Origin of the sequence: Aetokthonos hydrillicola CCALA 1050 (assembly GCF_017591665.1) — a bacterium.
GTDB classification, from domain to species: domain Bacteria; phylum Cyanobacteriota; class Cyanobacteriia; order Cyanobacteriales; family Nostocaceae; genus Aetokthonos; species Aetokthonos hydrillicola.
The window spans coordinates 1-57,671 of record NZ_JAAKGC010000027.1 but is presented as its reverse complement, the minus strand read 5'-3'; the positions used below and the strand labels follow the sequence as shown (position 1 = coordinate 57,671).

Sequence of the window (57,671 nt, the reverse complement as noted above, 5' to 3'; positions counted from 1 at the left end):
AAAAACAGTGAAACCAATTTAGAATCAGCAATTGAAGCTGGCGAAGCGGCTCTACAAGTTTATACCCGCGAAGCATTTCCTGAAAAGTGGGCAATGATTTGCACAACCCTTGCAAATGCTTACAGTCGTCGAATTCAGGGGGATAAGACAGAAAATATTGAACAAGCGATCGCAACTTATAAAAAAGCCTTGGAAGTCAGTACCCGTGAAACTTTGCCTCATAGTTGGGCACTGATTCAGCTATGCTTGGCGATCGCGTACCAAGATCGTATTCAAGGGAACAAAACCAAAAATCTTCAACTGGCGATTGCCGCTTGTCATGCAGCGTTAGAAATCTATACACCCGAAACATTCCCTTCACTTTGGGCAATGACCCAGAACAACCTTGGAACGATCCACCTAGAGCTAGGCGAAATTGAAGCAGCAATTAAATCTTATCAGTTGGCTTTAGAAATTCACACACCTAAAACTAACCCTGTTGATTGTTTTAAGCACGGGCACAATCTTGGTAGAGCAGCTTTACAACTTGGACAATTACAGGAAGCCATTGCAGGATTGAGTACCGCTATTGAAGCTGTAGAACAAAGCCGGGCTTGGACAACATTAGACCTACGTAAACAAGAGCTATTGTCAGATGCAATTAATGTTTATTTTGGCATTGTAGAAGCTTACGTTCAAGATAATCAACCAGACAGAGCCATTGAGTATGTTGAACGAAGCAAAGCTCGGAATTTAGTTGAACTTTTAGCAACCCGCGATCTCTCCCCTAAAGGAGTCCCCGAAAGCGTGAGTGAAAGATTCAAACAATTACGCCAGGAAATGGTGACACAGCGGCGTCGCCTTGAAATTGTTGAGGAGCGCTTGGGGTTTCTTAACATTGGAGATGGCGAGCGAATAGATAATTTGGAAACTAGACCTTCGGAGCGTCAGTATCTTAATCAGTTGGAAGAACAACTCGATGATTTGATGAAAACTATCGATCAAATTGACCCTACCTTTCGAGAAACTCAACAGGTTAAAGCCATCCCATTTAACCAGATTGTCTCTGCAATAGATGCGGGAACCGCCATTGTTGAGTGGTATTTAACTTCTAACAGTTGTTACACTTTTATTATAACTTCTGATTGTCACCAACCTCAAGTTTTGTCATCTGCTGCTATCGACAATAAAATTATTCAAGACTTGAATAATTGGTTTTATGAGTATTTTGAAGACTATCAAAATGATAAAAACCACTGGCGATCACAATTGACCGAACGTCTTCAGCAGCTTAGCCAACTTCTCCATATCGAAGATATTCTCACTTGTGTGCCTACTACTTGCGATCGCATCATCTTGATTCCCCATCGCTTTCTACACCTACTTCCACTTCACGCCTTACCCCTAAACGATGGCACAAGTTTATTCGAGCGCTTTCTTGGTGGGGTGAGCTATGCTCCAAGTTGCCAGATGTTGCAACAGTTGCAAAAGCGACAACGCCCAAATTTTGAATCTATCTTTGCTATCCAGAACCCAACAGAAGACCTCGGCTACACAGATACTGAAGTCGAAATTATTAAAAGCTACTTTAGACAAACCAATATTCTTAAAAAAGCAAACGCTACCAAGTCAGCCATTGAGGGTACAGATCTCAATACTTTCCACTGCGCCCACTTTAGCTGTCACGGCTACTTTAATCTTACCAATCCTCGGAATTCTGCCCTTATGCTGGCAGATCCCTCCGCCAAATCCACATTCACGGAACCTGATTCAGAAAACTCTTCAAGTTTGCAAGATGACGAAGTGCTTGACCTAGAAAAGTACCTCACTTTAGATACAATCTTTACCCTCAACTTAGAACAATGTCGCCTCGTCACAATGTCTGCTTGTGAAACCGGATTGATTGACTTTAATAATACTAGTGATGAATACATTGGCTTACCTAGTGCCTTTTTGTATGCAGGCACACAGTATGTCGTCAGTTCGCTTTGGACTGTGAAAGACCTATCGACAGCATTTTTAATGGCAAAATTCTACGAAAATCTGCAAGGGCAAACATCAGTAGCTGTTGCTCTCAACCAAGCGCAATGCTGGTTGAAAGGCGTTACTAAAGCTCAATTAGTTGCATGGATGACAGAAAATCCATTCCCTCTAAATCCGACTATGCGAACACCGTTACAGAGACTTCTACACAAGCTGCAAGATGACGACCAACCCTTTCAAAATCCATTTCACTGGGCTGCATTTTGTGCGATTGGTAAGTAACGTTTCTTTGTTGTGTGCAATAAAGCCGATCGCTTGCTTTAAAGAATACGTGATCGCGCTTAGACGTAACGTCGTGACGCACCAAACCCTTTCAAAAATCAAATAGTAATCCTATAAAATACTGGTATCAATAATCATATATCTGACTCAGCACGTTTGACTTTTCGTGCCTGAAGCTTTGCCCAAGCTGCTTCCTGACCTGGTTTCGGTGGGATGACAGCAATCTGGGCGATCCGTTCACGATTGTCGTTAGTTCACTTTGGACGATTAGTGATTTGTCTACTGCCTTTTTAATGATTAAGTTTTATCAAAATTTGCAAACGGAAATTTCTGTAGCCCTTGCGCCCAACCAGGCGCAATTCTGGGTTAGAAATATCACTATGACTCAACTTTGGCAATGGATTCAAGAAACGCAGTTACCCCTAAGCCCAACCCAGAAGATGCTTTTTAGAAGAATCCCAGCTAACAGTAAGCTGTTTCAAGACCCCTTCCACTGGACACCATTGTGCGCAATTGATATGTAAAATCTAAAGTAACGTGAGCCATGCGCGAATGGCACAGATTTATCCAAAATATATCTGTAGCAATTGTAAAAATCTCCTCTAAAATGAAAGAAAATGCACCTTTAACCATATAATTTATTACTAGTAATTCATTAGGAGATAAATCAGGAACGGGTTGATGTAGGAGGTCGCGCACCTTGTCAAACACATTTAGCAATTGAGTGAACGAATTGTAAGACAGCTAAACTCTAATTTAGTCAGTGTTGCCAAAACTACAGGAGCAACTGTTATGAGTGGGGAAAAAAGGCGCTATGTTAGCGTTGACGACCAAGAGCTAAGACGATTAAGAGAGCAAGATAGCCGATTGAGATCGGTGCAACAAGATTTACCTGAGCGCTTAAATAAAGTTAGAGAAGAAACAAGACGCGAATTTCAGCAACGATTAGCTCCCTTAGAGCAACGTGCTAGGCAACAGGAACAAGATATGCAACAATTGCGGAGTGGGCTGAGCGATCTAGAAAGAAGTACCCAGAGACGATTGCAGCAACAACGGCAGGAATTTAACAACGCGCTGCGTGAATCGGAGTACCGCCAGCAACAAGCCTTAATCAGAGAAACTAGTCGCTTGGAATCTGCTATGAATCAGGGATTTGCTCAACAGCGCTGTGAGTATTTGCGGATTACATCTGAGCAACGGCAGGAATATTTGCGGTTAAATCAGCAACTCGCTCAAAAGTTCACTCAATTAATTGTAGAAGAACGGCAAGCACGAGAGAAAGGTCAGCGGGTTTTGCAACAGCAGATTGACCGGATTTTTGACAGCATTGAACAGGAAAAGCAATACAAAGCTAAGCTGGCACAAGATTTGCTAGCTGACGTGGAGGTGATTTGGCAGCAAATTGATCGGAATTACCAGCATGAGCGATTCGCACCTGGTAGACTAGCTGACCTGCGGCGGGGTTTGGAGCTAGCACGCAACAATATTCAGGTAGGTGTGAGTGAAGCTGCGATCGCTACTGCACAACAAACCTATCTAGCCCTTAGCGATCTACGACTGGAATTGGAGCAAAAAGAGCAAGAGTGGCTACTGCTTTACAATGCAGCTTTGGAAGATTTACGCAGTTTGATTGCAGAGGTTCAAGCTAACCGTGAATGTGAGGTGGAAGTTGGTCAAGGCGATGAGGCGGATAAGTTTCGGCTAGAGGTAGACTATTGGGTAAGTGGTCGTCTCAGCGAGTACGAGCAAGAACTCAATCATTTAGAAGCACAACTTAAGACGGGTGAATCCACATTAACCACTGAGCAAGTCAAACAAATTGGTGAACAGATTAATAACTTACATCCTCGATTGGGACAGATTGTTGAGCAGGCAAAACTAGAAATATTGGGTTCACAGTTAAGGGTAGAAATCGCAGATAAGGCGGTGGAAGTACTGGAGTCTATGGGATATAGCCTTGTTGACTCAGATACAAATGCCATTTATGAAGGGATGGATCAGCGCAATGCCTATGTAGTAAAAGTGAAGAACATTGCTGGGGATGAAGTGGTGACGATCATTAGTCCTGAAAAAGAGTTTGGCACAAACTCTGTCTCCATTAATACATTTAGCCAGAAGTTGCTGGATGAAAAAGCGACTCAACAAAATGCTAAGGCAATTTTTGATGTTTTAGAGGTGGAGGGAGTGAAGGGAACAAGACCTTTAGAATGTCTTACACGACCAAAACAGGAGTATCAAAATATGCAGCAAGTGAGGCAACGCCGGGGCAAACAAGGCACGTAGACGCATGAAAAACTTTGATTTGTTGCTCTTTCTGTGGATATCGCGAACAGAATATTCAGCTTAAGAGGAAATATGGCTAACTGTCCAGTCTGTAATACTGAGTATACCGAAGGTGATGTTGGAAATTGCTCTATTTGTGGATGGGATTTGAGTCCTTACCCAATAGTATTTGCAGGTCAGATACATGATGCTTTTTTGGAAAAGGAACGAAAAAAACTAGCTTGGGCAAAACAGAGTTGGCTTAAATCCCAGTCGAAAGAAGAACTAGATAGAGCTAATCAAGAAATATCATTATTACTATCTGAATTAGATCTGACTCAACAGGAAAAATATCTATTTGAGGAGGAAGTGGAACAATTGACTAAAGGACAAAAGCAGATACAAAATCAGCTACAACATTTACAGCAAAAGAAAAAGGAACTTGAAGTTGAATTAGCAGAGCAACCTAGTCTAAAAGAAGTCAACGATAAATTTCAGCAACAAATTCGATTATTAGAAGAAGAACGAAAAAAGGAAGTTTCACAAGTAACTTATTCTTTAGATAGAGCGAATCAAAGAATAAAAGAATTACAAATAAAAAATTTAAAATATGAAGAGAATATATTTAATTTAATGACATTATCGAATAATTTTATAGAATTTAAATTTGGAATTCAAATAATATTATTTATTTGCTTAATTGGTACACCAATGGCTAGCGTGCTAATGTTTTTCTCATTATCTAATGAATATTGCATAATAATATTATTACGTTATATAGCTCTAATAATAATATTATTATTTACCGGTGGAACAATAATTTTATCGATAACATTATATGTGGCACAAACATTAGGAAAATTTGGCTACAACAATCAGCTTTTAAGGAGATTTTATCATGAATAAAAATTAGATATTCTAATAAATTAGACAAATAATTTTGAAAAAATTGAAAATAAACCGACTTAGTATGGCTGTTGAAAGAGTAACATCAGGATTCAACTTACAGTCAGGCGATCGCTTCTTAGTTATCTATGGAGCTAATACCAGCGATACCTTTTGTACACCAGATTTACTATTACAAAATATCGAGCAAGTTTTACATCGCTATCTCAAACAGCATGGTTATCAACGTATTTTATTCTATTCGGGGGTGCATAAGCTGTACTTTTGGGATGCAGAATCACGCGATCGCTGCTTACTACAACCCCAATCATCTAGTTCGACTTCGCCAACTACACAGAGAGAAATGCAACTTACGAATGGTCCTTTTAAAAAAAAGAAAGGATTACTAGGTAGAAATGCAACTTCACCCCCAACAGTAACAACCCCTCCACCAGTACAAAACTCCACACAGCCAAGAGTCGTGTTGCAGGATAGCACAGTCATCACAACACTACAAACAGTGATGGAAGACCCTACACAAAAATCCGCTATTGTTTTCTCGAATGCTGAGGATTTAAGACAATTTGATAATCCTCGCGAGCTATTTGGGCGTATGCTGATTTGGTCGCGTATGCCACCTACTAATCGTAACCTTTGTATTCTGATTTTTCACCATGAAAATCGTAATGAACTACAACAGTTTTGTCAACAAATAGGCTTCACTTATCTAGCAAATCTACTGCTAAATCGCGATCAAACAGATAATTATGTATTTAATATCGCTCGTCTTGGTTCACCCAATGCAACAGAAATCTCTGCTTTGAGTCATTATTTTCGTCTCACTGCTCATAAAACTATTGATTGGACAACCAGTGAACAGTTACCAATCTGGTTAGCAGCAGAAAATCAAACTCTAAACTTTTGGTATGACCGTTTTCAAGCTGCAAGAGAAATCTCCCTTGCAGAAGCAAGAAAACAAAACTGGCTATCAGGAAATGTATCAACTCAACCTGCTGTGGAACGTCTAGAACAAATGATTGGGTTACGTTCAGTTAAAGAAACTATCAAGTTAAAAATGCGAAAATTAGAGGTGGAACGAGAGCGCCGACAACAAGGGCTAACTACAGAACCTCCTCGTTTACACATGGTATTCAAAGGTAATCCTGGTACGGGAAAAACTACAGTAGCAAGGCTAATTGGAGAAATTTATCGTGATTTGGGTTTGTTACAGCGTGGTCATATAGTAGAAGTGGGTAGAAAAGACTTAGTAGCAGCTTATGTAGGACAAACGGCGATTCAGACTGATGGAGTAATTGATCGCGCTCTTGATGGTGTTTTGTTTATTGACGAAGCTTATACACTGAGTCAAGGGGAAGATAACGGTTTTGGACAAGAAGCAATTGATACATTATTGAAACGCATGGAAGATGAACGCCATCGTCTGGCGGTTATTGTAGCAGGCTATCCTACCAATATGGAAAACTTCCTTAATTCCAATCCTGGATTAAAGCGTCGTTTTGCTACTGAGATTATTTTTGAGGACTATGCTCCCGATGAGTTAATGACTATCTTGCGTCAAAGGGTATCGCGAGTGGGATGTACGATCGCTCCAGAATTAGAAACTGCCATAATGAATCTATTCACGCAGTTGTATGAGAACCGCGATCAGAACTTTGGAAATGCTGGTCTGGTAGAAAATCTTTTTAACCAAATGGATGAGCGGCGCTCCCAACGGGTCGTGGAGCAAAATTTAGACAGACTCAACGAACCATTTCAATTTGCTGATTTACCACCACAGTATCAAGAACTGAGTAAACAGGGTAGCAAAGATGAAGATAATCTTCAGTTACTTCTGCAAGAACTCAATAGCATGATTGGTCTGCATTCAGTCAAAGCAGCCATTCAGGAAATTGTAAATAGCGAACTGGCGAATCAACGCTTACGCGCTGCAGGTTTATTATATACTACTAACGAAGTGGAAACAAGACATATGCTGTTTACTGGCAATCCTGGTACAGGGAAGACTACTGTAGCAAGATTGGTAGGTAAGATATTTAAAGCATTAGGGTTGTTGAAAAAAGGGCAATTTGTAGAAGTTGAGCGCAGCAAGTTAGTTGCTGGTTATGTTGGTCAAACTGCAATAAAGACTAAAGAAGCAATTGAATCAGCATTTGATGGTGTGTTATTTGTTGATGAAGCTTATGCACTCTCACGGGGAGAGTCAGCAAATGATTTTGGCAGAGAAGCGATTGATACCCTTGTCCCCATAATGGAAAATGAGCGCGATCGCCTTGTGGTCATCCTCGCTGGTTACTCTAGAGAAATGGCAGACTTCATGAATACCAACTCTGGTATTGCTTCTCGCATTGCTTACCAAATTGAGTTTCCTGATTATACAGGTGAGGAAATGCTCCAGATTTTCTTGAGTCTGTGTCAGAAAGCAAGGCGTATTTGCCCTGATAATGTCAAAGAACCTCTACAGCAAGTTTTTAATATTGCTTATCAACAGCGCGAGCGCAATTTTGGTAATGGTCGAGATGTACGTAACTTCTATGAAAGAATGGTGAAATCTCAAAAAAGCCGTATGTTACGTGATAACTTACAAGGAGAGGCAATGGTTACATTTACTATAGAAGATATTCCCAGTTGAAATTGAGGCGTTCACACTTAACTTTTAAGTAAAATGGATAATGGATATTCAATTTGATTTAAAAAAAGCTTTTGATGACGCTACTAATATTGCTGGTCTAATGCTCAACGCGTACAGCATTATGTTTCAGGTAGCCGGTATGGGCTTAAATCCAGCCGATATTTTCCCAACAGCATTTATTGTTGGTCTATTTTTGTCAGCAATGGGCTATGCTATTGCATTTATCAAGGGACAAGGTATCGATTTGAAAGCTTTGGAATGGGATTTCGTTCTTGTATTTCTTGGTGTTGTAGTAGTGGTATTTAGTGCAAGTGAGAAAGAAGGATTACAATTTAAGTTATTCTCAATAATTGTATTTTTGCTTACTGTCAGTACTGCACTTTATCGTTTGGGTGCTGGCAAGGATATTGAGAGTATTTTCTACAGTATTATCAATAGCATTTTCAAATTTATTGCTAATAGTGGAATTTTAGGTTTAATCCTAACTTTTTTTCTACTTTATGTGGCGATTAGGCTTATTTTATCTGGATTTTTTAGACGATAAATTAAAACACAGAAAACATCAAATATAACAATAAGGCAAATTTATTACACTTTTCTTATAAACATTTGATTCAAGCTGAAGATTTATTATACCAATGAGAGCAAAGAGTTAGAAAATTAGAAGTTCTTTAAAAAATATTTAGAGTTCAACTAGAGGCAGACTTTATGGCACAGTGTCCAGTATGTGGAACAGAATACACTGAAGAACAGGTAAACTTTTGTACTACTTGTGGGTGGGATTTAACACCATATCCTATGACACTAGCAGGACAAATACCTGATGCCTTTTTGGAAAAAGAAAAAGCTAAATTGGCTTGGGCAAAACAGTTATGGGTAAAATCTCAGTCTCAGTTGTCTCTCATTCAAGAACAAATAGAAGAAGCCGAGCGGGACTCACTACAATCGCTTGTTGATTACACCCAGGCAATTGATCTCAATCCTAAAGATGCAAAAGCTTACTATAATCGTGGTAATGTTTACAGGCAAATAGAAGACTATGAATCAGCAATTGCTGATTACACCCAGGCAATTGCTATCAATCCTAAATATATAACGGCTTACCATAATCGTGGTGTTGCTTACAGGCAAATAGAAGACTATGAATCAGCAATTGCTGATTACACCCAGGCAATTGCTATCAATCCTAAAAGTGCAACGGCTTACCATAATCGTGGTAATGCTTACTCTAAAATAGAAGACTATCAATCAGCAATTACTGATTACACCCAGGCGATTGCTATCAATCCTAAATATGCAACGGCTTACTGTGATCGGGGTTTTGCTTACTCTAAAATAGAAGACTATCAATCAGCAATTGCTGATTTTACCCAAGCGATTGCTATCAATCCTAAATATGCAACGGCTTACAACAATCGTGGTGTTGCTTACCATGAAATAAAAGAGTATCAATCAGCAATTGCTGATTACACCCAGGCGATTGCTATCAATTCTAAAAATGCAACTTTTTACCACAATTGTGGTAATGCTTACTATGAAATAAAAGAGTATCAATCAGCAATTGCTGATTACACCCAGGCGATTGCTATCAATTCTAAAAATGCAACTTTTTACCACAATTGTGGTAATGCTTACTATGAAATAAAAGAGTATCAATCAGCAATTGCTGATTACACCCAGGCGATTGCTATCAATTCTAAAAATGCAACTTTTTACAACGATCGTGGTGCTGCTTACCGGCAAATAGAAGAATATCAATCAGCAATTGTTGATTACACCCAGGCGATTGCTATCAATCCTAAAAATGCAACTTTTTACAACAAGCGTGGTAATGCTTACTATGAAATAAAAGAGTATCAATCAGCAATTGCTGATTACACTCAGGCGATCGCTATCAATCCTAAAAATGCAACTTTTTTCACCAATCGTGGTAATGCTTACCGGCAAATAGAAGAATATCAATCAGCAATTGTTGATTACACCCAGGCGATCGCTATCAATCCTAAAAATGCAACTTTTTTCACCAATCGTGGTAATGCTTACTATGAAATAAAAGAGTATCAATCAGCAATTGCTGATTACACTCAGGCGATTGCTATCAATCCTAAAGATGCATTTTTTTACCACAATCGTGGTTTTGCTTACCATGAAATAGAAGAATATCAATCAGCAATTGCTGATTACACTCAGGCGATTGCTATCAATCCCAAAGATGCATTTTTTTACCACAATCGTGGTTTTGCTTACCATGAAATAGAAGAATATCAATCAGTAATTGCTGATTACACCCAGGCGATTGCTATCAATCCTAAAAATGCAAATTTTTACAACGCTCGTGGTTTTGCTTACCATGAAATAGAAGAATATCAATCAGCAATTGCTGATTACACCCAGGCGATTGCTATCAATCCTAAAAATGCAAATTTTTACCACAATCGTGGTTTTGCTTACCATGAAATAGAAAAGTATCAATCAGCAATTGCTGATGCAGAACAAGCTGCAAAGTTGTATCAACAACAAGGAAATAAAGAAGATTATCGGGAGATACAAGAGTTCTTGAAAGAGCTACAGTCGAGTCAATAAAACTGTTAGTTTCAAGCGAGAATAGTTTCTGTAAAAATAAAATGAATCATTAATTTAAAAAAAGCACAAAAGCTAACAACTTTCAATCATGCCATCCTACAACATTGGACTCGATTTTGGGACTACCAATTCTATAATATCCTACCTCGAAAACGGTAAACTTGAAGCATTTCAATATGGTGGGGCTGGCGGGGAAAAATATATCCCCTCCTTCATCGCTTATGAAGACGACTTTATTGAAATTGGTAATGCTGCTCGTAACACAGCTGCTCATTGTCCAGACATCGAAAGCTATGGTAACTTCAAAATGCGCTTACCGATTCGAGAGTCAGAATTTGCACATTTCTTCAACAATGGGCGTACTCCTATAAGTGTTACTCAAGACTACCTTTATGAATTGCTACTATCTAAAGAAAGTGAGAGCAATAGCTTTAGCAATCAGCAGGGGGAAATTGCTCAGCTAGTCGTATCTGTGCCTGAAATTTGGCAACGAGATATTTATAACTTAGGTCGGGAGCGCCTACAAAATCTTATTAGAAAACTTAATCTACCACTCATACAGTTAGTTAGTGAACCAGTTGCTGCAGCTGCATATTATGCTTGGGAAGCCCAACGTCAAAGTCAACAAGAGCATTCAGAATCTTTTACTGGTAACTTACTTGTATGTGATATCGGAGGGGGAACTTTCGATGTTAGCCTTTGCCATATCTGTAGCAACAATAAAGTAGAAGTTCTTTATTTTGACGGACAGGGTGACAAGGGACTAGAATCTGCTGGCGTTGCTTTTGATCGCCGTTGTGTCCAAGCAGCTTATAAAAAAAAGCATGGTCACATCATAGATGAAAATGACCCTGAATTTACTCGCTTACTCAAGGAATTTGAAACAACTAAGATTAGTTGCCATTCTAAAACCACCAAAAAACTAATCGACTACCTGGAAAAACCGGAAATATGGTTTGATAAAGATATATATGTTTTTTCTGGTGGATACACTGTTTCATTTGGTGAAGTTCATGCAGCATTCGCTCCCATCGCTCAAGGAATTCAAAGAGTTATGCAAAAAATGCGGAACTGGTTACAGTATAATAACCAACAGTTCGATGTGCTATTTTTAGTTGGAGGATTTTCAAATTTTTATCTAGTACAGAAAGCGATCGCTAATGCTTTAGGAATGAATGATAATGATTCGAAATTTGAACGCGGCTTTAATACGGTCACTAGTACGTATGCTATTTCCTACGGTGCTTGTTTAATTGCCAACGGGTTAGTCGATCCCGTTGAAAAATATATTCACACTCTGGGAATCGTTGTCCACAATGAAGTTAAAATTCCTACAATTAGAGGTATGGAAACTGGATTTGAAGAAGAAGAAATTACCCTTATAAAAGGAGGATTTACTTTGAATGAGCTTAACACACCTCAATTTTATCATAAAACTTTACAAGCAGATCGAAAAAACTTTTCTGTTCCAATATGGGTAGACCCTCAATCTAAAGGCAAGCGTTGTAAGCAGCGTTTGTCTGAAGTAATTCAGCTACCAAATTTCTTTTCCTCAGCCAGATATCGAGTAGGGATGCGTGTCAACCGTTCTCAGGTATCCTACTTAGTGATTGAGGAAGTTTCTAGCAAAGAACGTGTGGAGTACGAGCTGGGAAATCTTCTAGCTAAGATATTTCCTAGTTTTGTCTTGTCTGAAGATTGAGGTTGTTATCAATCAGCAATAAATTTGGTAAGCAATTGCCAGTAAAGTTTAAAAATGTTACTTAATTCTAAATAATACAGCAATGCAATCCTACAAAATTGGACTCGACTTTGGCACTACTAATTCTATAATATCCTATCTCGAAGACGGTAAACTTGAAGCCTTTCAATATGGTGGAGCAAGTGGAAAAAAATATATTCCTTCTTTCATTTCTTATGACGATAACTTTATTGAAATCGGTGATGCTGCTCGTAATAATGCCGCTCATCAGCCAAACATTAAGAGTTATGGTAACTTTAAAATGCGTTTACCAATTCCAGAATCGGAATTGGTAAATTCCTTCCAGGATGGGCGCACTCCCATGAGTGTTACCAAAGACTATCTCAACGAATTGCTACTTTCTAAAGAAAATGAAAGTAGTAGCTTTAGCAACCAACAGGGAAAAATTGCTGGGCTAGTCGTGTCTGTTCCTGAAATCTGGCAACGAGATATTTGTAACTTAGGTCGCGAACGCTTACAACGTTTAATTACAGAAGATTTGGAACTAGGTGATAAGTTAATTCAGTTGGTAAGCGAACCTGTTGCAGCCGCAGCTTACTATGCTTGGGAGGTACAACGTCAAGCTCAACAAAATAAGTCAGAAAAGTTTACAGGTAACCTGCTCGTCTGTGACATGGGTGGTGGTACGTTTGATGTAAGTCTGTGTCGTATCTTTGGCAACAATAAGGTTGAGGTGCTGTATTTTGATGGACAGGGAGATAAAGGTTTAGAGTCTGCGGGTGTTGCTTTCGACTGTCGGTGCGTACAAATTGCTTACATGAAGAAAAATAAAAATAATCATCGCTTAGATAAGGATAAGCTAGACTTCAGTCGCTTAGTCAAAGAGTTTGAGAGTGTGAAAATTGATTCCCATGCCAGAAGTACAAACAAACTGAAGAATTATTTAAAAGATCCGGAAGCGATGTCCGAGCAGAACCTCTACACTTTTTCTGGGGGATACAATGTAACGTTTAAAGAAGTGAGTGAGGCATTTGCACCAGTTGCAGAGGGAATTCAACGAGTGATGCAACGGGTAAAAGACTGGCTACAAGATAATGACCAAAAGTTTGAGCGCCTGTTTTTTGTGGGTGGCTTTTGTCAGTTCTTGCTAGTACAGAAAGCGATCGCTGAAGCTCTGGGTATTGAGGATAATGATCCTCGTTTTGATCGCAGCTTTAATACTATCAACAGTACCTTTGCTATTTCCTATGGTGCTTGCTTGATTGCCAATGGACTCATCGATCCTACTGAGCGATACATTCATACTCTTGGCATTGTTGTTGATAGGATTAATGCTCAAGCTGAAAAGGAACAGCTATTTATTCCTATTATTAATGGCGGTGTTTGCTTAGATGATTTAGCGTCTCCACATTTTGCTGATATTCCACCACTAGTGACATTTCAAAGTGATGCACCTTTGACAATTACTATATGGATTGACCCTAGATCTAAAGGTCGTAAGTTCAAAGAGGTACTGCCTGATATGGTGAAATTACCTAGCTATTCGCCTAGTAATCGATGGCGCGTGGGAATGCGTGTTAACCGTTCTCAGGTGGCTTACCTGGTGATTGAAGAAGTGCATGGCAACCCAAAAGTAGAATATGAGCTGGGTAATATTATTGCTAAGATGTTTCCAGGGTTTTTTCTATTTGAGGACTAATCCTAAAAATTCAGAGTTAAGATTTCCTTTGGTTATTTTAGAAAAAAGAATGCTCGAAATCATCATAATACAGACATTCTAATTGCTCTCTTGAAGTCGTCAGAAAAATTGTGAGGTGGAATCCCAACCATCAAAGCAGCATCATTTCGCATATGAATCTCCACGTCGCGTTTTTGTTGTGTAAATAAACTCGCTTCTAATAAATGACGAGAAGTGAGAAAATGGACAACCTGATTAGAAGAACCTCGCCAGCCCTTATTGTCATTTAGTTCAGGGATATATTGCCCATCAATAAGAACATCAATGTCAGTAAGGATTTGATTAATTGCTGGCTCATTCTTTGCTTGAAGTTGTTCTAATGTAAACCCTGTAAAGCAGATGATGGATAGGTCACGTTGTTGCCTTAGACAGTCAAACAGTTCACTTAGTGCCTTCGCTTGCAACATTGGTTCACCTCCAGAGACAGTTAAACCCTCAGTGTTTGGAACAGACAGAATAGCATCAGCTAATTCTGGAGGTTTGATTGGGGTTGCTTGTGTTTGAGGTATCCAATCGGGAGAGACACAACCACGACAATTAAAACAGCATCCCTGCACCCAAATCACGAAGCGTTGACCAGGTCCAAGGGTACGACTAGCAGGGCAAATTTCTGCAACGTTGAGTAAGGTCATAGTTAGAAGGTCAAGATGGTTTTTTGTTGAGATTGTTCATGTTGTCTACGAGCATTAGCAATTTCTTGATCTAGTTGTGCCAAGTTGTGTTCAATTGTTTGGATAATAGCGTTGACTTTCTGGTAATCTATGGGTAATTGTTGACTTATAGTTTGATTAGCCTGATAATAAGCATAGAGGTGAGTACGAATCTCATCAGTTTCTACTTGATATCTATTAAAGGCTTGAATCCCTGCCTGTAGCTGCTCCCAAAGCTGCTGATATTCCCTGCGCTGTTCTTCCAAGTCAGTTAACGCAGTAGAAAGAGATTCATCTAACTTAGTTCTTCCTGCTTGCGTGAGAGTAATGAGTTCTTTTGTACTCTTTAGCAGACCAGTTTGTTGGCGTCGTTGCTTAAGTTTTTGATACTCAATTTCACCTTCTAATACTGCTTGCTGTTGCTGCAATGCCATGATTTGAGAGTCTATTTCAGCTTTTTGCTGCTGGAGTTGCTTGAGTTCTGTTGCTTTAGGTTCTAAAGTGGCAGACTGGTTGGTAATTTCCTGTCGGAAGCTATCTAAGTCCACAGATTGAAGCTCAGCTTGAATTGTCTTTAACTCTGCATCTTTTTGTCGAAGCTGTGATAGTTCCTCTGTATCAGAGTGCAATTTTTGTTCTTGGTTAAATAGTTCTGTAGCACTTTGAAGAAGTTGGGATTTTTCACTACTAATCTGGTTGATTTCAGCAATGAGATCGCTAATTTTCTGCTTTAAGGTAGGGGTAATTGGCAAAGTCGATAGATGTGGTAACCAGTTATTCAGGACTATGAACTGTCTGTTAAGGGTTTGGCTTAAGGCGATAGCCCAAGCATCCAGAGTATCAGGATCAGCATTGGCTAACTGTCGCAGAACCTCAGGAGAATATATTGCTGTCCAAAAATCTATTCCTGCCTCAACTAGCTTGAAAGGCAACTCAATCGTGTCGAAATCTCGCAAGCCCTGCTCTGTTTGAATCTCGCTTTCAATTCTATGCAAAATCTTATTTATCTTAGTGATCGCATCGGAGCTTGATAACAGGTTTTCTGACATATTAATGTATGATATTGCAGTGCTAAATTGTTTGTCAGTAATATAGAATTTATTGCGGAGCAGCGAATGTGGATAGCCAGCATGGATGTAGTCCATCAAATCATACCGTGTTACCCTTGCGCCTGCGATCACGAGCCCACGTTCTGTACGAATGATCGTCGATTGTCCGTTTGATGTTGAAGTCATGTTCGTGGTTTTAATGGCTCCCATATTACTTTAGCATTACCCGCAGTACCACTAGTACACTGCGGCGTCAGTTTAGATAGGGTTATGTTGCCAAAAGCTTTCCCTTAAAAGTCCATTGGAAAGGACGAACTAACTTTTGGTTATTGAAGAAAACAAGTTACCTTTGAAACCAGCAGTTAAAATATATTTGTGCAGTGGCTTACATAGTTTACCTGATCGCGCTAAGCCCGTTGAGTCACCTTTTCACTGGGCTGGTTTCTGTGCTATTGGTCAATAATGAACAAACAACACCAACAAGCTTATCTAGACCTAATCAGCGCTTTGCTCACTTGTCCTAGTGGGCAAGAAGCGCATATCTTAAGTTCTGCTAAGCCGGACTTGATTGATATGGAGCTAGTTGAGGTCATGGAGGAAGTGGCGGCAGTCTACGTAGAGCAAGGTGACCAAAATACTGCTGATTTTTTAACTAATGTTGCCCATCAAATCGCTGAAGCTTTGAATTCTTTGCTAGCAGATGACCAAACTCAAACAGGACTGATAAATACATCAGTAGATTACTCGTTTTTTTTTGCAGAAATGTTACAGACTGCAATTCAAAGTGACAGTGACCCAGAAATGCTTTACCCTCTGCTTGCTGCTAACTTGGATAAACTAGATGACCATTGTGCCCAACAGTTGCAGGCATGGCCAAACGCTAACCTAACCAACTTTGAGCCACAAGAAGCTCGGAAAACTGTTGCAGCAATTGGCAACATCAGCAATCTGCTGCTTGATTTTCCTCTAGGAAACCGAGCCAGTAATTTGGCGATTGCTCTTGTTGGTTGTGAAGTCGCAGCTAACTTCTTCACTCGTCAAACTTTTCCAACACAATGGGCTGCAATTCAAATCAATTTGGGCAATGTCTATAAAGAGCAACTACGGGGAGAACGAGTAGAGAATCTGGAGCAAGCAATTAGTTGTTATCAAGCTGCTTTAGAAATTTTTACTTGCGAAGCTTTTCCTTATCAGTGGGGATTAGCACAAAACAACCTAGGGAATGTTTATTTGGAAAGAATTTATGGCGATCGCGCTCAGAACTTAGAACTAGCTATTAACTCGTACAATTTGGCATTGCAAGCCCGTACCCGTGAAACAATGCCCCAAGACTGGGCACAGACCCAAGCCAATCTCAGTAGTGCCTACCGCAACCGCATTTACGGAGATCGAACCCAGAACCTAGAACTGGCGATCACCGCTTGCCAAGAAGCTCTACAAGTCTTGACCCCGAATGATTTTCCCTCGCAATGGGCTATAACTAAAACCAATTTGGGTAATGCTTACCAAGAGAGAATTTTAGGAAACCACAGCGAAAACATAGAGACAGCCATCGCTGTTTACCAAGACGCTTTACAAGTTCGTACACGTGAAGCTTTTCCTGAAGGTTGGGCAGAAATTCAAGTAAATTTGGGTAATGCCTATCGTACGCGAATTAGTGGCAATCGATCCGAGAACTTGGAAATGGCGATCGCTGCATACGAAGAAGCACTGCAAGTTTATACGTATGAGGCACTGCCCCAAAGATGGGCGCTCACCCAAATAAACTTGGGTAATGCTTTTCAAGAACGGATTCGCAACGACAGAGCAGAAAACTTGGAGATGGCAATTGCCGCTTATGAGTCTGCATTGCAAGTCATTACCCATGAGGAGTTCCCTCAATATTGGGTCAAAATCCAAATAAACCTTGGGGCTGCCCATCAAAACCGAATTCTTGGAAATCGAGCCGAAAATCTGGAGAATGCGATCGCCGCCTACCAAAAGGCGCTTCAAGTTTGCACTCAAGACACATTTCCTCAAAATTGGGCTGAGATCCAGAATAACTTAGCCAATGCTTATAGCGAGCGGATTAAAGGGGAAAAGGCAGAAAATTTGGAAATGGCGATTGTGGCTTACAAAGCTGCGTTACAAGTTTTTACCCGTGAAGCATTTCCGCAAGACTGGGCTTTTATTCAAACTAATCTGGCTGCAATTTATTCTGAACGAATTAGAGAAGACCGAGCCAAAAATTTGGAGACTGCAATTGCCATATGTCAGTTTGCATTACAAGTTTTTACCCGTGAAGCCTTTCCCCTAGATTGGGCGCGAGTGCAATCTAATTTAGCTGCTGCTTACTACGACAAAATGAGTGGCAATCGAGAACAAAATTTGGCAGCAGCGATGGCAGCTTGTCAATCAGTTTTGCAAATTTATAGCCGTGAAGTATTTCCTCAAGACTACACCAGAACTTTATTTACTCTTGGATTAATTTACCAAGAAAGCAGGCAATTACAAAATGCTTACACCACCTTTGCCTCAGCAATTGAATCTGTGGAATTTCAAAGCAGCAGAATTACCTCTGGCGAACCAGCTAAACAAAAGTTAGCTTCGCAATGGGCACGGCATTACTGGAGTATGGTCGAGGTTTGTTTGGAACTCGCACTCAGCCAACCTCACTACTACGCGATAGCAATTGAATATGTAGAGCGTAGCAAAGCCCGTAGTTTAGTAGAACTGATTGCTACCCTCAATGTCTACCCCAAAAGCGATATTTCCGAAAATATTATTGATGAACTTAAACGACTGCGCCGCCAAATCTCTGCTAAACAGCGCGAAATGGACATCATAGTAGAACTTGAACAGTTGGATGAAACTAATCGCATTTATCAACAGCAATTGCGACAAGAATTGCACTCATTACAGCAACAGCTTAAGCAATTGCTAGAGGAGATTGAGAGGGTAGACCCTAACTTCAGCATTACCCAGAAAGTTGAACCTATCCGGTTTGATGAAATTCGACAATTACCAGCAGATAACCAAACCGCTATTATTGAATGGTACATCACTGGCGAAGCCATTTTCACTTTCGTTATTACCCACCAAACCGAGTATCCTAAAGTTTTGCGCTCTTCCACCAAAGAAAAAACAGCTTTGATGGACTGGATAGTCGTATATATCTCAGAATACGCTGAAAATAAAGACCAGTGGCAACAGCAACTCTCTGAACGCTTACACCACCTTGCTCAAATTCTACATATTGATGATGTCCTGAGCAACTTACCCAAAACCTGTAACCAACTAATTTTAATTCCCCATCTTTTTTTACATCTGTTTCCTTTACATGCACTTCCTATAGATGATGATTCTTGTCTTTTAGACCGCTTTCCTAGAGGAGTACGCTATGCTCCTAGTTGCCAATTACTACAACTAAGCCAAAATCAAACGCAATCTGACTTCACCCACCTATTTGCTGTCCAGAATCCAACCGAAGATTTAAGTTATAGCGATATTGAAGTGCAAACTATCCAGCATATGTTTGAAACCCAAGTTCAGGTTTTGGTGAAAACAGCAGCCAAAAAAGAGGTGATTGATAAGCAGCAACTTCGCACTGCCCATTGCCTTCACTTCTCCTGTCATGGCTACTTCAACTCCGATACACCTATGCTATCAGCACTGTTAATGCAAGGTTCTCTGGTTGCGCCTGGTGGCACTAGTCATCTTTCATACAGTCTTTCTTTACCTGATGGCAGCGCGATAGATTTAAGTAATTGTTTGACATTGGTAGAAATTTTTTCACTTAGTCTCAGCCAATGCCGCTTAGTAACTCTCTCCGCCTGCGAAACAGGTTTTATTGATTTCCGTATACTCAGCGATGAGTACATAGGTTTGCCCAGTGGTTTTCTGGTTGCAGGTAGTCCCAATGTGGTTAGCAGTTTGTGGATGGTAAACGATTTATCAACAGCATTTTTAATGATTAAGTTTTATCATAATTTGCAACTGGGGGATGCAGTTGCAGTTGCATTGAATCAGGCACAACTTTGGCTACGGGACGTGACGAAGGTGGAATTGCAAAAATGGCTTGAAGAAAACCAGTTAAATTTGAGTCCTGCGGTTAAGATAAGTCTAAAACGTCGTTTTCAGAATTTGCCAGATAATAACCAACCGTTTCGGAAGCCTTTCCTTTGGGCAGGATTTTGTGCGATCGGTCAGTAATGGAGGAAAAAGTAGTGATGGATGAGCAACGAGAAAATGCTTATCTTAAATTAATCCAATCTCTCTTGAATTGCTCCAGCAATTCAGAAATCAACCAGGTATTGAATGAACACAGCGAATTGCTCGACACAGGCTTGATAACAAAAATGCGTCAGGAAGCCCTGACTTTAGCGCAGCACGGACATGATAATAGCACTACTCTTTTGCAGAGTGTGGCAATGCAACTAGCTCAATTGATTCGGGATAAAACAGGTGTAACGACTCAAGAATATTTACATTTTTTAGTAGAAGTATTAGAGGTAACTTCAAATAGTGGTGGAGATCCGAAAATAATATACCCCTTGCTACGAGCAAATTTAGATAAGTTAGATGATAAATTTGAGAAAATTCTCCGCAGTTGGGCAGCAGATAATTTAGCAACTGGAGAGCGCCAGCTTGTTGTTGCAATTGCACTAGCTATTTTTGATTTAAGTACGTTACTTGCCAATTTCCCACTAGGTAGAAGAGCAATTAATTTAGAAATAGCTATTGCCGGTTATGAGGTAATAGCTACTGTTTTTACCTGCGAAAGCAACGTGGAAACGTGGACAGGAATTCAAAATAATCTCGCCAATGCTTACTTATGCAGAATCAGAGGGGAAAGGGCTGACAATATCGAATTAGCAATTGCAACCTAAACAAACACGCACAGACTTCAGCCATTTTTTTGCCATTCAAAACCCTACAAATGACCTAGCTTATACAAATATAGAGGTTGAAACCATCCGCTCATTTTTTTCCTCTAACCGTGTTTTAGTAAAACAGGAAGCAACCAAAGCAGCTTTGGATGCTAATCTTGACTTATTATCAGCACACTGCAATCATTTTTCTTGTCATGGTGAATTTAACCTAGCATCTCCTCTTGAATCTGCACTTATTTTGGCAAACAATGAACGTCTAAGTTTAGGAGAAATTTTTGAACTCAACCTCAATCAATGTCGCCTTGTGACTCTGTCCGCTTGTGAAACAGGATTAACCGATCCCACTAGCCTGAGCGATGAATATATTGGCTTGCCCAGTGGCTTCATTTATGCAGGTAGCCCTAATGTCGTTAGTTCACTTTGGACGGTTAGTGATTTGTCTACTGCCTTTTTAATGATTAAGTTTTATCAAAACTTGCAAACGGGAATGTCTGTAGCTGTTGCGCTCAACCAGGCGCAATTCTGGGTTAGAAATATCACTGGGACTCAACTTTGGCAATGGATTCAAGAAACGCAGTTACCCCTAAGCCCAACCCAGAAGATACATTTTAGAAGAATCGCAGCTAACATTAAGCTGTTTCAAGATCCCTTCCACTGGGCACCATTTTGCGCAATTGGTGTGTAAAATCTAAAGTAACGTGACACTGTGCAGCTGCTAGATCACAAATCACTGTATGAGCCTGCAAGATATCCTGAAACGTCGCCAGCAAACAGAATTTGTCGGACGCGAAGAACAATTACATATTTTTCGCTATAATTTGGGTTTACCACCCAAAGATTACCGTCGTCGCTTTTTCTTCAATATCTACGGTCAGGGCGGTGTTGGGAAAACCGCCTTAATGCAACAAATTCGTAAGCTTGCAGACGAAGCAAAGGCACTCACTGCCTACACTAACGAAGATGAACCTGATGTACCAACGGTTATAGGGCACATCGCTGAGCAGTTAGAGCAGCAAGGTCATGTTCTCAAAGAATTTAAAGAGCGCTACCGTACTTATCGCCAGTGTCGTCAACAACTGGAAACCGACCCCGAAGCACCTCAAGGCTTCGCTGCTCTTGTGGGTCAAACTGTAGGCAAAATCGGAATGAGCGCCCTTAAACAAAGCCCCGCAGGTTTGATCACCAGCTTTGTAAATGAAGATATGGTTACCAAACAAATGGGGGAATGGACTGCCTTTGTGGCTAAAAAACTTACTAATAAAGATGATGTTCACTTAGTTCAGCAGCCGATCGCAGTCCTCACCCCTTTGTTTTTAAAAGAATTATGCAAGCTCCCAGAAAGTAACCCAATTGCCTTGTTTTTTGATACCTACGAAGTTACTAAGGCATATTTAGATGACTGGTTACGAGACTTGCTAGAAGGTCGCTATGGATCAATGCCAGAGAATATTGTAGTAGCGATCGCCGGACGCTACGCCTTAGAAAGGAACTATTGGGCACCCTACGAGTCCCTGATAATTCGCCTACCTCTAGAACCTTTTACAGAGGCAGAAGCTCGCGATTTCCTCAGTCGCAAAGGCGTCAAAAATGCACAAGTCATTGAGGCAATTTTGCGTTTATCTGGCCAGCTACCGTTGCTGCTTGCTACCCTCGCAGCAGGTACACCTGATGATCCTACCGCTGTCACTGACCCAACAGATACTGCTGTTGAACGTTTTCTTCTGTGGGTTGAGGAACCACAACGACGGCAACTAGCATTAGATGCCGCACTGCCAAGATACTTAAATCAAGATGTCCTAGCAGCCATGGTGGGTTCTGATCAGGCGGAATCACTGTTTGATTGGCTCAAACAAATGCCTTTTGTCACGAAAAAACGTGAACACTGGACTTACCATTCTGTAGTTCGTGACTTAATGCTACGTTACAAGCGCCAACAATCCGCTCAAAGCTGGGCTGCTTTACATGAGAAACTAGAAAATTACTACCAAACTCTGTGTAATAACTTGGGCTTAGACGCAGCAAGCATCCAGCAAGACACAAGTTGGCAAGAATATCAATTAGAGGTAGTTTACCATAACCTGTGCCAGTCTCCACAAAAATCTTTACCCATTACTCTTAATCAATTCCTCAGTGCGTTCAAACACCAACGTCTTACCGTCCAGCGTTGGGCGGAAACTATTTTCCAGGCAGGCGAAGATACGGGAGTGGCAGATGTAAAACTCTGGGGTCAACAGTTAATTGAAGGTATAAAAGCTTACGATGAAGAGCATTACGAAGCAGCGCTCAGCATGTTTACAGCTTTATTGCAGTCCGGTAAGCTAGAAGCTGAATGGCAAAGTTCAGCCTACGACTGGCGCGGGAACCTTTATCGTCGAGCAGGTCAATATTCCCAAGCCTTAGCAGATATAAATGAAGCAATTCAGCTAACTCCAGAAGAAGCGAAGTATTTTACCGACCGAGGGGTAGTTTACTTGCTGATGCAATGCTACCAAGAAGCATTAGCAGACCTGAACCATGCTATTTCCTTAGAACCCGAACATGAAGAAGCTATTGCCAGCCGAGGTGTAACCTATTTGCTGCAGGAGCGCTATGAAGAGGCGTTGGCTGACTTTAACCAAGCACTGGAGATAAAGCCTGAATACCAAGCTGCCTTTGTGAGCCGGGGTGTAGTCTACCGACAAATGGAACGCTACCAAGATGCACTGACAGATTTAAATCAAGGGCTGGGCTTAAATCCAAATGCTTTGTGGGCGGTTATTCAAAGAGGAAAAACATATCAGGAAATGGAGCGCTATGAAGAAGCACTGGCAGATTTTAACCAGGTACTTGCAATCAAACCTAACAATTTTGGAGCGATCGCTAACCGAGGTGTAATTTATCGTCAACTAGGATACCACGAAGAGGCACTGGCAGACTTAAATCAAGCAATTACACAAAATCCAGATGACCAGGAAATTTTAGCCAACCGAGGTGAAACTTACCGACAAATCGGGCGCTATCAAGAGGCGTTAGCTGACCTAAATCGGACAATTGAACTTCAACCGGATGATGGGTGGGCGCTTGCTAGTCGGGCTACAACCTACCGGCAATTGGGGCGCTATGAGGAAGCATTGGTAGATTTTGAAAAGGCGATCACCCTAGAACCTAAGAATGATTGGTGGCTTTACGGTCGGGCGCTAGTTTATCGGCTTTTGGGTGAATTACAGGAAATGCGAGCAGACTTAATGGGGGCGATTCAACTGGCTTTAGGAAAATACGAACAGGAACCACCAAACTGGCGCAAGCGATTGAATTTAGCGCTTTATTACCTAGTTCTAGGAGAAAGCGAACATGCAGAACAAATTTATCAAGCGGCTTTGGGAGTCGCAGTATCAGCCCAAATTAGGGAAGCAATCCGCGACTTAGACGACTTTCTGATTTTGGAACCTAATTCTACCCAAGGTAATTCTATGAGGGAGCTACTGAGGTGTGTTGACTAAACAAGGTTATGCGTGGATTGGTGGAGCTACAATACTACAGCTACTGTGTAACCTGTTCGCAAATACTGATAAACTCTAACAAGATCATACAATTATAGAGAAAACTCTTTCAACTATAATTTTGGAAGGCTGTTAGTGCCTAGTCTCAGTGTGATCGCATTCTTTCCTCTAATTATATGGAACATGAGTAACTTGTCTGAAAAAATATGGACTTAAGTGGTCAGGAACGCAAAAAATTACAAGAAGCTCTTATTGATGCTTTTCTTAGCAGGTCATCATTAGAACAGATGTTATCTTTTGAATTAGAGAAAAATTTAAACACAATTGCTGGAGATAGTAATTTAGAAGAAATCACTTTTAAATTAATAGAAACAGCAAAGTCTGAAGGATGGCTTGAAAAGTTAGTTGTTGCAGCATCTAAAAAAAAGCCTGGTAACCGCAAACTACAAGATTTTGTTAAATATATATCTCGTAATAATTAAAAAAAATCTGCTATACATAAGTTGCTCAAAGAAGATCACAAATATGATGGAAAGTTGGCTGTTATTCAAATAGAGATCTATAAAGATATTTCTCTTAACACAATTTACCTTGAACTTAGTATTTCATTTGGAAGCCTGAATAACCAAGTTAAAAGAATAAATATATGGTCTTTCAAAGAAGAAACTATAAACATTAAATTTGGTATTAAAAGTGGTGAGTTATGTTTGAATTTAACAAATGGAAGTATGCCGTTGTGTGAACGTAAAGAACTTTTAAATCAATATGATAACTGGAGAGGAATACCTGTAGGTAAACCGGAAGCTCCTGTTTGGCAATTTGAATTGCATAATCAGTCGAGTATAAAGGATATATTGAAAGGGTCTTTGCGACAAAAAATTTTAGGAAATTTAAAGATATTAGAAGCAGATACATGCTGTGAGATAGAAGCAGTTTTTAAAATTAGTCTTAATAAAGATGTTTTAGCTATCATAAGTCCAGATATCTCCAAAGTAAGGAAAGAAACTCTAAAAGGAGCTTTAGTGCAACGTTTAAAACCTGAATTAGAAAATTATGTAAGTAAGGTAACTTTAAGATATGAGCCAGCCATTAATTTCTGAAGAACTTACCAAACTTTTTCAGGCAATTGTTGATGAACCTACGGGAAAGCTATCGGAGTTAGCAAAAGTTGCTGGGCTTAATTTGTCTGAGGATTATATTGGTGCAGACTTAAGTGGTGAAGATTTGAGCAGAGATAATTTGAGTCATGCTAATTTAAGTGGTGCCAATCTTCACAATGCTAATTTACGTGAAACTAACTTGAATCGTGCTAACTTGAGCGGTGCTAACTTGAGTGGTGCTAATTTATATAAAACTAATTTCAATCGTGCTAACTTACAAGATGCCGATTTGAGTAATACCGACTTAAGTGTTGCAACCTGGAGTAATACTAAATGGATTGATAAAAATCGTGATACTAATTTAGAGAATAAAGAGGCACTCGATATGTTCAATTTTTCTGAATCTTCTCGAAACAGGTTTAAAATGAATCTTACCCGTCTTATCTTCAGATTGTTTCCAGAGACTAGTGGGTAAGATATTTCCTAATATTCTAAGCCAGTGATATAAAAATATCGTTTATTTAAGGCTTTAGGCTTTAACCGGACCCTATTGAGTCCGCTCCGCTGAGACATTACGTTTTCTCTTCACCTTTGAAACAAACACTGAAAATTTCTCTACTTCCATGTGCTTATTATTGACCAATCGCACAAAATGCCGCCCAGTGGAAAGGCTCTTGAAAAGGTCGTGTCTCTTGACGAAAGCGTCGCTTTATGGATATCTTTAGTGTGCCATTCATTGGTAGTTGCTTCTCTTCCATCCACTGCTCTAGTTCTGCTCCCGTAGCATTCCGAAGCCAGACTTGAGCTTGATTCAGCGCAACAGCTACTGAAGTTTGGCGTTGCAGATTCTCATAAAACTTAATCATCAAAAAGGTCGTAGAAATGTCATTTACGATCCACAGGGAACTGACTACACTGGGACTTCCTGCATAAAGAAAACCATTGGGCAAACCAATATATTCATCACTTGAAGTCGTAGTATCAATTAAGCCTGTTTCGCAGGCAGAAAGGGTGACTAAGCGACATTGGCTCAGGTCAAAAGTAAAGATTTCTGGTAAAGTTAGGCACTTACTCAGATCGATGATTTCGCCTGTTTGCAAGCGAAGTGTATTTTCTGAAGTTGGGGAGTCAGCAAAGTGAGCATTCTGCTGCTCGTCTAATCCTAATGGAGCTGGATCTTGAGCTACAAAAGCATCAGCAAGTAAGAGTGCTGACTGCAGTGGGTTCTCAAAGTTGAAAAAGCCATGACAGGAAAAGTGAATATATTGTGCATTTTGAATCCGCAGAGGATAAATCTCTGTCTTCCGAGCATCCTTCTGTACCAGAATATCATCATTGGGGCTGAAGTTTTGCCGAATGGCTGCAACCTCAAGATCCGAATAGCTTAAATCCTGAGTTGGGTTTTGTACAGCAAACAAATGGCTGCTAAAATTAAGGCGTTCTTGGGACTTTGTAAGCTGCAGTGCCTGACAACTAGGTGAGTAGCGTACTCCCCCAGGGAAACGATCTATAAGATAGGAGCCATTTTTCAACGGCAATGCGTGAAGAGGAAAAATGTGTAGAACGAAGTGAGGAATGAGAATCACCTGATTACACGTTTCAGGAAGCTTTGTAACCACCCGATCCAAGTCTAAGAGTTGAGCAAATCGTTGTAGTTGCTCAGACAGGTTTTCACGCCACTGTTTTCTATTTTGAGAATAATCATAGATGTAGCGCAAATACTCTTCAAGCAGGTTAGGGAAGTTAACTGATGGGTTAGACAGGCTTTGTTCCTTAAGGTAACTAAAGTAATGTATCTGCCTTCCAGGAATCAATGCCTCCATTTCCTCAAGTGGAAAATCACGCCAGTTTATTGGGCATTCATGGATCAGGGGATGCTGGTTTTGAGAAGTTACAATAAATACCTTAATCTGTTCAGATGTGATATACCACTCTAAGATAACAGTATTTTTATCGACCAGAGATTGAATTTGGGCAAAGGAAATAGATTCTACTCGTTGAGTCAGACCAAATTCAGGATTCAGTGGTTGAATTTTATTGGTGATTACATCGTTTAATTGTTGTTGTAACCGAATAAGGTGGCTGTAGTCTCTAGTATAAGCAGGTAACCCGCTACTTTGAGTAAAACTTGTTTCATCGGGAATCGTCTTACGATTGGCTATAGCTCGCTCAGTCATCTCTAAGCGACGTTCTTCAATCAAAATCTCTTGTTGTAAATGCTGTAATTCCTGGCAAAGTGTCTCTGGAATACCTGAAGGTATAATTTTATGAGTCGCTAAAGCTTTAACAAGTACGCGAGCTTTATTATACTCTAGATATTCGAGAGCTTTATCATAATAGTGTGGTTCACTAACAGCTAGTTCAAGGCAGACGTCCACGATTTTTTTGTACAGATCCTTCCACTGGAAAGCCCATTTTTGTCTGGAGAGATCGCTCTTGAGACCTTCATATCGCAGAAATTCCGATGTTTCTAAAGCAGTTGCTAAGTTTTGGTAAGCATGGTGCAATTGTCCCGCAGACTGATAGGCAGAACCTAAATAAAAGAGAGCTTGGATATAACTTCGGAGACTGGTTTCACGGGTATAAACCTGCAAGGCATTTTCTGCTGAGGTGATTGCTGCTTGGACATACTGCACCTGACCACAGGACAACAAGTTAGCATAGGCACCAGCTAAATTACTGTTGACTAGCGCCCACTCCTGGGGATAAATTTTCTGGGTTAATACCTCTAGTGCAGCTTGACCACAGGCAACCCCCTCAATTAAATACCTAATTTTTTCTTGTTTATTAGCACAGTGAACAGAGTTTACCACAAAGGTAGTCAGCACTTCATTTTGAACCCGTGCCCATTGTTGGGGAAAAGCCTCACGGTTGTAGACATCTAAGGCTTTCTCAAAACAGTGAATGGCTTGTTCGTGATTCCCCCAAATTTCGTCTCTATAGATTGTTGCCAGATCAATTTGAGTGTTTGCCCAGAGTTGGGGAGCATTTTCACGGGTTAAAATTTGTAGTGCTTCTTCAAAAGACTCTAATGCTTTGTCAAGATTTGTTTTGCGTTCGGACGATCTGACATAAAAACGATTACTGTAGGCATTGCCTAGCTCACTCTTGAGCTTTGCCCATAATTGCGGAAAAGTTTCAGGAGAACAAACCTGTAACCCCTCCTGACAGCAGGTGATTGCTGCTTCCACGTTTTCAACTGGATCCCCTATAAGCCTAGTTTGGTAAAGACTGCTGAGTAATAACTGGTTTTTTGCCCACGCTTCTGGATAGTATTCGCGGATACTGGGCTGTAAGACTTGCTGACAACAGGCGATCGCTTCCTCTAAATTCTGAACATGATCGCCACGAATCCGAAAGGATAATGCAATTGCTAGATTATGCAACATTTTTGCCCAATCCTTAGGACGGGTTTCATACGAAAGAATTTGCAGCGCATTTTTGTAGCAAGTTATTGCTTGCTCCAAGTTCTCCGGTGGATCACCCAAAAGACGATTTCGATAGATAATTCCCAAGTGTCCTTGGGTTGTTGCCCATTGTTGAGGACGGGATTCACGAGTTCGTACTTCTAACGCGCTTTCACAGCAGGCGATCGCAATCTCCAGATTTTCTCCCCGATCTCCCCGCACACGATAACAGTATGCAACTCCCAGATTATGTTCAACTTCTGCCCAAGGTCCTGGAAATATCTCCCGTTGCTTAACCATTTTAGAGAGATCATATCCAGTAATAGCAATTTCTAAATTAATTGCTTTGTCCCCAAAAGGAAATTCTTGAAGCACAGTGCTAAAGGTAGAAATTGCAGCAGCGATTCGCATTTTCTGGGTGGTAGTAGCAGCAGATAACTTTGCACTCATCCAGGTTGGTAACCACTCTAAAAACCGATCGTTGAGCATATCAATATTCGTTAGGAGAAACGGGTAGACCACTTGTGTGTTTCCCTGGTTCCTCATAATGAGTACCAATGCTTCAACAAGAAAAGCTTCTTCAGGAGTGACTGCTGATTCTGGAGTACCAATGGCAGCGATCAAATCGGCATGGGCTGACTCGATGACAAAATTTTTAAGTGAGTTGACAATACCTTTAAGGAAATTCATCGTCATTTTATGAAATAGAAGATGATTTTTTATTAGTCAATGTGATTAGAGTAGGGGCATTGTAGCGACGTGTATAAAGATGATATTTGACCAATAAGAAAAAGTTGAAGCTATCGCTTATCAGTATGGACTTAGTAACAAGTAAGTGGGCGTAAATAAACATAACTATACTTTTGTCAATGCGTAAGTCCTAGAAGCAATCGCAAGGGTTTCGAGCTTTTTACATTTTGTTACATAGCTAGGTTTATTCGTGCCTAGCTACTTACTTGGTTTTTATTTTTTTGTGTCTCTACTGTATCATAAGGATTGGGAGTGCAATACCAGAAGGTTAGGGAGTAATGACTACGCTCACTCAGTGGGGGATTACAAAAATTGTAACTATAGCAGTTCTAGTTTGGGTGAAATTACTAAGATAAGTTGCAGAAAATTGGTTACCTTTGAAATCATTACGTTACCATAAAGCTACGCTCTCGGTTTCATAAGTTCAAAAATAATACCCAACCTAGCTATTATGGAAATCCGTGTACTGGTCAATATTCTTTGCCACAAGTTAATGAATAATGAACGAACCACGCAAAAAAGATGAGTTGATTCCCTTACAGCAAACCTCTCTGGCACTTTCAGCAGAGTACGCTAATTTTTTAGGTGAAATATTGTTAACCATCTCGAACAGCAACGGAGATCGCCAATCGGTGTACTCACTGCTAGAAGCGAACTTAGATAAGTTACAGGAGGGTATACAGACAAGGCGCGGTGTATCTTTACCTAAAATATTGCGTCGATTAGCAGTGGCAAGATTGCCAGAAATGGAGTCAGAGTCTGCACAATCAATGCAAGAAAGTATTAGAATCTTGGGTGACTGGATTCAGCAGTTTCCCTTAGGAAACAAAGCAGAGAAGTTGGAGATAGCCATTACTTGCTATGAAGCATCTGCTAAATTCTTTAGTCGTGATACATCCCCTCAACAATGGGCTGAACTTCAAAATGCGTTGGGTAGAGTTTATCAAAAGCGAAGTAGTCATAATCGAACAAAGAATATTGAACAAGCTATTTACTATTACCAAGAAGCTTTGGACGTTCTCAGTCGAGAAAAATTTCCCCGAGATTGGGCAACGACTTACAATAATTTAGGTACGGCATATTTTGATAGAATTTTGGGGAGTAGGTTGCAAAATATTGAAGAAGCAATTCGTTGCTATGAGCAGGCACTTTTAGTCCGTACTTTTGAAGAGTTACCAGAAGACTGGGCAACAACCCAACATCATTTGGGCAATGCTTACCGCGATCGCATTTATGGAGAAAGAGCAGACAATTTAGAGAAAGCAATCAGCTATTATCAACAAGCATTAAAAGTTCGTAGTGCTGAGACATTGGCTGAAAACTGGGCTGATACACAAAATAATTTAGGAAATGCTTACCGGGAGCGTATTAGAGGCGATAGAGCACAAAACTTAGAACAAGCAATCATTTGTTACTTAAATTCGCTGCAAATTTTTACCCGTGAAGCATTTCCTGATGCCTGGGCGACAACCCAACATAATTTAGGAAAAGTATATTCCGAAACAATTCTCGAAAATAGAGAGGAGAGTTTGGAACAAGCTATTTTATGCTACAAAGCTGCCCTAGAAGTTCATACCCGTGAAGTTTCTCCTCAAGAATGGGCAGCAACTGAAAATAATTTAGGGACAGCTTATCGCCATCGCATTTTGGGAGATAAGGCAAACAATCTTGAAGAAGCAATAGCTGCTTACAATGCTGCCTTGGAGGTTTTCACTGAAGATGATTTTCCTCAAGATTGGGCAATAACTCAGAATAATTTAGGCACTGTATATCGTGAAAAAGGGTTGATAGCAGAAGCAACAGAATGTTTTTGGTCAGCGCTAGAAATTCACAGCCCCGAAACTAATCCCGTTGAGTGTTTGAAAGCTGGACGCAATTTAGGTGATACATTCTTCAGTGCTGGACTTTGGGCAGACGCTATTGAAGGTTATCTTGTTGCTATTCGATCTGTCGAACAAAGCCGTTTTTGGGCTAGCACTGATAAAAGACGACAAGAAGTCATGCAACAAGGAGTGGATATTTACGCCAACCTAGTACAATCCTGTATTAATCAAGGTAAGCTAAATTTGGCGATTGAGTATGCCGAACGTAGCAAAACCCGTAATCTCGTAGATCTGCTTGCCACTCGCGACCTTTACCCCAAAGGTGACGTTCCTACAGAAATTCTCAATCAGCTTCAAGAATTACGCCGAGAAATAGTTTTAGAGCAGAAACGCATTGATGTTGTAGAGAGTAACCAAGAAATTAGCGAAGATCGAACTCGGTTAAATCAACTGCGGCAGCAGCTAGATAATCTTATTACTCAAAAAATCCAGCCTATAGATGACACGTTTAGCACATTTTATCGTGTTAAACCTATTAAGTTCGTAGATGTTCAAAAATTGCTGCCTAATGACCACACTGCACTAATTGAGTGGTACATTCTTCCCGAAACTTTTGTTGCCTTTATCGTCACACCTCAAGCTCAAGAACCGATTCTTTGGCAATCCTCAAAAGAAGACCTGCAAGCATTAGTAAGCTGGGCGAGAGAATATTTGACGGCAGATTTGGAAGAATTAGGAAGATGGGGGTGGAAAGATGAAGAACAGAAACTTTCGCAAACAAATATATTACAAAACCAAAGGAATGTGCAGATTGCAAATGCAAAAGACTTAGCTACTCTCTTGGCGCAACTAGGCGAAATTTTACATTTAGAACACCTTCTCTCGTTTATACTTCCTAGTTGCAACCACTTAATTTTAATTCCCCATCGCTTCTTGCACCTATTCCCACTTCATGCTCTACCATTTAATAATGGTACTTGCCTGCTTGACTGCTTTCCTGAAGGAGTGCGCTATGCTCCGAGCTCTCAACTGCTGCAACTAACTCAAAATCAGCAACGCACTGAATTTAGTCACTTATTTGCTATTCAAAACCCCACTGGTGACTTACGCTTTAGTGATGTTGAAGTAGAAATTCTTCGACAGAACTTTACCTACCAAGACGTACTGGTGAGAGATGCTGCTCAAAAAACAGCAATTAATAACCAACGCCTCCGCACAGCCCATTGCGTTCACTTTGCTTGCCACAGCACATTTAATATTCAAAGCCCTCTCCGTACACCTATAGTTCTTGCAGGCGCTGTCTCCAAAAAAGCTGTTGAATTAGAAAGAGATATCTTCGTTCGACAAACTATTCAGTTAGAAAAGTGTTTAATTTTGGCAGAAGTTTTTGGGCTGGATCTTAGTCAATGTCGTCTTGTCAATCTCTCAGCTTGCGAAACTGCTTGGACTGACTACACTAGCTTTAGTGATGAGTACATTGGTTTATCCAGTGGCTTTATTTATGCTGGCAGCCCCAGTGTAGTATGTAGCTTGTGGTCAGTGAACGATCTTGCAACAGCCTTTTTAATGATCCAATTCTATAATCTCTTACGAACATCTACCTCGGTTGCAGTTGCTCTTAATCAGGCACAGCTTTGGCTGCGAGATGTGACAATGACAGAGTTAGAAAATTGGATTGAAGAAAACCAGTTACCTTTACGTCCAACTATTAAAATTGTTATCAGTCGTCTTTTTCGTCAGATTCCCGATGACGCACGACTGTTTAAAGAACCCTTTTGGTGGGCGGGATTCTGTGCTATTGGTCAATAGGAGTAAAAAATGTCAGAACTATCACCTTACGAAGAAAACATTTTGGATTTTGTTAAGATCGCCCAAAACCAGCCTAATCTCTTCACAGCAGAAGACCGTGCTGCGTTGGGAAAATTACTTGCAACTTTGCCAGATGATATTGAGCAAATTTCAGATGCACTTGCACTTTGGTACGAAGATCGTCCCCACATTCTCAACACTATCCTTGATCTACCTGTTGAAGAATCAGCCAGCCATCGAGGTCCAGGAGGGCGCAAAACTCGCCTCAGTCCTAAGGATGCTAAGGACATGATAGATAATATTGTTCGCCAAAGTACTCCTTCCCAAAAAACTCAAGTATCCCCACCAAACAATCCACAAAATGATACAATCTCAGGGAATACGCAATCCTAGCCTCACTCTTTATGCCTTCCATCTGCGTACTGACATCAGCCAAGGACCAGAGCAAACAACAGCAGAGGCATCACAGTTGTGGGAGCAATTGGGTTCTCTGGGACAAACTCTCCATATTCATGAGCTGCAAAACCTGCGGCAAAAGTTAATTTGCTATGAAAATGGTCAATATCAACCAACCGCAGAGGATAAACTATATCCCAAGCAGTTAACTTTACTACAACCAGGCTCGGAAGGTATAGATTTTCAGCTTCATAACCAGGGACAACTAGAGCTAAAAGGGTTCCTCTGTCCGTTTCGCCTGCATGATACTTATGCTATCGACCTCACGCTCTTTTATGAAGACACCATTGATCTTGTACAACTACATCAGTTTAATCCACAAGGTATTTTGTTACCCGAAAAATTAGGCGCATCTTTGGGTCAAACTCTGTTACTGTATGCCGAACCGCTCGAATCTTTAGACGATTATCAGGTACTGGCTGATACCTGTATGGCTCAGCTATTCCCACAAATGACTTTACCTGAGTTAGTAGCTACAGGCAGTCTTTTGGGTAATCCTGTTTTCGAGTATGACAACCTGGAAATATTCCCTACGGAACAATACCATATTTTGGTTTGGTTTAAATGCAAAAATGTTGACCAAGACAATATTGATGCAGTTTCTCAGCTATTATTATACCTCTTTTCCTACCGCCACAAAATTCTGTATGCATATCACCAATCTCGCTGGTGCGATCGCCAAGCAAAACAGATTTACAGCACTTTAGAACGGTATGTCAACAACTTTGAAGCAATCTGCAAGACACCTGATCGACTCCAGCAATTTAAAAAGTTACTCAATGAACTACCACAGTTAGCCCTTAAATACGCTCGCTACTTGCGTGATTTGCAAGATCATGAAACCACTATTACTATCAATACTGAAAATTATATATCTCAGCTAGAAAAATTGGGAACACCGCCAGGCAATGATTTAGCATTTTTACAACAGTTTTTAGACCGAGCTAATAATAAATTTAAACGACAAATTCAAGCAGACCGCAGTTATTTAGAACCAGGACGTGAATTTTCAGACCAACTAATTAATACTATTCGGGGTTTTGCAGCGATTGAACAAATTGAAAGCGATCGCCAGTTTCAAAAAGAGTTACAAAATCGTGAAGCGCAGTTTCAAAAAGCGTTGGCGCAGCAACAACGCCAGTGGGAACAAAGTTTAGCTAACGAACACCAACATTTTCAAACATCTTTAGCACAGCAAGAACAAGAAAGACAAGACAAACTGCGTCAACAAGATGAAGATAGTCAAAAGCGTGGGAGTAATCTACAATTAGCAGTTGCATTTTTTGGTGTTGGTTTTGCAGTGAGTGGGATTTCATCTCAAGTTAACTCTAAACCTTTAGAAACAATACTTGGCAAATCTCAATCCGATCAATTGGAACCTAACTCAACCTGGCTCTCTTCAACAATTGCCTTGAATATAGTTGATATTTTTATTCATATCCTTATAGGAATATTTTTTGGTTCAATTGCTTTCATCTTAGTTAAGATATATCAAGTGTGTCAGAACCATACTTCTCGTCACTGATTCACAAGCGGAAAAAGTCTGGTAGGTTAGAGGTTTTATAGATTAAGTTAAGTCGGCGAGAAGAATAGTAATTATGTAAAGTTGTGTGAACCGGGTTGAAAGGCTTGTCATTGCCCTTAGTGCGCTAAAGCGCAACTACGAACCGATGATGGAGTCTTGCCATGTATATATCCAGTATCATATAATATCACAAATAATTTAGATAGCCTAATAATTAGATACACATATTTTTTGTGACAGAGCTTGTTTTTCATGCCACGCTATGCAATAATCACAATTAAAGTACAATAAACCGGCTGAAAAACAGTAGTTTCTTGTCTGTCATAAAATACCAGCTAAGTTAGATCATTTGCCCCTTACAAGTCAAAGGAGTTACTCAGTATGGGGCTTTTATCTGAGATGCCGTTGTTTGATATAGAGCGAATCGCTCCGCTACCGTCAGGAGTGGGAATCGCGAATGTATGCTCGTAATACTTACCAGGTAGTAATTCCATGAGTACAGTACATCTTTACTTCGCTAAAGCTTCTACTTTTTCTCAGCGCACCCGTGTTGTTTTGCTAGAAAAAGGTATTGAATTCACTTCTGTTGAAATAGATTTACAAAATAAACCCGCAGATTTCACACAGACTTCGCGCTATGGCAAAGTCCCTGCAATCAAACATGGGGATCTCGAAATATATGAATCTGCTATAATAAATGAGTACTTAGAAGAAGTTTTTCCACAACCGCCTTTGTTACCCTACTCTCCGGGAGCGAAAGCAGTTGCTCGCATCTGGATCGACTATGCAAATACTCGTCTTGTACCTGCGTTCAACAAATTTCTGCGGGGTAAACATACTGAAGAACAAGAACAGGGAAGAAGAGAGTTTACAGAAGCTCTTTTATACATAGAACAAGAAGGGTTAGGAAAGCTATCCGGTAACGGCCCTTACTTCTTAGGTGATAAGCTAAGTTTAGTTGATATCAGCTTCTATCCTTGGTTTGAACGCTTACCAGTTCTGGAACATTTCCGTCACTTTAACCTGCCCACAGAAACACCTCGCATACAAAGATGGTGGGATACAGTGCGCGATCGCGAGTCGGTGAAGACAGTTGCAAACCCTGTTGAGTTCTACATAGAACGATTTACCAAAGTTCTTGGTGAACCCGTCGCTGTTGGAGCGGCTCAAAAGTAATACAACTGAGGATTTTACATTGCCAAGATTGCTTGGAAACAGATAATTTGCAAGCATTAGGAATATAATAGGATGCGTCAGTATAACGCATCCTTAATGGCGGTTGAATAGATTTTCCTACCATCAAGTATTAATTTACAATCCTGTGGTAAAGGATATCTCATCAACCACAGATCTATTTTGTTTTTATCCGTAATTTAGCTTGGCTAATGGTATGTATGCTTTGTCTTCTAGGCTTTGTTTTAAGACTATAAGCAGAAGACGAAACAAGCTAGAGTCATCATTACAAAGTTAACATATGACCCAACTGAAAACACTTCCCAACTACGACCCAACATTATTCGAGGGTGCGGCGGAGAACTATGCTCAGTATCGGACTAAATATCCACCGGCTGTATTCGATAAACTAACAGAAATCTTTCATCTCAATGGTCTAGGACGACTTCTTGATTTGGGTACTGGACCTGGTTTAATTGCAATTCCCCTACGAACCAAATTCCAGGAAGTCGTTGCTATTGATCCTGATCCAGACATGCTCAAAGAAGCACAACGCCAAGCAGCAGTCGTAGGAGCAAATAATATTACTTGGCTAGAGAGAGGAGCAGAACTGATTGATCCTAGCCTAGGGATATTTAAACTAGCGACCATTGGCAGAGCTTTCCACTGGATGGAACGTGAGCTAGTACTGGAACGCCTTTATGACTTACTGACAGATGATGGTGCGATCGCTCTACTTAACACTGGTGATAACCCTTGGCAAAGTTCTCTACCCTGGAAACAAGCTGCTGTTGGAGTCGTAAAAAAATGGTTAGGTGAAGAGCGACGAACTGGACAGAGAGGACAAGGTACTCGTAAACCAGTTGATCCTCCCCACGAAGTGGTAATTGCTAATTCCCGTTTTGCCCGCCAGGCAACATATGAAGTGCCATTTATAAAGTCTTGGACAGTCTCTAGCTATCTTGGCTATTTATTCACTACAGCTTTCTCCCTGAAAATTTTCTATGGAGATAAAGCCGAAGAATTTGAAGCAGACGTCAAAGAAGCATTACTAAGCGTTGAGCCTTCTGGAAACTTTACAGAAGAACTCACAGCAACAATCCATGTGGTTTGGAAGTATTAGTTTCAATCGTTTCATGTTGGGAGACTGAGATGACAATAACTACTGACCCTGATATCAGTGCTCGCGAGGCACTACGCTTACTCGGTCCCGATCCTGATAACTGGGTACCTGATCGCCCAGGCATTGACCACAACGTCATGATAGTAGGTGGCAGCGGTACAGGTACCACCTTTGCATTTGCACTACGGCGTGCTGGCATTGGTCGCGTGACGGTCATCGATGCTGCCGACGATGAAACTCAAGCTGGCGTGTGGCTTACACGAGCGCGGATGCAAAAGTTACGCACTCCTAAGAACCTCCCTGGTCCTGAGTTGGGTATACCAGCACTGTCGTTTCAGGGCTGGTATGAAGCAAGATATGGGGCTGATAGGTATGCGGCGCTCGACCGTATCCCAAGACTAGCATGGGCTGAGTACCTCAAATGGTATCGAAACTTCCTAAATATACCAGTTCGATATCGGACTCGGCTTGTGCGTATTGAACCAGCTGAAGGCTTCTTTCGCCTGCACCTTGAGGTGAACGGTGTTAACCAGGTGGAAACCACTCGTAAGATCATCTTCGGCAACGGAGTGGTTGGGGCTGGCGGACCATACATACCTTCGGTACTAACAGATGGTCTACCTCGCACACTATATGCACACACTGCTGATCAGATTGATTTTGCTGCATTACGTAATAAGACAGTCGCAGTACTAGGTGCTGCAGCTTCGGCTTTTGACGCCGCTGCAGTAGCACTCGAATCAGGAGCAAAAGCTGTACACTTGTTCGCGAGGCGATCGCAGATCTCGTCACTACCAGTGATTCGTGTGCGTGGATATCCTGGTGCCTACTACAATTATCCCCAATTGCCTGATGCAGCGCGGTGGTTTCAAGCTTGGCGCTATCGTCAAGCAGGTTCCACTCCACCAGTGGATGCAATTGAGCGGGTGCTTACGTTCGAAAACTTCTACCTGCACCTATCTGCTCCTTGGAAAGCAGCTCATGAACAGGACGGTCGTATTATCGCACAGGTGAACGACGATGTTTTTGAATTTGATTTCGCGATCGCTGGCACTGGTTACTTCGTCGATCCTGCGGTACGTCCTGAATTGGCCGATTTTTCACACCACATTGCACGCTGGCGCGATCGCTACGAGCCGCCATCCGATCAACAAGATGACGAACTAGGGGCGCACCCGTACCTAGGTAATGGTCATGAATACCAAGAGAAGGTGCCTGGTACTGCACCTTACTTGAAAGACATTCATGTATACAATCCGTCAGGCTTTGTCAGTTTCGGTCTGCCAATCGGTGACGTGCCAAGCATCAAGCGTGATGTACCAGCAGTAGTATCACGCATCAGTCATGACTTATTCTTTGCCGACTGGCCTTTGCACGAGACACGCATCACGGGCGATATCGCTCCTGACTTTGATGCCTCGCTATATGCACCCGTAGTCTGGAAACAGCCGAGCAAAACAGTTATCAGTTATCAGTAAACAGTTATCAGACGGTTGTTTTGCGCCGTCTGCAATCAGCAAATCAAATGTATCTTTGAGGAATTATAACCATGCCCGTTGAACACCGTTCTTACAACACTAGCAATGGCTCATTGCCTTATCTTTTCTCATCTGCCTCTGCCAATAGCAACAAACCTGCGCCTGTTGTGGTGTTTCTACATGGTGGACGCGATCGCGGCACTGATCTGAATATACTGCTCAAATGGGGTCTCCCTCGTTTCGTCGATTTATCCGCGTCGTTACCTTATTTCTTTGTTGCACCTCAGATTGCTCCTGAACAGACCTGGGTAGAGCGAGAATCAGATGTGCTTGCTTTGCTTGATGAACTAATTGCCTCAGAAGCTATTGATCCGTTGCAGGTAATATTGGCTGGATTCAGCTTAGGGACAGCTGGGGCTTGGCATATTGCTTCTGTAAATCCTGGTCGCTTTGCAGGGCTGGTAGCGGTGTCTGGTCGTGTACCCAAGACATTAGAACCGAACCAGCTAACTGCACTCAAGAATATTCCAATCCAGATATTCCAAGGCGCACAGGATAAAAATCTCTCTTTAGAGGATGCAGAGAATTTTGTCAAGACTTTGCGGGAACAAGGTGCAACAGTAGAGTTTACAGTGCTGCCTGATGGGGATCATTTTATTGCAGATACAGTATACAGCGATCCGACATTGCAACAGTGGCTGGTTTCACCTAATCATCAAGCAAAGGTATTATCAAATTGAGTAAATCTACTGATAGGGAACGTTAAAAGAGTAGCGAAATTTTTTCCATTTTTTGACCTTTATTAGGTGATTGTGTGAAAATCAGATCATTTTTAATTACATTCACGGCTTTTACTCTATCAGCATTGACCATGCAAACAGTTGGGTTGACATCAACCCAACCCGCGCAGGCAGGTATTCCAAGTGGCTCGTTGGCACAATCAGGAACCTTTGCTCATAAACGTAGCCCAATTGTAGGTAGCTGGGATTTTACTGGGCAAGTAACCGCTAGTGGCGCAACCTTTAAAACCGTTTATCAATTTTTTCGAGATGGTAATTTCCTGGGTGTGAGTTCACTCATAGCTCCATCCCTAAGAACGCCCCTACTCGGACAGTGGAGTGTGAGTGGAAACCAAGTCACATTCAAAGCGAAAAGCTTTATTTTTGATGCTTCCAATCAACTCACAGGATCAGCTATCACGGAAGCAACCTTGACTCGTACAGATGACAAACTCGAAGGTGAAGCCACTATTACTGTCTTTGATGTTAACAACAATCCCACTGGTCAGGTAACTCGTGTAACCTTGAGTGGAAAACCATTATAAAAGGTGTTGCAAGGGTTAAACTTTGATATCAGCTGAAACGTTTTGCTGTGTATGCTTTCTCTACCGATGTGGAAATTAGCGTCGGAATACAATCGCTCACATCTAATTCTGAGGCTAAATCCACATCTTGCTCAAATCCTTTTCCAATCAACTCTATACCAGAGCCGCATTGTTTTAGAAGCTCTTTGAGATTCGGTTGAGCATAGCGATAAGCTGTTAGTGCAATTTGCGAGTCTGGTGACAAGCTACCTTGAAGATAGCTGATAATTGCTCCTGCACCAATCAAATCCTCAAACGAAGGACGGAGACTACCATCGTCCCATTTTTCTCCTGCTGGGATTACAGCGATGCTCTGTCCATAGTTCATCGCATCTAAAGCTACAGTTCGGCAATTTCTTAAACATCCAGCCAAAGTAGGGGTTTTTCCAGTTCTTAAACTGAGAGAAGAACCATTTGGTGAAGGAAGAACCAATCGAGTGTTTTTAGGGATCTTGCTGAAGGATGCAGGAGACAGGGAATAACCATTACCACCCCTTCTAGTTGCCAGTTGTGCATTAATGGACTGAGCAAATTCCTGTGCCGACTCGTTGTTCGGCTCATAGGGAAAAACAGACTCATACGGAAAAACAATAGCATCCCTACTATTAGCAATTTCAATACAAGTGGAAAAAGAAAGGATGTCCACAATGATAATAACATCACTAATTGGAGCTAATTGTTCAACTCCTTTTTTTCCCCATTCACAGCGAATGTCAAACTTAGATTGATTGTAGAAACTCATAATTTTATTTTTTACAAAAGAGATTTTTGTGTCCGATTAGGTAAATTATTTCTTTTTTTTCAAAAAAATATACAAATTTTATTTTAGCAAATTTATATACCAAGTCTAAATGATTTATAAACTTGTAAGCTTATGGATAGAATAGCCAATACAGAAGAGCAAAGAGGAGATGTATGTGTACACAATTATACTAATTTTTTCACAAATGATTCACGAATGCTATACTAGCTATATTCAGTATTATTTTTATAATAAAACCAATTTATTAATTTAATAAAAAGAAGTGTTTGCTGTTATAAAAAAAATTGCATACAGTGAAGGTAGAGCTCAGGCTCACTTTCAGATGAGCAGTTTTGTATGCTAAACCACTTAATAAAAATTCGTTATCAACAAGGTTGTCGCGATCGCGATGCTGGTTGTTTGCCAAAAATGGAAGATTCGGTCTATTTAGAAGGTTATCTCAAAGGAAGGCCGGAAGGATTGGACGGGATAGTCCAGTTTTTCCCTTCCCTGGAGGCTTACATGAAATGGAAATTCAAGGATTCAGGAACGGCAAAAACTTGAACCACTACTTACAGCAATTTTGATCGGGTTATTTAAATCAGCGCTTTTAAAACCTCAATATTAAGCTGTAATTTCTCACCCAACCACAAAGAATGCACTGTATGGTCAGCCACAGCATCGCCTGTATTTGGGTGGACGAGAACATCCAGACCCTGACGATTAAGCATTAACCAAGGGACAACCTCAGCAAATTGGTCCGGTAAGAACGCTACTTGATACATCGAGATTGGGTGTGGTCCAACAGGTTCATCACGCCAACGCCCAAGCTGTACCTCAAATCTAGAGCCTAATTCTTCGCGAACACGGGCAGCTATATCGCGAGTGTTAGCATTATAATAAACATGAGCGTGGAAGCTGGCGATCGCAGTGTTTTTTTCTGTCATATATTAATCCTCGAGATGGCTCACGAGAGAAAGTGCTGGTGAAAATGCTTGCAGATACTCAATTTAAGGAAACAAAGCTATAATTATCGCGGATTGCTTAGAAAGCTTTAAAAGGCTGCCCAAAATCCTTATGCTAATTATCCTTGAGAGAAAATATCCTGTCAACATACTATTATAATTTTCCCAGACTTCGGAACGTTCAAAATCCAAGCCCGAAAAGGTTTTCGGAATTACCTCAAGCTCAGGTGACCTTATTCGACAATTATCAGTCATTTTACTGAAGATACTTTCTTGACAGAAATGTTAAAGTTACAGGACGAAGAATAACTAATCTCTTTATTCAACTTTTATACGACATTTCTTAATATTGTATTCTTCTCAGGCTTAGAAAACCCATCGAAATCAAAAAAGGAAGGAGATTTTCAGTAATCACTGAAAATCTTGAATTCGAGGTATCCTTTAACCTAATTTTTCAAGAAACCATAAAAGAACATTTTCGGGAGTATTTCAAATCCGTAATCTCTCTTAAATTTATTTAATATTTTTCTATTAAATCACCAAGAAAAAGATCAGAATTAACACTTAGAAAAGCTTTATAGTGTTGATTATAGTTATGTTATAAGCTCTTCCTCATTATTTTTTTATAAAAAAAAAGATATTTTTTTGTAAGCTCTTTACATTTTCAAAAATGCTATATAGAATTTAGTTGGGCTAAGGTTAAGGCAATCGCCAAGCCAAAAACCCAAAAACAACAATGAATTAAGGGACAAAACCATGGCAGTTGAAAAGACAAATTCTTCCTCTAGTTTGGCTGAAGTTATCGACCGTATTCTTGACAAGGGTATTGTTGTAGATGCATGGGTTCGCGTTTCTTTAGTTGGTATTGAATTGCTAGCTATTGAAGCTCGTATCGTTATCGCTTCTGTTGAAACCTACCTCAAATATGCAGAAGCTGTTGGTCTAACACAATCAGCTGCAGTACCTGCTTAAAAGCTTAGGGAAATCCTTAAATTCCAAGCAATCTGAACATAGCTTTTGCTCTTCTTACTCTAAAGAATTCGTAAATGCAAATTTATATACGAATACAGAAATAGAAAGCTAAAAACTTTATTAAACCCCCATTACTGATCATAAAATCATCAGTAATGGGGGTTTATTGACGTTTTTTAAATTGAAGATTTACTACTATATAAATTATTGAAAATTATTTGTATATTGGCATCAATATCTATCTTTTACAGTCAATAGACAAACAAGGAATAGTGAAGGAGTACTTAGTTTTTAAACATAGTCCAAAGCCTAGGCTATTTTTGATTTTTTTCTTATAAAAATAAAGATATTTTTCTGTAAACCCTTTACATTTTCAAAAATGCTATATACAATTTAGTTGGGCACAAAGGTTAAGGCAATCGCCAAGCCAAAAACCCAAAAACAACAATGAGTTAAAGGACAAAACCATGGCAGTTGAAAAGACAAATTCTTCCTCTAGTTTGGCTGAAGTTATCGACCGTATTCTTGACAAAGGTATTGTTGTAGATGCATGGGTTCGCGTTTCTTTAGTTGGTATTGAATTGCTAGCTATTGAAGCTCGTATCGTTATCGCTTCTGTTGAAACCTACCTCAAATATGCTGAAGCTGTTGGTCTAACACAATCAGCTGCAGTACCTGCTTAAGACTTTAGAAAAAGTCTCCAACATTAAGTAATCTGAACATAGATTTTGCTTTTCTTGCTCTAAAGAATTCGTAAATGCAAATTTATATACGAACGTAGAAATAGAAAATCAAAAACTTTATTAAACCACCTTCTCTGATAAATTTATAATCAGTGAAGGTGATTCATTTTAAGGGTGTTCTAAACATCTCTAGTTAGTTTAAATTTTCTTAATTGCTCGCTCTGCGTGAATAGAAACTTCTCTATCGGGATCATCTAATGCTTGGTTTAAGGCATTGAGAGCTTTAGGACTTCCTAAATTACCAAGTACAATTACTGCTTCTTTCCTCACATCCGAATATTCATCGATCAAAAGCTCAATGACTGACGGTAAGCAATCGACAGTACCTATTTTTTGCAAAACCTGTAAAGCAGATTTTCGCACTTGCCAATGTTCATCTTTAAGCGCGACTATAACAGCCGAAATCGCTTTGGGGTTTGCGTGAATAGCTAGAGATTTAGCGGCATTTCTCCTTACTTGCCAATCACAATCTTTAATTAAAGATTTTTCTAGTAAATCTACTATATCTTCATCTGCCAAATACCCCAAAGTTAAAGCTGCTGCACGACGTACACTATCATTAGAATCCTCCAAGAGAGCTAGAGCAGGAAGACAAGTTTTCACTTGATTTAAATAGCTTACGGTGCTGACAGCGGCTTCTCGAAGTTGGGGATATTGAGAATCAAAAAATCTCAGCACCACAGGTAAGGACTCAGCATCACGTATTTTGCGTAAGAGAATTAAAATGTTAAGTTGTAAGTTGACATCCTGTTGCTGTAAAGCATCCAACAATATTACTAAATGCTCTGATGAAATTAACTCACCCAAGACTGATAATGCTTCGCTGCGAATTTCTGCATCTGGAGAAGCAAGGGATTTCAACAAAGCAGGAACAGTCACAGGATCAGCAATTTCTCCCAGCGCACTTAGAGCAATTTTTTGTACTGCTGTGCTTTCATCTTCTAAGGCAATGACTAAAGCATCAATGGCTTCTTCTTCCCCTAAATATTGCAGATTTTTTACAGCAACTAGTCGGTCATTTAGGTTGGGCGATCGCAACATCTCCAACCATTCATTTAATTCAGAATCGGTATTTATAGACATTTGAAAATTTCTAGCGCAACAAAAAGGGAATCTGCACTGTAATCGCCTTTGTGGGACATTCCTTTTCGCAAGGTAAACAAAACCAACACTCGTCATATTTCATATAAGCTTTTCCCGTCTCTGGATTTTTCGCTAACACATCCAATGGACAAACTTCAATACAAGCGGTACATTTTTCTAAACATTTAGATTCATCTACAATCACAGGAAGATCTACTCTTTGGTTTGTTAAAGCCATAAAACATCCTTAATTATCTAAATTTTTGCTAGCTAGTAAAAAACGGTATCCCATATCAATCTCTGTTAATTTTAAAATTTCTCCATACTTTGCCTCCCATTGACCATTTTTCAAATCTGTAGAGAGTGAATTTATGCTTTGCTCAAGCCAACTTGTATGAGTTAAAGCAAAAGATGAAATCCCTGCCCGTACTTCAGGTTTTAAGTACAAATCAGGTCGCCTCCAAGCTGCTGCTGCAAATAAATCGGATAAATCATATGGCAACAGAAAAGGAAAAATTTCAACATTTCTTTGGGTATTAAACTCAATTAACTCAATTTGTTCCTCCAGTGTTAAAAATCTCGATGCATCTTCCCACAGCCATGGAAAATAATCATAAAGCCATATTTTCTGAGACAATCTAATATCAAATGTCAACAAAAGAATAGCGCCACCGTTGACAACACGATGCATTTCTCGAAAAGATTTTTCTAAGTTAGAAAAATGATGAATTGCTAAAATACTAATTAATGCATCAACAGATTTGTCTGGTAAAGGGAGAGCTTCTGCGTACCCAATAAACCATTCAACCTGGGGATCGGCTATTGCCTGTGTTCGCATCACTGACGATGGTTCTATGGCATAAATCAAAAATCCTTCGTCTGCTAATGCTAAACTATAACCGCCAGTACCAGCGCCAATATCAGCAATAATGCTGCCTTGTGTCAAATTAAGAAGTTTTATTAAGCTTTTGACTATGCGGTGGTCAGGAACCCGAGTAGTTGAATATTTTTTACCAATTGAATCGTAAATATCCATATTAAAACGTAATTTAACGTGTTGCTACATTATAAACTTCCTTTAGTAAATCTACGTCTACAACATAAGGCTCAACAGGACGCTTGAATAGAACCATTTCCTCTCTATCATTCTTTTTCAAATTTACATGACAAAACCACTCCTCATTATTCTTTTCTGGAAAATCAAGACGGTAGTGATATAAACCCCAACGACTTTCCTGGCGGTAAAGAGATGCTCGTGCAGCCATTTCCGCACAGTCGCGAATAAAATGGACTTCCATAGAACGCATGAGTTCATGGGGATCACGCGCTCCCATTTGCCCTAAAGTTTCGTGATAGCGAACAAAATGGTTTAGCCCAATCTCCATCTTGTAACTAGATTTCGGTGGTTGCAAATAATCATTTACTAAACGCCGCAACTTATACTCAACTTGATTGTGAGGAATACCATTCGGACGATTTAATGGTTCATATATACGAACTTTTTCCGCCTCTAAAAATTCTACGTCGGGTTCCAAATGCTCTAAATCCTGAATATACTCAATAGCATTGATCCCAGCCAAACGACCAAATACAAACGCCCCAATCATATAATTGTGGGGGACACTTGCCATATCCCCAGCTGCATACAATCCTGATACAGTGGTTTCTGCTTTCTCATTTACCCACACACCAGAAGCACTATGTCCGCTACACAAGCCAATCTCTGATATGCTCATTTCAATACCGTGGGTGCGGTAGTTTTCATCCCTACCCTCGTGAAAACGTCCTCTACTTGGTCGCTCATTTGACCACAAGATAGACTCAATCTCAGAGATTGTATCTTCATCTAGGTGGGTCATTTTTAATTGAATTGGTCCCTTACCAGAGTTTAATTCCTTCCAGATCTCTAACATCATTTGACCGCTCCAATAATCGCAATTTATAAAGCGGTATCCTTCAGCGTTGGCGGTGTATGCACCAAATGGCCCAGCAACATAGGCACAGGCAGGGCCATTATAATCTTTAATGAGCGGATTAATTTGGAAACTTTCAATATTGGTCAGTTCAGCACCCGCATGGTATGCCATTGAATAACCATCCCCGGCATTGGTAGGATTTTCGTAAGTACCATAGAGATAGCCTGATGCAGGTAGTCCCAACCTTCCACAAGCACCTGTACAGAGAACGACTGCTTTTGCTTGAATAACCACAAAATCCCCACCCCGCACATCAAATCCGACTGCACCAATTGCCCTATCATTTTTTACTATCACCCGTGTTGCCATGACACGGTTTGTTACTTGCACTTTGTGGCGCTTTACCTGTCGGGTAAGAATGGTTTTTAAATCTTTACCTTCGGGCATGGGTAGTACATATTTACCTACCCGATGCACTTGCTTAACGTCATAATTTCCTTGGGGATCTTTCTGAAACTTCACACCCCAACTTTCTAATTCTTGAATGGTTTCGTAGCCTAACTTTGCAGTTTGATAGACGGCTTTTTGGTGAAGAATCCCATCATTAGCTATCGTGACTTCGCGAACATACTGTTCTGGGGTGGAGTGTCCAGGAATGACGGCGGTATTTACTCCATCCATTCCCATAGCGATCGCACCACTACGCCGAATATTTGCTTTCTCCAGAATTAAAACTTCTGCATTAGGATTCGCTTGTTTGGCTTTGATCCCTGCCATTGTCCCAGCAGTACCACCGCCAATAATTAACACATCCGTTTTCATCCACTGCGTATTCACCCCGCTAGCCCCCTTAAAAAATTTCGCGGAATTCTCCACCGTCTACAAATGTAGGAAAATGGGGAAAGTTATACGTCCTTACCCCATGATTTTACTGCCCTTGAAAGCTAAAATTTGATCCTTTGCCTATGGTGTAGGAATATCAGGAAAGTACAGGTTCTGCTTGCACCCTCTGAGTGTTGTTCCTCAAAATGCTTGGTGCTTCGGTGCCGAATGCCTCACCTTCTACTATTTGTGAGCGGAAACCATCGACTCCAACAGGAACATCACCTTTGATGGTAGTGCGGTAAAGTACTCGCTCAACTTCTATATGATCCAAGTCTTGAGGAGCCAAATGTGCGGTAGCGCGGTTATCCCAGAAGGCGATGTCACCGTTATTCCAACGGAAACGGGTGGTATAGGCGGGTTTGGTGATTTGGTTAAAGAATAATTCCAGTAGCAAATCACTCTCTTGTCGTGATACATCAAGAATGTGTGAGGTGAAACCAGGATTGACGAATAAAGCACGTTCACCTGTTTCCGGATGAACACGCACTACAGGATGGATTGAAACTAAAGGATTAGCTTCAATTCGCTGTACAAGTTTGCTATTTTTGGGCAAATTTAAACGTGCATTGAAGCGGTGTTCAGCTTTCAACGTGTCTGCTAATGCACGTAAGGGTGCTGACAAACCTTCGTAGGCTGCAACAAGATTTGTCCATTGTGTGTCACCACCAACGCTGGGAACATTAACTGCACGCAAAATCGAACCCGCAGGGGGGTTAACAACAGCTGTCACATCAGTGTGCCAACGACTCTCGTAGCTGGAACGACGCAAACCATTCCGACGTTCGTAGCGACTACGATCAATTGGCAGGATTTCTGAGAATCCTTCAATTGGCTCATCTTCGTGTGGATGTGCGTAAGTAACCTCACCAAAACGAGCAGTAAAGGCAATCTGCGCAGCATGATCAATATTCTGATTCCGGAAGAACACCACCTTCCACTTTAATAGTGCTTGACGAATTTCTTTAACTGCATCATCATGCAGAGGACGAGAAAGGTCTACATTACCAATTTCAGCACCAATGAAACCAGCTACGGGTTTGACTTCAATGTGATTGTAGGTCATATTAATTCTCCAGAGAGTGAAAGTTTAGCTTGTGTACAGGTGTTTTAGCCGCGCATGAATTCTAGCCAGAATGCGCGACTGCTGAAGCTTCTACCTTTCTTTTTTGAGATTCCCAATTTCTGGTGTATGCAGAAGAATCTCCCTTGATTGCCTCACTTTGCTTGCCATCAATACCAACTGGGATATCGCCGACAATTGTGACTCGCTGAACATGACGGGGTTGATTGCCATAGTCGGCGATCGCATAATGTTGAGTTGCTCGGTTATCCCAAAATGCTACATCACCAACTTTCCAGCGCCAGCGTACGGTATTCTCTGGACGGGTGATGTAAGCTTGTAACAGGCGAATAATATCATCAGATTCTGTGCTTGATAGACCGCGCAAGCGACGCACGAAACCGCCAATGAACAGTCCCCGTTCACCAGATTCAGGGTGAACGCGCACAACTGGATGTAATGTTTCGTATACAGTAGATGTAAAAACCTCCCGATAACTTCTTATCTCTTCAGGTACGTCTACTACCGCTGCTGCATAATCAAAGGCATTACTATGTATAGCCCAAAGTTCATCAGCAAGATTACGCAGAGGAGTCGGTAAATCTTCATACGCAGTGACTGAGTTTGCCCAAACTGTGTCGCCACCAGCAGGAGGAATAACAAGTGCCCGTAAAACAGAACCGAGTGGTGGACGGTCTACAAATGTTACATCGGTGTGCCAGTTGTTAGCACGAGCTACAGTTTTCCCATAATTCAAGTCTAAAACTGATGGATTTTCTGGTAATGAAGGCACTGTAGGGTGGGCTGTGGTTACTTCACCGAACCGCCGAGCAAACGCTACTTGTCCCTCAGCGTCGAGTTTTTCTTGCCCACGGAAGAATATTACTTTGTATTTGACTAGGGCTTTACGGATATCACTGATAATTTCGTCGTTTAAGTTGGAACTCAGATCCACACCGATGATTTTTGCGCCGATGCGTCCAGCAATTGGTTTGATGTCAAAGTATTGAGAACCCATATTTTTGTATCTCCAAAAAAGTTTGTAAAAAAAATACAAGAATTCAGGAGTCAGGAGCCAGAATTCAGTATAAATTTTGTCGAACCAGCGAATGAACAAAGAAATTTAAATCTATTAATTTTGATTGCTGTATTCTGACTCCTGTATTCTGACTTCTGACTCCTTGGTTAAGCTGCTAGTTCAGAAACAGTCGCACGTTTTGTAAACTGATTTTCTGGACGTGGTAAACCAAGGTTTTCCCGCAAGGTGCGTCCTTCGTATTCGGTGCGGAACAGCCCTCGACGTTGCAGTTCGGGAATTACCAGATCCACAAACTCATCTAAACCACCAGGTAAATAAGGCGGCATAATATTAAAGCCATCCGCTCCACCGTTAACAAACCATTCTTCTAACTTGTCTGCTATTTGTGACGGTGTACCCCAAATAGTCCAATGTCCCCGCGCGCCTGCAATCCATAAATATAGTTGGCGAATGGTCAAATTTTCTCTGCGAGCAGTTTCGATCAATAATTTCTGGCGGCTTTGGTGGAGTTCAGTGTGAGGTAGATCTGGTAATGGTCCATCTAATGGGTAAGTGGATAGATCAACTTCCCCCAACATCCCTGTTAGCAAACTTAAACCCACTTGAGGATGAATTAATTCCTGTATGCGATCAAATTTTGCTTTGGCTTCCTCCTCGGTTATGCCAATCACAGGAAATACCCCTGGCATAATTTTTAGGTGATCAGGGTTGCGTCCGTACTTCGCTAGTCGTCCCTTCACATCTGAGTAAAAAGCTTGAGCATCTTCAAGGGTTTGTTGTGCGGTAAAAATAACTTCTGCTGTTTGAGCAGCAAGATTTTTACCATCTTCGGAAGAACCAGCTTGGATAATAACTGGATACCCTTGGGGTGGACGAGCAACATTCAAGGGACCACGTACAGAAAAATGCTCGCCTTTGTGGTTGGGAACGTGTAATTTATCTGGATCGAAGTAAACACCAGATTCCTTATCACGCAAAAATGCATCGTCTTCCCAGCTGTCCCAGAGTTTAGTGACAACATCCACAAATTCGCGAGCACGCTCATAACGGAGAGCATGTTCGGGGTGCTGTTCCCGGTTAAAGTTTTGGGCTTCAGCAGTGCTAGCAGAAGTTACAAGATTCCAACCTGCACGACCATTACTTAAATAATCTAAGGACGCAAATTTTCGCGCAAGATGGAAGGGTTCATTATAAGTGGTTGAGACTGTTGCTGCTAAGCCAATATGCTCAGTGACGACCGATAATGCTGATAGCAAAGTCAGAGGTTCAAAGTGAACAAGATGTCCTGTGCGGCTCAACACTTCTCTTCCTTGACCCCGATCTCTTACAGCCACTCCATCAGCAAAGAAAATCATGTCAAATTTGCCGCGTTCAGCTGTCTGAGCAATTTGACGATAATGGTCAAACCTCAAACCCCCATCTGCTCTTGCATCTGGGTATCGCCAAGCCGCCAAATGATGACCCGAACTCATCAAGAATGCACCCAATCTCAATTGCTTTTTACTCTGACTCATATACTTCTATCTATTTTTGACTAATGGAAGGAGGTGTAATTGCTGCATATTGTTCAGGTGTTAGTGTTGCATCCTTAATATTGATGGCTTTAGGAAGCACGCCATTTTTGTGGAAGTAATCTGCTACTAACTGCTGTTCTTGGATCAATTCTGGGGAAATTGGTCTCAATCCGTAGGTGCGACGGCTAACGATCAATTCCATTACATCGTGAGGTAGCTTTTGATAAGGTGCGATTAGCTTGACAGTTTCCTCGGGGTGTGACTCAGCCCAACGCTGAATTTTATCAATCTCCTCGATGACGATCCGTAGCAATCCAGGATTATCAATCGCAAACTGTTTTGCTCCAATATAATATCCCCCTGGGGAATCAAGTCCCTTAGCAGTTCTAAGAATTCGCACCTTACCCAGTTTTTCCGCTCTCGCCAAATGGGGATCACCAGTTACCCAAACGGGTATTTTCCCTTCTAAAAATGCACTACTAACTTCTACATTAGGTATGCTCCGAACTTTGATATCGGTAGGTTTTAAACCAACTTCTTCTAAAGCTCTAAGGATAAAAAAGTGAGATGCAGAAGCTTTTTGGAAAACTACTTCTTGTCCCTTGAGATCCTTAAGGCTCTTAATTGGAGAATTTGGGGGGACAGCGATCGCACTACCGTTACCACTATTTTCGGTACGTTGTGAACCAACAACATAAACAATTTCAGCGCCAGCAGCTTGAGCAAAAATAGGCGGAGTTTCCCCCACAGAACCCAAATCAATCTTACCGACATTCATTGCTTCCATTAGTTGTGGTCCTTGGGCAAATTGAGCCCATTCTACTTTCACACCCAATGGTTCAAGGCGTTTTTCGAGAACTTTTGTTACTCTCACTAAATCGCCAGCTTGTTGATACCCCATACGGAGTACTTTAGTTTTAATTCCAGATGGCTTGGTTTCTGATGCATCATTTCGACTTTCTGCATTACAACAGACCAAGGTCACCGAAGTCGCTAAAGTTAACAATCCTGGTAGTAAAAACAAAGTCAACCGGCGAAAGATTTTTAGTTTGAATGTCGTCTCAGTCATAGTTTTCTGTGGTGAAAATTGTTGGCTTTTTTCTAGGTAGTTACGCCTCTATCTAATACACCACTACAATGTTAGATTTTCTCTAAGTTGTCATGTTTGTCTCCTGGCAACAAGAGCAGTTACTGGCAATTCTTCGGTAAACTCTCCAGAAGGTTCTACAGCCAGTAAAGATGCTCTCAAATCTGTCTCAAATTTTTCGCGGTTTTCGCCAAAGAACGAGGGCAGACCAAATGCAGTTGAATAGATATAGCCTAGATAAGAATCAATCGTCCAAGATTGCTTAGATTTTACTTCATAAGTCTCTAGACGAGAAAAAGGCGATCGCAACAAGATTTCTTCATGGGATACTTCCAAAGATTTCCACGTACCTTCTCCTGCTTGCCCTGTGCGTCGTCGATCCCCTAGCCAACGTTTGACTACCTCTATAACAGTTTTTTTCCAAGGATGTTCGCTTTCCCAGACATTTTCGTTGGTCTTGAGGATAACGATACCACCATCCTCCACTACCAAAGAATCAAGCTTTGATAAGACAAATTCTCGTTGCATCCAGTGGAACGAACGTCCCATGGTCACGAGTTGAAACTTGCCCAAATCCTCAGAAATAGATTCAGCGCGATCGTGAATCCAGCGAATATTGCTGATAAGAGCAATTGTTGCTTGTTCCTCGGCTTCTTTGAGCATATCTGCATCGGGGTCTAGTCCCACCACTTCCGCAAAACGATTAGCAAAAGGAATGGCAACTAATCCCGCACCGCAACCGAGGTCGAGCAATCGTCCTTTACCATCTAGTTTAAAGGTATTGGCTAATAAGTCAAACAGGGCTTGGGGATACTTCGAGCGGTAACGAGCATAGTACCAAGCAGCACCTTGAAATAAAGTTGGGTCGTAGGAAGGAAGTGTGATCGCCATAAATCAAACCCGTAAAATCGTATAGTAATTCACCCAATACGCGATTATCTCGCTGATAAGATTACTCGTCGCAAAAACTGTATTTACACAACTCTGGGAGGGTGTGAATGATATAGTGCTTTTACTACAAAAATTACAATGGGCTCCAAAATACTACTGTTTTTTGACCAAATTACCGTGTTTCTATTTTAGAAGTATTGCATGACCTGTGATCAAAATTCAAGCCCTTTGCAAATAAAATATACGTTAATCTAATTATAAGAATTACTAAATATTAAGTATTGGCCATAAACTGCGTATACGAGAATACATAAAAAATATTCGTTCTCCAAGTCTATTGGAGCTTCAACGTTAAAAATGATAAGTGGAATTTTTGAAAATTGCATTGGCACAATAGATAGTGTAGCAGCCCTAAAATATTCGGCTGAATTGGGTTACCAAGTAATCCAGCAGGGACAGTTAAGCGCAGAACAAGCAGGGCTACTGTATCAGCATACGGCTGAGTTAACTTCTTGGCGACTCCAGAATGGAGATTCGTCATCTCATGGGATGGTACGGTTAATGTTATGGTCACAACCAGGTAATGCTGGTTTAGAAACGACATTGCCAATGGTTATTGGTAGTCGTTGGTTTGCATCCTTGACTCACGATATTTACGCGATCGCAGATGCCTTTAGCGATGATAAGGCTAACGGAGGTGACTGGCTGTTTACTGAACCAGTGCGGGCTATCGAAGGTTTTGGAAATCAGGGGAAAGGTTTATATAGCCGCTTTGTTGGTGTAGCAACAAAACCTATTTTGACACCTTTCTTGAAACCAGCTTTCTCGTAGAACTGGTGTATTGCTTCTCGATTACTGCCACTCAAAAGCATCACCTTGTAACAATCATAGCTCCATGCAGATTGCAACGCATGATCTATCAAACGGCTTCCAACACCTCGGCGACGATAATCAGCGTGAGTAACGACATTTTCAATTAACCCATAGGGACGAGCGCCCCGCGTTAGATTAGGAATAACTACCAAGGTACAAGAGGCAATGAGGTGTCCATTGAAATCTGCCACAAAGCAATTAACCTTGTTATCACCCAATATTTCGTTCCATATTTGTTGAAGGGTTGACTCGTCAGGTAAAGGAGCATCTATTGGGTTTAAATGTTTATATAAGTTTAGGAGTTCTGGCAATTCATGATGTTCAACGTTGCGTATCAAAATCTTCATGAACATTAGATGAATATTATCCTACAATACTAACCCAAAATTACCTTCCAAAATAATTAAATATGGCTGTCTTGAATAAATTCAGCAGAGGTCGGCTTTTTGCTCTATCTTTAATAGGTGTATGCTTTTTAACTGCCTGCTCGTCTGTAAAACCTGAATCTTCTGGGAAAGAATCTACTCTTGGAGCTTCTGGAAGCGGTGGTGATACCTTAAAACTACTTTACTGGCAGGCTCCAACTATTCCCCGAATACAACATACAAATTCGATCTTGTGAAGGCTGCTGCTTTATTAGACGAGGCTGGGTGGAAACTCAGCAATGGTAATCCTATCCGGACTAAAAATGGCGTCGAGTTGAGTGTTCTTTTCCAAACCGGGGTTAATCCACTGCGCCAGAAGACTCAACAAATTGTTAAACAAGCATTAACATCTATCGGCGTGAAGGTGGATCTCAAAAGTATAGATTCAAGTATTTACTTTTCCAGTGATCCTGCTAACCCAGATACAACTAGTCATTTCTATGCTGATGTGCAAATGTTGACTAACGGTAATGAAAATCCAGACCCTGGTGCTTATATGAGGGGGTGGACTTGTACTGAAATTCCGCAGAAAAAAAACAAATGGTCTGGCAGTAACAGTACTCGTTATTGTAATCCTGAATATGACAAGCTCTGGCAACAGTCTACAACAGAGTTAAATCCAGAAAAACGCCGACAGTTGTTTATCCAGATGAATGACTTGCTAATTAATGACGCGATCGTCATTCCCCTGCTTGCTAGAGCCAGAGTCAGTGGTAAGAGTAACAGGCTTGTGGGTGTAGATCTAACCCCATGGGATGCTGATACATGGAATATCAAGGATTGGGGTAGAAGTTCCCGTAGTTAAAAATCATTACCCCAATGCTTCTTGCAGAACTTCTATTTTGCAAAAGATTGTTATCCTAGATATAAAGGCAAAATACGACAAGCCAATAGACAATTAGTATTTAATGACCCTTTTGCCGACTTCGACAAGAGGCTTGAAGGAACATAAGGATACAACCCATGAGCTTAAGTGGTCAAGTTCTAGATAAATCGATTTCTTCACTGCCATTTGTACAGGCTAACCTGAGTTACCTGATTCCAATGGCAGAAAAACCTGTTAACTACACCTACGAACCACCTGCAGGGGTTCCTCGAACCAACGGAACTTTTCAAACATACAAGTTACCAATCTATAATGCTCGTTCTATCACAGAGAATATCTCTTTGGATAGAGAAGGTTTCGCGTTGATTCGACATGATAGCAAAGTCCGCGACTTTTACAACGAAGACGAAATACTCCAAGTCTACTATCCCGAAGCTGAGCAATTTTTAAAAGATGTGACGGGTGGAAGTAAAGTGGTCATATTTGATCATACGCTCCGCAATCGACAACGTTTTCAACAAGGTGAGAAATCCATTAGGGAGCCAGCTAAGCGGGTACATAATGATTTCACTGCCAAATCTGGCTATACTCGTGCGCGTTGGGAGTTAGCAGCAAGAGGAATAGATGAAATTGAAATTGAGGCATTGCTGCAAAAACGTTTTGCTATCATCAACGTTTGGCGTGCGATCGCATCCCCAATTCAAGAGTCACCATTGACGGTGTGCGACGCGCGGAGTATTGCACCAGAAGACCTTGTGGCGGGTGATCTGGTGTACCGCGATCGCATTGGTGAAACCTACGCGGTCACTTACAATCCGACCCATCAATGGTACTACTTTCCACAAATGCAACGCGATGAGGCGCTCCTGATTAAGTGTTTCGACTCCACCGAAGACGGAATAGCAAGATTTGCCGCCCACACTGCGTTTGATGACCCGACAAGCCCACCCAACGCCCCACCCCGCGAGAGCATCGAGCTACGAACTTTCGTTTTTTATCCTGATTGAGCACAACTCAGGCAGAGCTAGCTAGAAAATCCAAATCCGAACAGGTATAGCAATTAGATGCTCGTTGCTTTTCGCTCTAGAAATTTTCGCCTGTACTACCTAGGTCAGGCGATTTCTCTAATTGGCACTTCCATGACTCAGGTGGCTACTAGCTGGCTAGTATATCACCTGACTAACTCTGCCTGGATGCTGGGGGTAGTGGGGTTTGCCAGTCTAATTCCCAGTTTAGTTTTGATTCCCGTGAGTGGAATCTTCGCTGATCGTTGGAATCGTCACCGCTTGCTAGTCGTTAGTCAGATTTTGGGGATGCTTCAGTCTTTAGCTGTGACTTGGCTAGCTCTGAGCGGTACGATCAATATCTGGCAAATCACACTTCTTTCTTTGTTCCAAGGAATAATTAACGCCTTCGACAATCCGGCAAGACAAGCATTTTTACCGGAAACGGTCGAAAAGAACAGTCTCAGCAATGTGCTTGCTTTGTATTCTTCCCTCGTCAGCGTTTCTGTTATGCTTGGACCTGCGTTTGCAGGCATGTAGTAGAGTGCTGGGCTTGGAAAGAGTTCTAGCATTTGGGATAGCCCTCATGGGGATCAACCTTATGATCTTCGCACTGTCTCACTTGTTATGGCTTTCGCTCGTCTCACTGGCGATCGCCGGTTTTGGCTTTATTATGCAGATCACTTCTGGTCGCACAGTAGTGCAATTGTTGGTGACTGATGAAAATCGCGGGCAGATTACCAGTCTTTATGTAATGACCACTACAGGTGCAGTACCGATAGGTAACTTGGTTGCTGGCGCACTAGCAAGCAATATTGGTGCTGTCAATACTGTTATTTTTGGCGCAAGCATATGCATTGTTGGTTCACTCATCTTTATGCAGCAGTTATCAGCCTTCCATGACCTAGTGCGTTTGAATCTGGACGCGCGCGGGTTTAAGCTTAAATAAGCTTGGGTCAATTACTGGAGTTTGGACTAAAAGCTCAGGCTTAGAAAAAAGTACTTAGAGAACTAGAGATAAAAAACAGACAATACTACTGAATCGAAGAGTAAAGGGTGATAAAGAAAAGCAATCAGTAGTGACACTGACTGCTGTAGAGTCAATGAATGTAATGTATAAATCATTGACGTGATGATCCTGACACAATTAGAAGAATTCCGGCAAGCAATTTACGATTGCTTGGGTAAAGCGAAAGATGCCGTATTTGAGTTGATGGACGCAGTATTGACTAGCCCAAGCATTCCATCATTTGTGAGCTTGTCCCAAAGTCCAGTATTTCGACGGCAATGGCCGAGTATATATGCAGCACTGCATGATAGTCGTCCACACAGAAGAAAACTGATGAATTTACTGGTAGGGAAGGTAAAAACAGCTATCTCAACCATTTTTAGCAGGAGATCATAGCTTTTGGCCAAGACCAGAGGCCAAGACACTTAAGGAAAGAACTTTTCATGGGGAGAAAGGATCTCGTGCAGGTATTGGACAAAGTTACAGTACGTTGGCCTGGATACCAGAGGCAGATGGG

48 protein-coding genes (1 of these 48 running past the window's edge) are annotated in these 57,671 nt (G+C 41.0%); 33 read left to right on the top strand and 15 right to left on the bottom strand.

Going from position 1 to position 57,671, the window contains the following annotated elements; translation table 11 throughout:
- From G4P69_RS15925 to G4P69_RS15885, 9 genes are all read left to right on the top strand, one after another.
- Window positions 1-2,244: the 3' portion of a CHAT domain-containing protein gene (locus tag G4P69_RS15925; protein ID WP_208340254.1), read on the top strand. The gene continues 1,863 nt to the left of window position 1, outside the view; 2,244 of the gene's 4,107 nt are visible here — the last part of the coding sequence; its start codon lies beyond the left edge, outside the window; its stop codon occupies window positions 2,242-2,244.
- 293 nt (window positions 2,245-2,537) lie between these two features.
- Window positions 2,538-2,768 (top strand): CHAT domain-containing protein, encoded by a 231-nt coding sequence (locus tag G4P69_RS15920; RefSeq protein WP_243902246.1) that lies wholly within the window; start codon window positions 2,538-2,540, stop codon window positions 2,766-2,768.
- Window positions 2,769-2,964: 196 nt separating this feature from the next.
- Window positions 2,965-4,527 carry a coiled-coil domain-containing protein gene (locus tag G4P69_RS15915; protein ID WP_243902243.1) on the top strand — a complete coding sequence of 521 codons (1,563 nt, stop codon included), beginning with the start codon at window positions 2,965-2,967 and terminating at the stop codon, window positions 4,525-4,527.
- A 72-nt stretch (window positions 4,528-4,599) separates the two neighbouring features.
- A complete protein-coding gene (locus G4P69_RS15910) occupies window positions 4,600-5,412 on the top strand; it encodes a coiled-coil domain-containing protein (protein ID WP_208340256.1) in 813 nt (270 codons plus the stop codon).
- Between the two features lie 64 nt (window positions 5,413-5,476).
- Window positions 5,477-8,041, top strand: coding sequence for an AAA family ATPase (locus G4P69_RS15905; protein ID WP_208340257.1), 2,565 nt, complete (start codon window positions 5,477-5,479; stop codon window positions 8,039-8,041).
- A 40-nt stretch (window positions 8,042-8,081) separates the two neighbouring features.
- Window positions 8,082-8,585 carry a hypothetical protein gene (locus tag G4P69_RS15900; RefSeq protein WP_208340258.1) on the top strand — a complete coding sequence of 168 codons (504 nt, stop codon included), beginning with the start codon at window positions 8,082-8,084 and terminating at the stop codon, window positions 8,583-8,585.
- 164 nt (window positions 8,586-8,749) lie between these two features.
- Entirely contained in the window at window positions 8,750-10,624 is a 1,875-nt protein-coding gene (locus tag G4P69_RS15895; protein ID WP_208350573.1) for a tetratricopeptide repeat protein, read from the top strand.
- Window positions 10,625-10,712: 88 nt separating this feature from the next.
- The gene (locus G4P69_RS15890; RefSeq protein ID WP_208340260.1) at window positions 10,713-12,326 is read left to right on the top strand and encodes an Hsp70 family protein; all 1,614 of its coding nucleotides are present in this window, start codon (window positions 10,713-10,715) and stop codon (window positions 12,324-12,326) included.
- An 82-nt stretch (window positions 12,327-12,408) separates the two neighbouring features.
- A complete protein-coding gene (locus G4P69_RS15885) occupies window positions 12,409-14,025 on the top strand; it encodes an Hsp70 family protein (protein ID WP_208340261.1) in 1,617 nt (538 codons plus the stop codon).
- Between the two features lie 62 nt (window positions 14,026-14,087).
- On the opposite strand, the gene G4P69_RS15880 is transcribed toward G4P69_RS15885, so the two are convergent.
- Together G4P69_RS15880 and G4P69_RS39255 are read right to left on the bottom strand one after the other, a co-directional pair.
- Entirely contained in the window at window positions 14,088-14,696 is a 609-nt protein-coding gene (locus G4P69_RS15880) for a 4Fe-4S single cluster domain-containing protein (protein WP_208340262.1), read from the bottom strand.
- A 2-nt stretch (window positions 14,697-14,698) separates the two neighbouring features.
- The gene (locus G4P69_RS39255) at window positions 14,699-15,949 is read right to left on the bottom strand and encodes a hypothetical protein (protein ID WP_243902244.1); all 1,251 of its coding nucleotides are present in this window, start codon (window positions 15,947-15,949) and stop codon (window positions 14,699-14,701) included.
- Between the two features lie 276 nt (window positions 15,950-16,225).
- Here G4P69_RS39255 and G4P69_RS15870 point away from each other — a divergent pair, with 276 nt between their 5' ends.
- The 7 genes from G4P69_RS15870 (at window position 16,226) to G4P69_RS15840 (ending at window position 25,688) form a co-directional block, all read left to right on the top strand.
- Window positions 16,226-19,954, top strand: a complete 3,729-nt coding sequence (locus G4P69_RS15870; protein ID WP_208340263.1) for a CHAT domain-containing protein — start codon at window positions 16,226-16,228, stop codon at window positions 19,952-19,954.
- Window positions 19,954-20,631, top strand: coding sequence for a hypothetical protein (locus tag G4P69_RS15865; protein WP_208340264.1), 678 nt, complete (start codon window positions 19,954-19,956; stop codon window positions 20,629-20,631). The genes G4P69_RS15870 and G4P69_RS15865 overlap by 1 nt, the downstream gene beginning before the upstream one ends.
- A complete protein-coding gene (locus G4P69_RS15860) occupies window positions 20,621-21,319 on the top strand; it encodes a CHAT domain-containing protein (RefSeq protein ID WP_208340265.1) in 699 nt (232 codons plus the stop codon). The genes G4P69_RS15865 and G4P69_RS15860 overlap by 11 nt, the downstream gene beginning before the upstream one ends.
- 49 nt (window positions 21,320-21,368) lie before the next feature.
- Complete coding sequence (locus tag G4P69_RS15855; protein ID WP_208340266.1) at window positions 21,369-24,113, top strand: ATP-binding protein; 2,745 nt, start codon at window positions 21,369-21,371, stop codon at window positions 24,111-24,113.
- Window positions 24,114-24,319: 206 nt separating this feature from the next.
- A complete protein-coding gene (locus G4P69_RS15850) occupies window positions 24,320-24,595 on the top strand; it encodes an effector-associated domain EAD1-containing protein (RefSeq protein WP_208340267.1) in 276 nt (91 codons plus the stop codon).
- Between the two features lie 21 nt (window positions 24,596-24,616).
- The gene (locus G4P69_RS15845; RefSeq protein ID WP_208340268.1) at window positions 24,617-25,213 is read left to right on the top strand and encodes a hypothetical protein; all 597 of its coding nucleotides are present in this window, start codon (window positions 24,617-24,619) and stop codon (window positions 25,211-25,213) included.
- Window positions 25,191-25,688, top strand: a complete 498-nt coding sequence (locus G4P69_RS15840; protein ID WP_208340269.1) for a pentapeptide repeat-containing protein — start codon at window positions 25,191-25,193, stop codon at window positions 25,686-25,688. The genes G4P69_RS15845 and G4P69_RS15840 overlap by 23 nt, the downstream gene beginning before the upstream one ends.
- A gap of 157 nt (window positions 25,689-25,845) precedes the next feature.
- Here the strand turns inward: G4P69_RS15840 and G4P69_RS15835 are convergent, their stop codons facing one another.
- Window positions 25,846-29,310, bottom strand: a complete 3,465-nt coding sequence (locus tag G4P69_RS15835) for a CHAT domain-containing protein (RefSeq protein WP_208340270.1) — start codon at window positions 29,308-29,310, stop codon at window positions 25,846-25,848.
- A gap of 560 nt (window positions 29,311-29,870) precedes the next feature.
- Between G4P69_RS15835 and G4P69_RS15830 the strand changes: the two genes are divergently transcribed.
- The 8 genes from G4P69_RS15830 (at window position 29,871) to G4P69_RS15795 (ending at window position 40,081) form a co-directional block, all read left to right on the top strand.
- The gene (locus tag G4P69_RS15830; protein WP_208340271.1) at window positions 29,871-33,002 is read left to right on the top strand and encodes a CHAT domain-containing protein; all 3,132 of its coding nucleotides are present in this window, start codon (window positions 29,871-29,873) and stop codon (window positions 33,000-33,002) included.
- A 9-nt stretch (window positions 33,003-33,011) separates the two neighbouring features.
- Complete coding sequence (locus G4P69_RS15825) at window positions 33,012-33,395, top strand: hypothetical protein (RefSeq protein ID WP_208340272.1); 384 nt, start codon at window positions 33,012-33,014, stop codon at window positions 33,393-33,395.
- Window positions 33,364-34,983 (top strand): hypothetical protein, encoded by a 1,620-nt coding sequence (locus G4P69_RS15820; protein WP_208340273.1) that lies wholly within the window; start codon window positions 33,364-33,366, stop codon window positions 34,981-34,983. The genes G4P69_RS15825 and G4P69_RS15820 overlap by 32 nt, the downstream gene beginning before the upstream one ends.
- A gap of 492 nt (window positions 34,984-35,475) precedes the next feature.
- Window positions 35,476-36,159, top strand: a complete 684-nt coding sequence (locus G4P69_RS15815; protein WP_208340274.1) for a glutathione S-transferase family protein — start codon at window positions 35,476-35,478, stop codon at window positions 36,157-36,159.
- Between the two features lie 298 nt (window positions 36,160-36,457).
- Window positions 36,458-37,279: a class I SAM-dependent methyltransferase gene (locus tag G4P69_RS15810; protein ID WP_208340275.1), complete on the top strand. Its 822-nt coding sequence runs from the start codon at window positions 36,458-36,460 to the stop codon at window positions 37,277-37,279.
- 29 nt (window positions 37,280-37,308) lie between these two features.
- A complete protein-coding gene (locus tag G4P69_RS15805; protein WP_208340276.1) occupies window positions 37,309-38,757 on the top strand; it encodes an NAD(P)-binding domain-containing protein in 1,449 nt (482 codons plus the stop codon).
- Between the two features lie 71 nt (window positions 38,758-38,828).
- Window positions 38,829-39,497 carry a carboxylesterase family protein gene (locus tag G4P69_RS15800; protein WP_208340277.1) on the top strand — a complete coding sequence of 223 codons (669 nt, stop codon included), beginning with the start codon at window positions 38,829-38,831 and terminating at the stop codon, window positions 39,495-39,497.
- 74 nt (window positions 39,498-39,571) lie between these two features.
- The gene (locus tag G4P69_RS15795; protein ID WP_208340278.1) at window positions 39,572-40,081 is read left to right on the top strand and encodes a hypothetical protein; all 510 of its coding nucleotides are present in this window, start codon (window positions 39,572-39,574) and stop codon (window positions 40,079-40,081) included.
- A gap of 28 nt (window positions 40,082-40,109) precedes the next feature.
- Here G4P69_RS15795 and G4P69_RS15790 read toward each other — a convergent pair whose 3' ends face one another.
- Window positions 40,110-40,862: a 2-phosphosulfolactate phosphatase gene (locus G4P69_RS15790; RefSeq protein ID WP_208340279.1), complete on the bottom strand. Its 753-nt coding sequence runs from the start codon at window positions 40,860-40,862 to the stop codon at window positions 40,110-40,112.
- Between the two features lie 357 nt (window positions 40,863-41,219).
- Between G4P69_RS15790 and G4P69_RS15785 the strand changes: the two genes are divergently transcribed.
- Window positions 41,220-41,426 carry a hypothetical protein gene (locus G4P69_RS15785; RefSeq protein WP_208340280.1) on the top strand — a complete coding sequence of 69 codons (207 nt, stop codon included), beginning with the start codon at window positions 41,220-41,222 and terminating at the stop codon, window positions 41,424-41,426.
- Between the two features lie 32 nt (window positions 41,427-41,458).
- Here G4P69_RS15785 and G4P69_RS15780 read toward each other — a convergent pair whose 3' ends face one another.
- On the bottom strand, window positions 41,459-41,809 hold the full coding sequence (locus G4P69_RS15780) for a DOPA 4,5-dioxygenase family protein (protein ID WP_208340281.1): 351 nt from the start codon (window positions 41,807-41,809) through the stop codon (window positions 41,459-41,461).
- 774 nt (window positions 41,810-42,583) lie between these two features.
- Here G4P69_RS15780 and gvpA (G4P69_RS15775) point away from each other — a divergent pair.
- Window positions 42,584-42,799 carry a gas vesicle structural protein GvpA gene (gene gvpA, locus G4P69_RS15775; RefSeq protein ID WP_045871251.1) on the top strand — a complete coding sequence of 72 codons (216 nt, stop codon included), beginning with the start codon at window positions 42,584-42,586 and terminating at the stop codon, window positions 42,797-42,799.
- Between the two features lie 467 nt (window positions 42,800-43,266).
- Window positions 43,267-43,482, top strand: a complete 216-nt coding sequence (gvpA, locus tag G4P69_RS15770; RefSeq protein WP_045871251.1) for a gas vesicle structural protein GvpA — start codon at window positions 43,267-43,269, stop codon at window positions 43,480-43,482.
- A gap of 198 nt (window positions 43,483-43,680) precedes the next feature.
- Here gvpA (G4P69_RS15770) and G4P69_RS15765 read toward each other — a convergent pair whose 3' ends face one another.
- The 9 genes from G4P69_RS15765 to G4P69_RS15725 all read right to left on the bottom strand — a co-directional run bounded on the left by G4P69_RS15765 (window position 43,681) and on the right by G4P69_RS15725 (window position 53,017).
- Window positions 43,681-44,625 (bottom strand): HEAT repeat domain-containing protein, encoded by a 945-nt coding sequence (locus tag G4P69_RS15765; RefSeq protein ID WP_208340282.1) that lies wholly within the window; start codon window positions 44,623-44,625, stop codon window positions 43,681-43,683.
- Between the two features lie 10 nt (window positions 44,626-44,635).
- Window positions 44,636-44,863, bottom strand: coding sequence for a 4Fe-4S dicluster domain-containing protein (locus G4P69_RS15760; protein ID WP_208340283.1), 228 nt, complete (start codon window positions 44,861-44,863; stop codon window positions 44,636-44,638).
- Window positions 44,864-44,872: 9 nt separating this feature from the next.
- On the bottom strand, window positions 44,873-45,661 hold the full coding sequence (locus G4P69_RS15755) for a class I SAM-dependent methyltransferase (protein WP_208340284.1): 789 nt from the start codon (window positions 45,659-45,661) through the stop codon (window positions 44,873-44,875).
- Window positions 45,662-45,674: 13 nt separating this feature from the next.
- Window positions 45,675-47,378: a fumarate reductase/succinate dehydrogenase flavoprotein subunit gene (locus G4P69_RS15750; protein WP_310833444.1), complete on the bottom strand. Its 1,704-nt coding sequence runs from the start codon at window positions 47,376-47,378 to the stop codon at window positions 45,675-45,677.
- A 142-nt stretch (window positions 47,379-47,520) separates the two neighbouring features.
- Window positions 47,521-48,489 (bottom strand): TauD/TfdA dioxygenase family protein, encoded by a 969-nt coding sequence (locus G4P69_RS15745; protein ID WP_208340285.1) that lies wholly within the window; start codon window positions 48,487-48,489, stop codon window positions 47,521-47,523.
- Between the two features lie 61 nt (window positions 48,490-48,550).
- The gene (locus G4P69_RS15740) at window positions 48,551-49,504 is read right to left on the bottom strand and encodes a TauD/TfdA dioxygenase family protein (RefSeq protein WP_208350571.1); all 954 of its coding nucleotides are present in this window, start codon (window positions 49,502-49,504) and stop codon (window positions 48,551-48,553) included.
- Between the two features lie 167 nt (window positions 49,505-49,671).
- Window positions 49,672-51,039 (bottom strand): LLM class flavin-dependent oxidoreductase, encoded by a 1,368-nt coding sequence (locus G4P69_RS15735; RefSeq protein WP_208350569.1) that lies wholly within the window; start codon window positions 51,037-51,039, stop codon window positions 49,672-49,674.
- Between the two features lie 10 nt (window positions 51,040-51,049).
- Window positions 51,050-52,108, bottom strand: a complete 1,059-nt coding sequence (locus G4P69_RS15730) for an aliphatic sulfonate ABC transporter substrate-binding protein (protein ID WP_208350567.1) — start codon at window positions 52,106-52,108, stop codon at window positions 51,050-51,052.
- 90 nt (window positions 52,109-52,198) lie between these two features.
- Window positions 52,199-53,017 (bottom strand): class I SAM-dependent methyltransferase, encoded by an 819-nt coding sequence (locus G4P69_RS15725; protein WP_208345437.1) that lies wholly within the window; start codon window positions 53,015-53,017, stop codon window positions 52,199-52,201.
- A gap of 357 nt (window positions 53,018-53,374) precedes the next feature.
- On the opposite strand from G4P69_RS15725, the gene G4P69_RS15720 reads away from it, so the two are divergent.
- Window positions 53,375-53,848: a hypothetical protein gene (locus G4P69_RS15720; RefSeq protein WP_208350565.1), complete on the top strand. Its 474-nt coding sequence runs from the start codon at window positions 53,375-53,377 to the stop codon at window positions 53,846-53,848.
- On the opposite strand, the gene G4P69_RS15715 is transcribed toward G4P69_RS15720, so the two are convergent.
- Entirely contained in the window at window positions 53,764-54,237 is a 474-nt protein-coding gene (locus G4P69_RS15715) for a GNAT family N-acetyltransferase (RefSeq protein WP_208350563.1), read from the bottom strand. The two genes, G4P69_RS15720 and G4P69_RS15715, sit on opposite strands and share 85 nt — an antisense overlap.
- 223 nt (window positions 54,238-54,460) lie before the next feature.
- On the opposite strand from G4P69_RS15715, the gene G4P69_RS15710 reads away from it, so the two are divergent.
- The 5 genes from G4P69_RS15710 (at window position 54,461) to G4P69_RS15695 (ending at window position 57,550) form a co-directional block, all read left to right on the top strand.
- Window positions 54,461-55,120: an ABC transporter substrate-binding protein gene (locus G4P69_RS15710; protein WP_208350575.1), complete on the top strand. Its 660-nt coding sequence runs from the start codon at window positions 54,461-54,463 to the stop codon at window positions 55,118-55,120.
- A 158-nt stretch (window positions 55,121-55,278) separates the two neighbouring features.
- On the top strand, window positions 55,279-56,148 hold the full coding sequence (locus G4P69_RS15705; RefSeq protein WP_208350560.1) for a CmcJ/NvfI family oxidoreductase: 870 nt from the start codon (window positions 55,279-55,281) through the stop codon (window positions 56,146-56,148).
- Between the two features lie 57 nt (window positions 56,149-56,205).
- Window positions 56,206-56,685, top strand: coding sequence for an MFS transporter (locus tag G4P69_RS39250; RefSeq protein ID WP_243902974.1), 480 nt, complete (start codon window positions 56,206-56,208; stop codon window positions 56,683-56,685).
- A gap of 61 nt (window positions 56,686-56,746) precedes the next feature.
- Window positions 56,747-57,094, top strand: a complete 348-nt coding sequence (locus tag G4P69_RS39245; protein ID WP_243902973.1) for an MFS transporter — start codon at window positions 56,747-56,749, stop codon at window positions 57,092-57,094.
- 183 nt (window positions 57,095-57,277) lie between these two features.
- Window positions 57,278-57,550 carry a hypothetical protein gene (locus tag G4P69_RS15695; protein ID WP_243902972.1) on the top strand — a complete coding sequence of 91 codons (273 nt, stop codon included), beginning with the start codon at window positions 57,278-57,280 and terminating at the stop codon, window positions 57,548-57,550.
- Window positions 57,551-57,671 lie beyond the last annotated feature (121 nt).

Bases quoted from the DNA above. Each gene is read 5' to 3' on its own strand.
- G4P69_RS15720 (WP_208350565.1), top strand. From the start codon at position 53,375: ATGATAAGTGGAATTTTTGAAAATTGCATTGGCACAATAGATAGTGTA.
- G4P69_RS15890 (WP_208340260.1), top strand. From the start codon at position 10,713: ATGCCATCCTACAACATTGGACTCGATTTTGGGACTACCAATTCTATA.
- G4P69_RS15910 (WP_208340256.1), top strand. From the start codon at position 4,600: ATGGCTAACTGTCCAGTCTGTAATACTGAGTATACCGAAGGTGATGTT.
- G4P69_RS15830 (WP_208340271.1), top strand. From the start codon at position 29,871: ATGAACGAACCACGCAAAAAAGATGAGTTGATTCCCTTACAGCAAACC.
- G4P69_RS15895 (WP_208350573.1), top strand. From the start codon at position 8,750: ATGGCACAGTGTCCAGTATGTGGAACAGAATACACTGAAGAACAGGTA.
- G4P69_RS15745 (WP_208340285.1), bottom strand. From the start codon at position 48,489: ATGACCTACAATCACATTGAAGTCAAACCCGTAGCTGGTTTCATTGGT.
- G4P69_RS15800 (WP_208340277.1), top strand. From the start codon at position 38,829: ATGCCCGTTGAACACCGTTCTTACAACACTAGCAATGGCTCATTGCCT.
- G4P69_RS15870 (WP_208340263.1), top strand. From the start codon at position 16,226: ATGAACAAACAACACCAACAAGCTTATCTAGACCTAATCAGCGCTTTG.
- gvpA (WP_045871251.1), top strand. From the start codon at position 42,584: ATGGCAGTTGAAAAGACAAATTCTTCCTCTAGTTTGGCTGAAGTTATC.
- G4P69_RS15840 (WP_208340269.1), top strand. From the start codon at position 25,191: ATGAGCCAGCCATTAATTTCTGAAGAACTTACCAAACTTTTTCAGGCA.
- G4P69_RS15730 (WP_208350567.1), bottom strand. From the start codon at position 52,108: ATGACTGAGACGACATTCAAACTAAAAATCTTTCGCCGGTTGACTTTG.
- G4P69_RS15755 (WP_208340284.1), bottom strand. From the start codon at position 45,661: ATGGATATTTACGATTCAATTGGTAAAAAATATTCAACTACTCGGGTT.
- G4P69_RS15835 (WP_208340270.1), bottom strand. From the start codon at position 29,310: ATGAATTTCCTTAAAGGTATTGTCAACTCACTTAAAAATTTTGTCATC.
- G4P69_RS15900 (WP_208340258.1), top strand. From the start codon at position 8,082: ATGGATATTCAATTTGATTTAAAAAAAGCTTTTGATGACGCTACTAAT.
- G4P69_RS15825 (WP_208340272.1), top strand. From the start codon at position 33,012: ATGTCAGAACTATCACCTTACGAAGAAAACATTTTGGATTTTGTTAAG.
- G4P69_RS15765 (WP_208340282.1), bottom strand. From the start codon at position 44,625: ATGTCTATAAATACCGATTCTGAATTAAATGAATGGTTGGAGATGTTG.
- G4P69_RS39255 (WP_243902244.1), bottom strand. From the start codon at position 15,949: ATGACTTCAACATCAAACGGACAATCGACGATCATTCGTACAGAACGT.
- G4P69_RS15785 (WP_208340280.1), top strand. From the start codon at position 41,220: ATGCTAAACCACTTAATAAAAATTCGTTATCAACAAGGTTGTCGCGAT.
- G4P69_RS15760 (WP_208340283.1), bottom strand. From the start codon at position 44,863: ATGGCTTTAACAAACCAAAGAGTAGATCTTCCTGTGATTGTAGATGAA.
- G4P69_RS15705 (WP_208350560.1), top strand. From the start codon at position 55,279: ATGAGCTTAAGTGGTCAAGTTCTAGATAAATCGATTTCTTCACTGCCA.
- G4P69_RS39250 (WP_243902974.1), top strand. From the start codon at position 56,206: ATGCTCGTTGCTTTTCGCTCTAGAAATTTTCGCCTGTACTACCTAGGT.
- G4P69_RS15790 (WP_208340279.1), bottom strand. From the start codon at position 40,862: ATGAGTTTCTACAATCAATCTAAGTTTGACATTCGCTGTGAATGGGGA.
- G4P69_RS15735 (WP_208350569.1), bottom strand. From the start codon at position 51,039: ATGAGTCAGAGTAAAAAGCAATTGAGATTGGGTGCATTCTTGATGAGT.
- G4P69_RS15905 (WP_208340257.1), top strand. From the start codon at position 5,477: ATGGCTGTTGAAAGAGTAACATCAGGATTCAACTTACAGTCAGGCGAT.
- G4P69_RS15780 (WP_208340281.1), bottom strand. From the start codon at position 41,809: ATGACAGAAAAAAACACTGCGATCGCCAGCTTCCACGCTCATGTTTAT.
- G4P69_RS15805 (WP_208340276.1), top strand. From the start codon at position 37,309: ATGACAATAACTACTGACCCTGATATCAGTGCTCGCGAGGCACTACGC.
- G4P69_RS15855 (WP_208340266.1), top strand. From the start codon at position 21,369: ATGAGCCTGCAAGATATCCTGAAACGTCGCCAGCAAACAGAATTTGTC.
- G4P69_RS15920 (WP_243902246.1), top strand. From the start codon at position 2,538: ATGATTAAGTTTTATCAAAATTTGCAAACGGAAATTTCTGTAGCCCTT.
- gvpA (WP_045871251.1), top strand. From the start codon at position 43,267: ATGGCAGTTGAAAAGACAAATTCTTCCTCTAGTTTGGCTGAAGTTATC.
- G4P69_RS15740 (WP_208350571.1), bottom strand. From the start codon at position 49,504: ATGGGTTCTCAATACTTTGACATCAAACCAATTGCTGGACGCATCGGC.
- G4P69_RS15695 (WP_243902972.1), top strand. From the start codon at position 57,278: ATGATCCTGACACAATTAGAAGAATTCCGGCAAGCAATTTACGATTGC.
- G4P69_RS15725 (WP_208345437.1), bottom strand. From the start codon at position 53,017: ATGGCGATCACACTTCCTTCCTACGACCCAACTTTATTTCAAGGTGCT.
- G4P69_RS15850 (WP_208340267.1), top strand. From the start codon at position 24,320: ATGGACTTAAGTGGTCAGGAACGCAAAAAATTACAAGAAGCTCTTATT.
- G4P69_RS15820 (WP_208340273.1), top strand. From the start codon at position 33,364: ATGATACAATCTCAGGGAATACGCAATCCTAGCCTCACTCTTTATGCC.
- G4P69_RS39245 (WP_243902973.1), top strand. From the start codon at position 56,747: ATGATCTTCGCACTGTCTCACTTGTTATGGCTTTCGCTCGTCTCACTG.
- G4P69_RS15885 (WP_208340261.1), top strand. From the start codon at position 12,409: ATGCAATCCTACAAAATTGGACTCGACTTTGGCACTACTAATTCTATA.
- G4P69_RS15715 (WP_208350563.1), bottom strand. From the start codon at position 54,237: ATGAAGATTTTGATACGCAACGTTGAACATCATGAATTGCCAGAACTC.
- G4P69_RS15815 (WP_208340274.1), top strand. From the start codon at position 35,476: ATGAGTACAGTACATCTTTACTTCGCTAAAGCTTCTACTTTTTCTCAG.
- G4P69_RS15865 (WP_208340264.1), top strand. From the start codon at position 19,954: ATGGAGGAAAAAGTAGTGATGGATGAGCAACGAGAAAATGCTTATCTT.
- G4P69_RS15810 (WP_208340275.1), top strand. From the start codon at position 36,458: ATGACCCAACTGAAAACACTTCCCAACTACGACCCAACATTATTCGAG.
- G4P69_RS15880 (WP_208340262.1), bottom strand. From the start codon at position 14,696: ATGACCTTACTCAACGTTGCAGAAATTTGCCCTGCTAGTCGTACCCTT.